The organism is Tardiphaga sp. 768_D3_N2_1 (genome assembly GCF_052076105.1).
GTDB lineage: Bacteria > Pseudomonadota > Alphaproteobacteria > Rhizobiales > Xanthobacteraceae > Tardiphaga.
In genome coordinates this window covers 4,020,319-4,077,483 of the sequence record NZ_CP197245.1, presented here as the reverse complement: position 1 = coordinate 4,077,483, position 57,165 = coordinate 4,020,319, and the positions used below count along the sequence as shown (strand labels likewise).

Below are 57,165 nucleotides of genomic sequence, written 5' to 3'. Positions count from 1 at the left end.
TGTATGCCGACCAGCGGTTCGCCTTGGCGTTCGGACTGGTCGCTGGGTGCGCCCTCGGGTGGTACAGGCGACGGCCCAGTGGCGCGACCGCGGCAGGTGCTGCCATCGGTTTCTTAACAGCAGCGACCGTGTGGGCGGGGTCACCGCCAGCGCCCGGCTATTGCTGGTACGACAGCGACCCCAGTCAGATGCAAGGATTCTCGGACGTTTGCCAATAGTCGATGGTTAGTGGGAATGCCATGACGATGTTGCGAGCTGACATCGAGCGAAGCGATCAATCAGCAGACGATCCGCGAAAGGACGGGATGATGTGGATTCCCGGTGGCACCTTCCGCATGGGATCTGATCACCATTATCCAGAGGAAGCGCCAAGTCATCATGTGACCGTTGATGGCTTCTGGATCGACAAAACGCCTGTCACAAACCGGCAGTTCAAGCAGTTCATGAAAGCCACGGGACATGTGACTCTCGCCGAAATTCCGCCAGACCCGAAGGACTATCCCGGCGCGCTACCGCACATGCTTTATGCCGGTTCGCTGGTGTTCACGCCGCCGCGCCAGCCGGTCGATCTGCGCAATTGGGCCGAATGGTGGTCCTTCATGAAGGGGGCCGACTGGCGCCACCCTTACGGACCCAAAACCAATATCAACGTGCACGACAATCACCCTGTCGTGCACGTTTCGTATTCGGATGCGCTCGCTTACGCAAAATGGGCCGGTAAGGATTTGCCGACCGAAGCCGAATGGGAATTTGCGGCGCGTGGCGGCCTCGATAGCGCCGAGTTCGCGTGGGGCGACGAGTTCACGCCGGGCGGTGCGCATATGGCCAATACCTGGCAGGGCGAATTCCCGCGGGAGAATCTTGGTCAGGATGGCTTTGAGCGCACGTCGCCGGTGACGGCCTTTCCGCCGAACGGTTACGGCGTTCACGACATGATCGGCAATGTGTGGGAATGGACCAGCGACTGGTATTCACCGAAGCACGAAGCTGACGCGCTAAAGGCCTGCTGCATTCCTGAAAATCCGCGCGGCGGCCGCGAAGATCAGAGCTACGACGCCTGTCATCCGAACATCAGAATTCCCCGCAAGGTGCTCAAGGGCGGCTCGCATCTGTGCGCGCCAAATTATTGCCGCCGCTATCGCCCGGCTGCAAGGCACGCCGAACCGGTTGACACGTCCACCAGTCATGTCGGATTTCGCTGTGTGACAAGGAAACTCGCTACGCAATGACCTTCAACTTCTGTGTGAAGAACGGAGAGTGCAATGACGAGCAGTGCGAAAGACAGAGATCAAGTCGAAACTCCATCCAACGAGGCTGACAATAGCGCTCTCAGTCGCCGGAATATTCTGCTGGGCTCATCAGCGCTGGTGGCAATCGCGGCGATGACATCGGCCGCAGAGGCTCAGACGCAAAAGGCAGCACCTACGCCAGCGCCCGTCACACCGTCCGGGCGCAAACCGAACATCCTCGTCATTTTTGGCGATGATGTGGGCCAGACCAACCTCAGCGCCTATTCGTTTGGCCTGATGGGTTACAAGACCCCGAACATCGATCGGATCGCCAAAGAAGGTATGATGTTCACCGACTACTACGCCGAACAGAGTTGCACCGCGGGCCGTTCGTCGTTCATTACCGGACAGTGCACGCTCCGGACCGGGCTTTCCAAGGTCGGCATCCCCGGCGCGACGGTAGGGCTTCAAGCCAGGGATGTGACGCTTGCCGAGCTACTCAAGCCGCTCGGCTACGCCACCGGCCAGTTCGGAAAAAATCACCTCGGCGACCGTAACGACTTTTTGCCCACAGTGCATGGCTTTGATGAGTTCTATGGTAATCTTTATCATCTCAACGCGGAGGAGGATCCGGAATCGCGTACTTACCCGCGCGACCCCCGCTTCCGTGAAGCCCTTGGTCCCCGTGGCGTTCTGCGCTGCAAGGCATCGGACCGCGACGATCCGACCGAGCAGCCGCGCTGGGGTAGGGTTGGCAAGCAGACGATCGAGGATACCGGACCGCTTACCAAGAAGCGCATGGAGACTGTCGACGACGAGACCTCGGCGGCAGCCATCGAATTCATCCAGCGTCAGACTCGGGCCAACACGCCGTTTTTCTGCTGGTTCAACTCTACGCGCATGCACTTTCGCACCCATGTGCGGGACTCTCATCGCGACAAGCCGGGACTGACCGCGCGGACCGAGTATGCCGACGGCATGATTGAACACGATGCGGTAATCGGAACCATTCTCAAAGCAGTGGACGATCTTGGTATCGGCAACGACACCATCGTGATCTACACGACGGACAACGGCCCGCATCAGAATTCCTGGCCGGATGCCGGCACGACGCCGTTCCGAAGCGAAAAGAATACCAACTGGGAAGGCGCGTTCCGCGTCCCATGCATGATCCGCTGGCCGGGTAAAGTTCAACCGGGCTCGGTCTCTAATGACACCGTAAGTGGCCTCGACTGGTTACCAACCCTCATGGCGGCTGCCGGCGATCCTGACATTAAGGACAAGCTGCTCAAAGGTTACCAGACCGGGAGCAAGACCTGGAAAGTTCATCTCGACGGCTACAACCAGTTGCCCTATCTCACCGGCCAACAGCCACGCAGCGCGCGCAAGGAGTTCTTCTACCTCAACGACGACGGTGATCTCGTCGCCATGCGTTACGAAAACTGGAAGATCGTGTTCGAGGAGCAGCGCGCGACGGGCACCATGCGAATTTGGGCCGAACCCTTCACAAAGCTGCGTGTTCCGAAAATTTTCGACCTGCGGTCGGACCCCTATGAGCGCGCGGACATCACGTCGAACACGTTCTACGATTTTTTCATGTCGGACGGAGCCGGCCCATTTATTGCGTCCCAATCGATAGTGGCGCCTTTTCTCGCCACCTTCACAGAGTTCCCGCCCAGCCAGCGGCCATCGAGCTTCAGCGTCGATCAGCTGATCGAGAAGATGCAAAGGAGCCTTGAGCCGCCGCACTAGCCTTGCGTGATCCCGGCCGGTAGCAATGCCGGCTGGTACTGCGTCGCCTGTGAAGGGATACAGCTCGGGATTGAGAGGTTGTCGATGAAGTTCACCCGACGCTTCATGTTCGCTGTGCTATCGGTCATGTTTCTGCCATTTCCGGCAGCCTTTTCTCAGTCCGATCCATTGCCATCCTGGAATGACGGCGCGGTCAAACAGTCCATCACCGATTTCGTAGCAAAGGTGACCACACAGGGCGGTGCAGATTTTGTGTCACCCGCCGAACGCATCGTCGTATTCGACAATGACGGCACGCTGTGGTGCGAGCAGCCGATCTATTTCCAGGCCGCCTTTGCGCTTGACCGCGTCAAGGCCATGGCGGCGCAGCATCCCGAATGGAAGCAGCAGCAGCCGTTCAGCGCGCTTCTCTCCGGCGACGGAAATGCACTGGCAGAGCAGGGCGAGAAGGGCCTGCTGACGCTGGTGGCCGCGGCGCATAGCGGCATGACCACGGATGACTTCGCAACATCCGTCTCGGACTGGCTGGCGACGGCAAAACATCCCCGCTTCAACCGGCCGTATAACGAGCTGACCTATCAGCCGATGGTCGAACTGCTGACCTATCTTCGCGCCAATGGCTTCAAGACGTTCATCGTGTCCGGCGGCGGCGTCGAGTTCATGCGGGTGTGGGCCGAAAAGGCCTACGGCATTCCGCCCGAGCAGGTGGTCGGTTCAACCGGGGTCACGAAGTATCAGCTCGACGCCGCGGGCAAGCCATCGCTGCTGAAGACGGCCAGGGTGCAGTTCATCGACGATGGGTCGGGCAAACCTGCCGGCATCAACATGATGATCGGCCGCCGTCCGATCCTCGCCTTCGGCAATTCCGATGGCGACCATCAGATGCTGCAATGGACCATGGCGGGAAGTGGCCCCCGCTTTGCCGGCATCGTTCACCACACCGATGCGGCACGCGAATATGCCTATGATCGGCCGTCGAAGATCGGACAGCTCGACAAGGCGTGGGACGAGGCGAAGGCAAAAGGCTGGACCGTCGTGGATATGAAGCAGGACTGGAAGAAGGTTTTTCCCTAAGGAGGAAAGGACCAATGAAGCCAATTTTAGAAGGATTACATAAGGACTTTTTGCAGCACGAGCTGACGCGGCGAACAGCGTTGCTCGGTTCAGCAGCCTTGATGTTCGCCATGTCCAGACAATCACCGATTTCGATCGCCGCTCATGCGGCAACCCTGTCTGCCCAGGAAGTCCGAGCCATAGCCAAGGAAGCGACCATCTACGGCTTCCCGCTCGTAGACAACTATCGCATTCAATACTCCTATTTCGTCGACCGCGGCGGCCCCGAATTCAAGGCGAACTGGAACACGTTGTTCAACAACGCGCGGGTCTACACGCCGGACGACAAGGCGATTCAGTCGCCGAACTCCGATACGCCTTATTCATATGCCGGCGTCGATCTGCGCACCGAGCCGGTGGTATTCACCGTGCCGGTCATGGAAAAGGGGCGCTACTACTCGCTCCAATTCATCGACATGTACACGTTCGACTTTGCCTATGTCGGCAGTCGTGCAACCGGAAATGGCGCGGGCAGCTATCTGCTCGCCGGTCCGAAGTGGAAGGGCACGACACCGAAGGGCGTCAAGGCCGTGATCCGGTCCGAGACCGAATTCGCCTTCGTGCTCTACCGCACCCAACTCTTCAATCCCGCGGACATCGAGAACGTGAAGACGATCCAGGCGGGTTACAAGGTTCAGACGCTATCGCAATTCCTTGGCACGCCGGCGCCTGCCGCCGCGCCCGCCGTCAATTTCGTCAAGCCGTTGATGGCCGAGCAGGAGCGCACGTCGTTGCAATTCTTCAATGTGCTGAATTTCATTCTCCAATTCTGCCCGACGCATCCGTCGGAGACGGCGCTGATGGCGCGCTTCGCCAAGATCGGCGTCGGTGCGGGAAAGCCGTTCGATGCTGGCGCGCTCTCGCCCGACATGCGCAAGGCGTTAGAGGACGGCATGGCCGATGCCTTCAAAGCCGCTGATGAATACAAGGCCACGCAGATTGACACCGGCAAGCGTACGAGCGGTGATAATTTCGGCACGCGTGCATTCCTGAACAACGACTATATGTCTCGTATGAGTGCGGCTGCGCTTGGTATTTACGGAAACGCGAAGCAGGAGGCGATGTACCCGGCTTACTTTGTCGATGCCGGAAAACAGAAGTTGGATGGCAGCAACCGGTACACATTACGCTTTGCGCCGGGCCAGTTGCCGCCGGTCAATGCGTTCTGGTCGCTCACCATGTACGAGCTGCCTGCGAGCTTGCTCTATGCCAATCCGCTCAACCGCTATCTGATCAATTCCCCGATACTACCGAACCTGAAGCGCGACGCCGATGGCGGCATCACGCTCTATGTCCAAAATGAGTCGCCGGGCGCCGACAAGGAGGCCAACTGGCTTCCCACGCCGAAGGGGCCGTTTTTGGTAGCGATGCGGCTTTACTGGCCGAAGCCGGAAGCGCTGAGCGGAAAATGGAAAGCGCCGCCGCTGATGCGGGCAAGCTAAACAAGGAAAGGAATTAATTCATGAAAGTCCTCTTCACTCTCGTTGCTTCAGCACTGGCATGTGCTGAAGTCAGTGCGGCGCAGGCTCAATCGCCTACGGGTGGTTCTGTCCCCGTCACCGCGGACAATTTCGTTCGCGCGGAAACCGACCTCTACTTCGGTGGCGTTATCAAAGACGCCGGCGGCATCGGTAAATTCTTTCACAATCGCGAACCCACCCCGATCGACAGGCAAACTGTCATTCGCATGAATCGCGACACGCTATATTCGGGTGCAATTTTCGACCTGGACGCAGGACCGGTCACGATCACTCTGCCGGATGCCGGCAAGCGCTTCATGTCGATGCAGATCATCAATGAAGACCAGTATACACCGATGGTGGTCTATCGTTCCGGTCCGGTAACACTGACGCGCGACAAGATTGGCACGCGTTATGTCGTGGCCGCTATTCGGACGCTGGTCGACCCGAACGATCCCAAGGACGTAGGGCAGGTACATGCCCTACAAGATGCGATCAAGATGAGCCAGAAGAGCCCCGGCAAGTTCGAGGTGCCGAACTGGGATCAAACCAGCCAGAAGAAAGTACGTGATGCGCTGCTCGTTTTGGGGGCGACGCTCCCCGATTCAAAGGGCATGTTTGGAGTCAAAGGGCAGGTCGATCCGGTGCGGCGTCTGATTGGCTCTGCGATGGCATGGGGCGGAAATCCGGAAAAGGATGCAACCTATCTTACGAATACGCCTCCCAACAACGACAGTGCGACGCCGAGAAAGTTGACGGTGAAGAACGTGCCGGTCGATGGATTTTGGTCAATCAGCGTCTACGACGAAAAGGGCTATTTCGATAAGAACCAATACAACGCTTATTCGGTGAACAACATCACCGGCCAGAAAGCCGCCGACGGCTCGATCACGGTGCAGTTTGGCGGCTGCGATGGCAAGATTCCGAACTGCCTGCCGATTTCAAAAGGCTGGAATTACATCGTGCGGCTCTATCGACCGCGTGCCGAAATTCTCAGCGGCAAGTGGAAATTCCCAGAGCCGCAGTCGATGTAGAGAGTGGTGCTTATGAGCGGATTCGACATCTTCGCCTGGATCGTTCTGATCATCCTGGCCGCCTGCATTGTTGCCGTGTTCTGCATCGCCGGGTGGCTGCCCGGACATATCGCGAAAACCCGCGGTCATCCACAGGCGGAGGCCGTGACCGTCGCGGGCTGGGTCACCCTGATCTGCGGCTTCGCGCTCTGGCCGGTTGCCTTGATCTGGGCCTATGTCGACGTGCCCGCCTCCAGCAAGAGGGAACAGCAGTCATGATGATTGCGATCATGGCGGTCTATCTGGTTCTGCTGTTTGTTCTCGTGCGAACCGGCGTCGTTCGCTTTAGTCTCTTCTGGAAATGCTCTCCCTTCATTGTTCTCCTGCTCCTGAACCTGTTGCTGTTCATCCCGATGGGATGGGGTGCGCCGCAGGGGCCTGCGCTGGTGGTCCGCCACTCGGTCTCCATCGTCCCGGACGTCGCCGGCGAGGTGATCGATGTTCCGGTCGCCGCCAACACTCCGCTCAAGGCAGGCGATGTGCTGTTCAGGATCGATCCGGTGCCTTACGAGGCCCAGGTCAAGGGGATCGAAGCGCAACTGAAACTATCGGACATGCGCCTGGCCCAGATGACTCAACTGTTCGAGCGCGACGCCGGGCGCGGCTTCGATGTTGAGCAGCGGCAATCGGAAGTCGATCAGCTGAGTGCACAGCGTGACAGCGCGCGGTGGAATCTGGACAAGACCATCGTGCGCGCACCGGCCGATGGCTATGTGACCAATGTCGCGCTGCGCAAAGGTGCGCGGGTGGCAAATCTCCCTCTGTCACCGGTGATGGCCTTCATCGATACGTCGGATACGATTGTCGGCGTCGAAATTGCGCAGAACGACGCGCGGTATCTGCAAACCGGGCAACCGGTCGAGGTGACGTTCAAGTTTCTCCCGGGCAGGATCCACACGGGGCGGGTAGAGAGTATCCTGCAGGCCGTCGCCACGGGGCAGACCCAGACGTCGGGCGTTGCCGTGATGCCGAAAGAAGTGCAGTCCGCGCCGTTCGTCGCCCGTGTGAAGCTAGATGACGCCGGGATTGCGGCGCAGTTGCCTGCCGGAAGTGTTGGCGAGGCCGCGATCTTCACCGACCATGTCAAGGCAACGCATATCATCCGTCGGGTGTTGCTGAGACAGATTGCGATCCTGAACTACGTCAATCCGTTTTGAGGTCTGAGATGACCACCAAGCGTCCAGCACAGCGTCGCCCACTTCGTATCGGGTTTCGCACATCCATCGTCACGCTATTCGTGGCGGTGGTGCTGTTTGTCGGATTGACGCTGGTCTATCTCAGCTTCAGCCGTGTCTCGCTGATCACGCGGACGGCGGCAAGCACCTTCATCGACAAGGTGGCGCAGCTCGGCGCCGACCGGATTGATTCAAAATTCCGAAACGTCCGCGACAGCCTTGAAATTCTCGCCGGTCTTCCGTCGATCCAATCGGCGGAGATCGAAGACAATTCGCGGCTCTACAGCCTGATGGCCTCGATGCTGCGCAATAACCCGCAGATCTTCAATCTCTATATCGGTTATGAAGATGGCTCATTCCTTGAAATGGATGTGATCGACCGCGCCAAGCCGGCTTTTCGTGCAAGTCTCGATGTGGATGAGGACGCTGCCTTCCGCGTGGTCATCATTTCGCGCACCGGCAACGCATCATCGTCGCCTGTCACCATCTTCCTTTCGGATAATCTGATCCAGGTTGCCGAAACCAAGGGCCCCGCGACCTATGATCCTCGTCAGCGGCCTTGGTATGTCGAGGCCTTCAAGGACGAGAAAACACTGCTGACCGGGCCGTATGTGTTCTTTGCGACCGGCCAGCCCGGCTATACTTTGCGTACAGCGCTGAGGGAGGGCCGGCGCGGCGTGGTGGCCGCCGATCTCCTGCTCAATCGCCTTGAGGCGATGCTGGACGAGCAAAGGCTCGGCGACTCCGGGGTTGCATTTTTGTTCAATGATTCGGCACGGATCGTTGGCCATCCCGAGATGAACCGGCTGATGGACGAAATTCCCGAGCGCGGCAACGAGCTGCCGCCAATGAGCGCCATCAAGCTGCCCGGCCTCCCGCAAGCGGTTGAGGCGTGGCGAAAGGGCGGCGCGTCTCAGCAGTTTTTTACGGACGATGCTGGACGAACCTATGTCGCCGCCTTTCACGGCATCGAGACAGCGGGCAATGCCGGTATCAAGCTCGCCGTGATCGCGCCGCTCGACGAGTTTTTCGCAAAGATCATTTCAGAGCGCCGCGGCTTGTTTGCGCTGGCTCTCGGCTTTGTGCTCGGCATGCTGCCGCTCGCGATCTGGCTTGGCTCAATGCTCGCGCGGTCGCTGCGCAGCCTCGCCCAACAAACTGACGAGATCCAGCATTTCAGGCTCGCGGATCGTCCGCGCCTGCATTCCGTGATCGAAGAGATCAACGAGCTCGGCCGCTCGGTCTTTGCGACGCGGACTGTCATACGAAACTTCTCCAGTTTTGTGCCGAAGCCGATCGTGCGCCAGCTCATCGAGTCCGGAACGTCGATCGAGCTCGGGGGAACGCGGCGAGAAGTCACCGTGCTCTTCACCGATGTCGCCGATTTCACTGCCAAGACGGAAAAAGCAGATCCTTCCGAGGTCATGATCTTCACCTCGCGCTATTTCGCGGCGCTGTCCGAGGTCATCATGAAACATCACGGCACGATCGACAAATTCATTGGCGACGCCGTGATGGCGTTCTGGAATGCGCCTGATGATGATCCCGATCATGTTGTTCATGCCTGCGAGGCTGTGCTTGCCTGCGTCAAGCGCAACAGCGAGCTGAACGAGCAGTTCTGTAAGGCTGGATGGCCCGCCTATGGGACCCGCTTCGGCCTGCATGTCGGCGACGCCGTCGTCGGCAATGTCGGCTCTTCCGATCGCATGAATTACACCGCGCTCGGCGCGACTGTTAACCTCGCCGCCCGCCTGGAAGGGCTCAACAAGAATTACGGGACACAAGTGCTGGTCAGCGCGGCCGTGAAGGAGCGCGTCGAGGGACGCTTTGCCTTTCGCAGTGTCGACGAGATCAAGCCGAAGGGTTTTGCGGAAGCCGTGCGGGTCTTTGAACTGCGCTGCGAAACGGATGAAGCTGCGAAGCATGCCTTCCAGCGCTGGGAAATTGTCTATGCCGCGATCCGGCAGGATCAGCCAGCCGCGGCCCTCGTAGGGGTCACCAACTTTCTTGCCCAGTATCCCGACGACGGCGTTGCGCAATACCATGCGGAACGGCTTCGCGTGGAATTGCAAGTGCCGCGCCGTATTGCTCGCGGAGCGATGCAATGACGCGCGTACTCCGTCCTTTCAACAGGCGCCAGGTGCTGGCCGGTGGGCTTGCGGCAGGCGCCGTCTTTGCCGCTCCTGCGATTGCGCAAGCGCGAACACGCGTCCGGCTGGGATATCTCCATGTCGTCGCCGTCGACGGCCAGATATTCACTGGCCTCGATCTTGGCTCGTTCGACAAGCAGGGTATCGATTTTGAGCTCGTCGAGTGCAATACCGGACCGGAAGTGTTCGAGGCCATGGCGCGGGGGGAGGTGGACGTGTTGTCGGCCGGCGGAGTGATTTCAAACTATCTCGCGCTCGGCGCCGGCCGCGGCTTTCTGATCAACGACATCGAGATCGCTACCGCGCAGCTCTGGGTGCGCCCGGACCGCGGGGTCAAGTCCTTCGCCGACCTCCGCGGCAAGCGCATCGCGACGACGACCAGGACCACGGCGCATATCTTTCTCGACCGTGCCTTGCGTGCCAACGGCCTGAGCCTCGCCGACGTTCAGGTGGTCAACAGCAGCATGTCGCAAGCTGTTGGCTCATTCATTGCCGGCGAGGTGTCTGCCGTCGCCCTGTGGGTGCCCTTTAACCTGAGCGTCCGCGACAAGCTTCCCGATGCCATCAAGCTGGTGGATGCCTCCGCCTTCTATCCGCAGTCGGCAGTCGTCGGCGGCTGGGTCGCGCGCAATGACTACTACGCGGCGAACAGGGATGTGTTGCAGCGGATCATCCGTGGCTGGGCGGCAGCGAACGACCACATGGTGCGCAATCCCAAGGCCGCAGCGGAATCTCTCCAGCAGCGGCACTACCAGAAGGCCTCGATTATCGACATCGCAGAGGCGCTGAAGGCGCAGAAGATGTTTTCTTCGCGGGAGTGGAAACGGCTTTATGCCGATGGCACGGTTACAAAATGGCTGCAGCAAGTCAGCGACTTCTTCGTGGCGGAAGCCGGCGTGACGACAGCGACGCCGGCCACGGATTATTTCGAGTCCAGTTTGTACCTCGCAACGGTGAACTAGCAGCCGGCTCCGCAAGCGACTTACCCGATCTAGCAGGAGGCGAAAGGTTAGCAATCGATGTGGAGCATCTTCTACGTGCCGACTGCCCCAACCTTCTCCGATATCTGCCGAGCGGCTGTCCGCAGGTTCTCTTCAATTTCCGTCGCCTCGGCTGCTTGCATTTTCTCCTGCCTCATGAGAGGCACCGTTAGAGCAGCGATTGCGCGGCCGGATGTTTCGAAGACCGGACAACTGAAGGCCCGGAGCCGGGGGGCCTGGCCCTCCTTCGGAAAGTCACCACCGCGCGCGACGACTTTGCTCAGTTCTGCCAAGACATTCTTGACGGGGCAGCGGTCATGCCGTGCAATCACCGCCGCCAACTCAGCGCGGCGGTTCTCAAGCTGGAACGCAGTCAACACCTTGGCCGACGCATACTCCAGAGTAAGTGGAAAGATGGCGCCGAGCCTCACTGACCAGCCCATCTGCCATTCCGGGTCCATCTGAGCGACCACCATGAATTGCTGATTATTGAGTACCGTCAGATGACAGGATAATCTGGTTTGGGATGTCAGGATTTCCATGGCTGGGAGGGCTGCGCGCTGCAGTCGCTTTGTCGGAGGAAACTGAGCCGCAATCCTGAACAACTGGAGGGTAAGGGTGTACTCACCCGTTATGGCATCTCGCGAAACGTAGCCGCGTTCTTCGAGCACGCCGAGCATCCGAAAGATTTCGCTGACGGATCGACCAACGCGCTCTGCAATCTGCGTCTGGCTCAAGCCGCGCGATTCGGCCGCGAGCGCCTCGATAAGATCGAGCCCCTTTTCCAGAGCGGGGGCGCCGGGACGTGGGATGGTGTCTTTTGCGATCATTCTGTTGTGTAGCAACTGCAATGCGATTGCTCAAGAAACAACGCACGCGCCGTCGTTCGACGCCGCAATGCTCGCTGATGCCGTCAGCCCACTGTGACTCCGGCATCAACGGTCCAGGCGGCGCCGTTGACGTGAGCGGCCTCCCCAGACAGGAGAAACGATACAACACCGGCCACGCTCTCCGGCACTCCGCGCCGTGTAGCACCGGCGCGCGCAAATCCCGTCGGTAGAGCGTGCGCCTGACGATCCAGCGATTGCAGCATGCGGGACTCGATCGGGCCCGGAAGTACAGCATTGACACGAATGTCAGTGCCGGCAACGTCGAGAGCGGCAACGCGTGTCAGGCCGAGAACGGCGTGCTTGCTTGCCACATAGCCAGCTAGGCCGGCACGGCCACGGATCGCTGAAGTCGAGGCCGTATTGACGATGCTGCCGGCTCTGCGCAGCATCATTCGGGCGAGAACGAATTTCATGCCGAGAAAAACGCCCTTGGCGTTGACCTGAAACGTGTGGTCGAACGCATCTTCCGGATATTCGTGAATGGGCGCGACTGCGCCTTCGATTCCGGCATTGTTCGAAAAGGCGCCAATTGGTCCGAGCGTGCGCTCGATCTGTTCCACATAGCCTTGGACGTCAGCAGCATGCGACACGTCGGCGCGAATATAGATGGCTTTCGCGCCGCTCGCTTTGACAAGTCGCACCGTCTCTGCGCCTGCCTTGTCGTCGAGATCGACGACGGCCACCACAGCCCAGTCCCGAGCCAGCCTGAGCGCAATGGACCGTCCGATGTCGCCGCCGCCGCCGGTGACAAGGGCGACGGCTTGAGAGCCCTGTGCGTTCATCACGATCTGGAGAAGTCGCAGCCGCCTTCACTCAGGGAGCGCCATGCCTCGTTCGGACCGATCGTCTTGATGAGCTTGTAGTAGTCCCACGGATATGCGGAATCCGCCGGCCGCTTCACCTCGAAAAGATACATGTTGTGCAGCTTTCTGCCATCCTCGCGAACGCTCCCTTTTCCGAACAACGGATCATCCGTCGGAAGCGCCTTCATCTTGGCGATGACGGCCTTTCCGTCGACCGATTGATCCGATGCATCGACGGCACGCAGATAGTGCAGTGTACCGCTATAGACACCCGCCTGAAGCGCAGTCGGATAACGCCCGCTATTCCGGGCCGCAAACCGCTTGCTCCAGGCGCGGGTATCCTCGTTCAGGTCCCAGTAGAACGATTCGGTGAATTGAAGACCTTGGGCAACGTTGAGCCCCAATGAATGCACATCGCTGAGATAGAGAACCGTTGCGACCACTCGCTGCCCTCGAGCGCCAATGCCGAATTCAACGGATTGCTTGATGGAGGTGATCGTGTCGCCACCCGCGTTCACCAGCCCGACGACCTTCGCCTTCGATGCCTGCGCTTGCAGTAAGAATGACGAAAAATCTTGCGAGTTGATTGGCGTCCGGACACCGCCGATCACGGTGCCGCCGCTGCCCTGAACGGCTTTCTTGATGTCCTGCTCCATCGCCTGCCCGAAAGCGTAGTCTGCTGTTAGCGTAAACCAGGATGTTCCTCCCGAGTTGACAACCGCGCGCGCGACGCCTGTTGCGAGCGCGTAGGTGTCGTAAGTCCAGTGAACCAGATTGGGAGAGCATGCTTTTCCAGTTAGATCCGAGGTTGATGACCCCGAGACGATCAAAGCGCGATTCTTGGTCTGCACGATGTTCCTGACGGCGAGTGCTACAGCCGAGTTCGGGGCATCGACGATGGCATCGACCCCGTCTCGGTCAATCCATTCCCGTGTGATGCTTGAAGCGATGTCAGGCTTGTTGAGGTGATCTCCACTCAAAACTTCGATTGATCGCTGCATATGGTGCGGTTTCGCGAGAAAGTCCTCGACGGCCATCTTTGCCGCCAGCACGGACCCAGGACCCGTTACGTCGGCATACAGGCTCGACATATCGGTCAGCACGCCAAGTTTTAATGGTGGCTGTTGCGCGGATGCTGCGGAACCAAGCAGCCCAGATAATGCGACAAGAATCGGCGCCCCGATTGCTCTCAGAATGGACATTGGATCTCCTCCCTCTCGACGTGGTCTGATGCCACTTGAATCGATGATGCTGGATAGCTCACACGTTCAGACGCTTGATGAGCCTCCTGTCCTCCACGTCGAAGCCGCCGCCATAAACATCCGAATACATGAAGCGGGCTCCCAGTATTTCCGGTTTCAGGTCGGCGATTGGGTCAAAAGAGGATTCGTGCAGTGTCATCTGCGCGCGTCCGGCAAGCGGCGCTGAGTATTCAAGTGGAGTTCTGCGGTAGACGACATCGGCATAGGCCGTGGCCAGACGCTCGGGGTGCGGCAGTCGTCGCACATGAATTTCGCCGACGGGTTGATCCGGACCGTCAACCAGGCTGACGACCGGGGCTGCCGGATCCGGGACGAAACTGAAATCGGCCAGTGGCGTACCTCTGCGCTTCACCTTACCGACGATCGTGTGGTCGGGCGCCTCTTCGAATGCGTAGTTTGTATCCTTCTTGGTGTAACCGAAGACCTCCCGCCCGGCGCAGATTCCCATCGGATCGCTGCAATACATGTAGATGTGAGTATGCGTGAAAAGATCTTCGTAACGGACCGGGACCGTGATCATCAGATCGAACATCTGACCCGTGTGCATCGCCAGCGCGTGCCCTGGGGACAACATGTACTGAAATGCAACGCGATCGTTGACCAGCTCGAACGGTGTATCCGCTAGCAATGTGCTGAGCTTGAACCGGTCTACGCGCGTGATGATCTGGAGGGTTCGCAGCGTGCAGCCCCATTCAACGGGATAGGCCGGAGAATAGGGAGGATTGACGCCGCTATTAGGCTTGAGTTCGTACTCTCCAAACATGTCTCGCCCTCGAGGTTGCTTCATAGGGGTCCCGTAGCGTCGGGGCATTGCCGCGCCGCAGCATGTTCCGGCACGGATATTCCATTAGTGATTTATGTATTCCATATATGAAATTGTGATTCAAGCGCGGAAATCAACTTTGAGCGATGCCGCGCGCCTCCGAGTCGGAGGAGGAGGAACTTGTCATTGTCCAAGAAAGCCAAGCCGCTATGGACTGATCTGCCCGCATGCCGCGGGGCCTATCATGATCTTCGTACGCGGAGGTTCAAAAACCTGGTCGCAATTAAGCCAACTACCAACGGTTACTTGGGATTGGAGCGATTTTGCGCGGTGATGGCGCTAAGGTGATCCACTTACACTATAGGCTTCTATCGTGATCAATTGATCGTGTCGCCGCCGCGCCTGAAGGTTTCGGTACTTCCGGAATGCCCGCTGGCCGTTCGATACTCCAGACTTGCCCGGCTGGCATCCGCCAACAGAGGATGGTGCTATGAGACAGTGGGACACTCGAAAGCGCGTGCGTGCGGAGCGGATTGCGGCGGGTGCCTCATTCGCGGACGGAAAGCTGATCGACGCCGGCAGGCTCGTCGATTTCTTCGAAGCAGTCTTGCGACCGGGCGATCGGGTCTGCTTGGAAGGCGATAACCAGAAACAGGCTGATTTGCTTGCACGTGCGCTGGCCGATATGGATCCGACGCGCGTCCACGACCTTCACATGGTGCAGTCCGGCGTGGTCCTTCCCGAGCACCTCGACCTATTCGACAAGGGCATCGCAAAGCGTCTCGATTTTTCCTATTCGGGGCCGCAATCGGCGCGGATTGCGCAGATGCTTTTCGGCGGCAAGATCGAGCTGGGCGCCGTTCACACCTATCTAGAGCTGTTCGCACGCTATTTCGTAGATCTGACACCGCAGGTCGCGCTGATCGCGGCGGTCAGTGCAGATCGTCATGGCAACCTTTACACGGGTCCCAACACCGAGGACACGCCGACCGTGGTTGAGGCGACAAGCTTCGGCAGTGGCCTGGTCGTGGCCCAGGTTGGCGAGATTGTGGACACGCTGCCACGTGTCGATATTCCCGGTGACCAAATTCATTTCGTCGTCGATGCCAAGAAACCCTTCTATGTCGAGCCACTGTTCACGCGCGATCCGGCGGCGATGACGGAGACGCAGATCCTCACCGCGATGATAGCAATCAAGGGCCTCTATGCGTCGTATGGTGTTCGCCGGCTCAACCACGGCATCGGCTTCAATACCGCGGCGATAGAGCTTCTGCTGCCGACCTATGGCGAAAAGCTTGGCCTGAAAGGCAAGATCTGTACGCACTGGGCGCTGAACCCGCATCCGACCCTTATTCCTGCGATCGAGGCAGGGTGGGTCGAGCAGATCCATTGCTTCGGATCCGAGGTCGGTATGGAGGATTACCTCGCCGCCCGATCTGACATCTTCTTCACCGGCCCCGACGGGTCGCTGCGGTCGAACCGCGCCTTCAGCCAAACTGCGGGGCTCTATGCATGCGATATGTTCATCGGCTCGACGCTGCAAATCGATCTCTCCGGACACAGCTCGACCGTGACCGCGGATCGTGTCGCGGGTTTCGGCGGCGCGCCCAACATGGGATCCGACGCGCGCGGCAGGCGGCATCCGAGTGCGCCATGGTTACAAGCGGGTGCCGAGGCAGATCCCAATGCCCACGCAGCCCTCAGACGCGGCCGCAAGCTGGTTGTACAGATTGGCGAAACGTTCGGGGAGGGAAACGCCCCGTTGTTCGTTGAGAAGCTAGGCGCTCTCGAACTTGCCGAGAAACTGAATCTGCCGCTGGCGCCGATCATGGTCTACGCCGATGACACGACGCATATCGTGACCGAGGAAGGGATCGCCAACCTTCTGCTGTGTCGCGACAAGAACGAGCGCGAGCACGCGATCCGGGGCATCGCCGGCTTCACCGAGGTCGGCCGTGGGCGCGACAAGACGATGGTCGAGCGGCTGCGCGAGCGCAAGGTGATCCAGCGTCCCGAGGATCTTGGCATCGATCCACTCGATGCCAACCGCAATATACTCGCCGCCCGCTCAATCAAAGATCTCATGCTCGCATCGGGTGGGCTGTATCGGCCGCCGAGCCGCTTTCGCAACTGGTAGGAGGAACGGTCATGGAAAAACTGTCGTTCGATCTGGCGGCACCCAATGCACCCACGGGCACGCGTCCGATGGCGCTGGTCGGGGTCGTAGCCTCCGGCAATCTCGAAGTATTGCTCGAACGCGGTGGAGCACCCGGTCGCTGCACCATCGAGGTGAACACCGCCGCTCATGGCTTTCGGCCCCTGTGGGAAGCAGTCACCGCTGACTTTGTCGCGCGCCGCGCTGCCGGGGGACTGCGCATTGCGATCAACGATGGCGGCGCTCGGCCTGACACTGTTTCGTTGCGGCTCGCTCAGGGCGTTCGCTCGATCGAGGAGCCCGAGGCATGAGCAATACACAGAAAAGTTGGTACGAGGCAGGCGCGCGTGAGCGTGTTGCAGCGCTCGTCGATCGCGATAGCTTTGTGGAGTTCGTAGGCCCCGAGCGTCGCGAGATCAGCCCGCATCTCGCGGTCTTCGATCTTCCAGTACAATTTGACGACGGCATCGTCGTCGGCTCGGCGGCGATTGATGGCACGAACGTGCTGGTCGCCGCGCAAGAGGGGCGATTCATGGGAGGCGCTTTCGGCGAGGTCCATGGCGCCAAACTCACAGGGTTGCTGCAGGCTGCAAAAGCAATGAAGCGCGACGTGGTCATTGCGTTCGACACTGGTGGTGTGCGCTTGCAGGAGGCGAATGCCGGAGAACTGGCGATCGCGGAGATTATCCGCGCCATCGTGCAAGCGCGGATGGCTGGAGTTCGTGTCGTCGGGCTGATCGGAGGACGCGCCGGATGCTATGGCGGCGGCGGTCTGATTGCGGGGTGTTGCTCGACACTGATCGTGTCCGAACAGGGCCGCATCAGCGTATCGGGCCCCGAAGTGATCGAGACGAACAAGGGCGTCGAGGAGTTCGACTCGCGCGATCGTGCGTTTGTGTGGCGGACGATGGGTGGCAAGCAGCGAATGCTGATCGGTGGCGCGGACGCGTTTGTCGATGATGACGTCCTGGCATTCCGGAACGCCGCGATCGTGGCGCTGGCACGTCCGGCTGTACTCGACGCAAAAACCTTGGCCGCCGAACAGAGGCGACTCCAACGACGCATCGCCCGGTTCGGCGAGGCGGCGGACGCCACTGACATCTGGGCCACACTCGGCATCGACGACCCGGATTCGGTGCCAGACATGCCAGCGGATCGTTTCATCGCGCTAGCCGCTGAACATAGGGAGAGTGCCGATGGCGCCCGCTGAAATCCTGAATTCGCTGTTTCCATTGGGGCACGATGTCACGACCCATGGCAATCTGTCATTTGGCACGGGGGCGATGGGGACCCTCTCGGTTCATGTGATCGGCGCGGGCGGCGGCGGCGCGATCGGTGTTGACGAGGCGCTCCAGCTCGCCGCGCATGTACTGACGCTTGCCAATAGTGGCGATGGTCGGCCGATCTTGCTCTTGGTGGATACGTCGAGCCAGCGGATGAGCCGACGCGACGAGATGCTCGGGCTCAACGAATATCTCGCGCATCTCGCCAAGTCCCTGTTGCTGGCAGAGGCGAATGGTCACCGCACGATCGGTCTGCTCTACGGCGGCAGCGCGGCTGGCGCTTTCATCGCGACAGCATTGGCGTGCGGCACGCTCGTTGCCCTGCCGGGTGCTCACCCGGAGGTCATGGACCTCCCGTCAATGGCGCGCGTCACCAAGCTTTCTATTGAAGTGTTGAAGGAAAAGGCCAAGGCCACCCCGGTATTCGCACCGGGGCTCGACAATCTCGCCCAAACCGGCGCGATCGCCGAAACGTGGGATCCTGACGCGCCGCTCTCGGACAAGCTGGCGGCACTGCTGGCGCGACCGCGGAACGGTGATGACCGCGCAACGCTCGGCAAGGTGCGTGGCGGCCGTCCAAAGGCGGCAATCATCGCCAATGAGGTCGCGACACTCGCGCAGGCAAGGGGATGATCCGATGCATCTCGACAGACATCAGATAGTGCATATCGATCCGGCCGCCTGGCCCGCTCTGGTCGACGCGCAGCCGAATCTCAAGGCGATCGCCGCCATCGAGGAATGGGCGATCCTCGGGCGACCGCTCATTGCGCGTCGGAGGCTCTGCAGCGATGTCGCGGGCAGGGTGCCGCTCGGCCTCCCGCTTCCGCCGTCGATGGGTAAGCAGCGTCTGGCCTTCACGGTGGCATCCGAGGTGGTCACGTCAACCAGTCTGCCGCCGTTACTGGCTGATGCGATTCCTTTCGCTCCGGTCGCGTGGCGTTCGACGCTCGCCGCACTGGTCGCGCTCGAGCCCGACGTTCGCTGTTTCGGCAGTCTGGCCTGGGAGTATCTGACCAACTTGCCATATGTCTCGGCCACGTCAGACGTCGATCTGCTGTGGCAGGTCTTGACGACGCGTGACGCCGACGCCCTCGTTGCGGCTATCGCTCCTATCGAAGCGTCGGCCCCGATGGGGATCGACGGCGAGCTCGTCACGCCCAGTGGACTTGCGATCCAATGGCGCGAATGGGCCAGTGGCGCTTCTGACGTTCTGGTCAAGGCTCGTGACCGCAATCAGATGATCCCGCGTCAGTCGGTGTTCGCATGACAGCGCTTCTTCAGTCGTCCGAACAGGTGGATGCGGAGGCTATCGGCCGTGCTGCAACTATCTGCCTCAAGCATGAAATTGCTACCTATCCAAAGCCCGGTCTCGTCAACCCGGTCGATAACGGCGCGCATGACGACATGGATGCGGCGATGATGAATCGCAGCGCGGATACGCTTGGGCCGTTCTTCGCGCGCTTGGCGGACGCAGGGGCTGCTGGTGCCGAAATGGGGCGCCTTCGAGCGATCGGGGTCGAGGCTGAGATCGCCATGATGGCTGTCACCGGTGGCGTGAACACCCATCGCGGCGCGATCTTCGGTATGGGACTTCTATGCGCGGCAGCGGGATTTCGCGCGCGCTACGCCATGCCAGGCACACTTGGGGCAATCGTCGCGCATCGCTGGGGCCCGGAGATCGTCGGCGGTCCGGTCATGCTTCACAGCCACGGCAGCGCAGCCGCGCGGCAGCATGGCGCAGGAGGCGCACGGGCGGAGGCTTCGGCGGGCTTTCCTTCGCTTTACGCGGTCGCGCTTCCCGCGCTCGCGGAAGGACGCTGCCTCGCTCCCCGCAATCCGGAAGCCGCGCAAGTCCATGCTCTGATGACGCTTGTGGCAAGGGTCGCGGACACCAACCTGCTATATCGCGGCGGCGCTGAAGGACTCGCATTCGCGCAAGGTCAGGCACGCGCGTTCATTGATGCGGGCGGTTGCGGCGCATCTGCGTGGCGCGCACGTGCTATCACCATGCACGAAGCTTTTATCGCCCGCAGGCTGAGCCCCGGCGGTTGTGCCGACCTTCTCGGAATGGCGCTGTTCGTCGAGGGGCAGGAGTCATAACGCCATGGTCTCGATCATCCTGAAGGGGCTTGTCCCCATTTTCTTCGCGATCCTGCTCCTCTATCCGCGACAGGATCGCTGATGTCACTCGCCATCTTGTGTTCGGGTCAAGGCCAGCAGAACGCTGAAATGTTCGATCTCGTCGCCGACGCGCCCGAGGCATCCAAGCTGTTTGAAATTGCTGCTGGGCTGCTCGATGGCAATGATCCGCGTGACCTTGTGCGGAATGCCGCGTCGGAGGTGCTGGAAGCGAACCGGACCGCGCAGATATTGTGCGTGCTGCAGGCCGTCGCGCTCCAGGCTGCATTAGGCGATGCGTTGCCGAGGCACCGCTTGGTTGCGGGCTACAGCGTCGGTGAGGTCGCTGCGTGGGCGCTCGCGGGATTAATTGGCGGTGCCGATGCGCTCCATCTTGTCGCCATGCGTGCGCAAGCAATGGATGAGGCCAGCCGCGGCGCGGAAGGTTTGACGTTCGTCCGGGGGCTGACGCGTAAGATGATCGAGGCGTTTTGCGGCGCGTTGGATATTGGGCTCGCGATCGTTGATCCTGGCGACGGCTTTGTGGTCGGCGGCACGATTGCTGCACTCGATGCGTTCGAGAAAGAAGCGTTACAGAGCGGTGCCCAGCGACTAGTGCGTCTGAAAGTTCATGTTGCCTCGCACACACGGCGGCTTGCGGCGGCATCTGTAGCCTTTTCAAAGACCTTGGAAGACGCCGAAATCCGGCCGGCGCTGATAGCTGGCGTTCGCCTTTATAGCGGTATCGATGGAACTGCCGTACTTGATATCGCGTCGGGAAAGACGAAGCTCGCCGATCAGATTTCCCACACCGTCGAGTGGGAAAAATGCTTGGAAAGTTGCGCGGAGGCCGGAGCAACTACGTTCTTGGAACTGGGGCCGGGGCACGCATTGAGCGCGATGGTGTCCGAAGCCATTCCAGGAGTAAGTGCACGATCTGCCGGTGAATTTAGAACGCTCGCGGGACTGCGCACTTGGATCGCGGGAAAAGCAGGATAGTGCCCACAGGATTACCTGCTGCAGCAGCTGCTGTCCGGCAGGCGAAAATGCATCATAGGTGCCGTGACAGGCATCGAAGCCGCGTGTGTGCAGGCGCCAGTGTTCGCTCCTTGCGCAAAGAGGAATCCCGAACCGGGACAGAATGGGGCAGATCGCCTTCGTGGTGGTAGCAAGCGGGAGCTGTAAGTTTGCTCATCGAGTGGGCATCAGTCCTCGCCTACCGCATCGAATGCGAAAAGCCAGTGATAGCGGTCGCGGACCTTCGGTTCGCTCCACTGCATCGATACATAGCGACTTGCGTCGTCCGCATCCATCAGACGCTCATTGTGGAAGATATCGCGATTTCGCTCGGCCGCAACGACGCAGCGGTTTGCGCGCGTCACACGCTCGGCTTCATAGGTGGAAAAGGCGCCGACATAGTCGTTGCGATTTTTTGCAAGACAGCGTGCCAGTGTGATCGAATCTTCGATCGCCATGACAGCGCCCTGCGCCATAAACGGCAACATTGGGTGGCAGGCATCGCCGACCAGAACCACGCGTCCGGCCGACCATCGCTCCATCGGCGGTCGGCTCATCAAAGCCCATCGGTAATGCACGTCGATATTGTCGATGAGCGCATGAACGTCCGGGTGCCATCCAGCGAAGTCATCGGCGCATTCTTCACGTGTGCCCTTGGAGGTCCAGGATTCCGTTTCCCATCCCGAGCGCTCGACGACGCCCACGAAGTTGAAGAGTTCGCCGGCTCTTAGCGGATAGGTCACGACATGCCGGCCGGGACCCACCCAATTCGTCCCGACGTCCAGCCGAATATGCGTGGGCAGGCGCGAAGATGGAATGACGCCGCGCCACGCCATACAGCCGGTGAAATGCGCTGGCCCGGACCCGAACACCGCCTCTCGTACGCCCGAATGGATGCCATCCGCTCCGATCAGGATATCGCCGCTCACGCGCTCACCGTTCGACAATGACACCGTCACGCCATCGGCGCGGTTCTCGACACCGACAAGGCCAGCGCCCTGCCGGATCGCGTCCGGATCAAGCTGCATCACGGCGTTCGCCAGCGTCGTGTGTAGGTCGCCGCGATGGACCATCAGATAAGGAAAGCCATATTCGGCGACGGACATGGCGCCGAGGTCGAAAAGCGACCAGGTCTCTCCGCTATTCCACAGGCGGATCGTCTTGGCCGTTGGCTCGACTGCCAGGCGTCGCAGCGCGTCGAGCACGCCGAGGGATGCGAGCACCCGCGTCCCGTTCGGGCTGATCTGCACACCGGCGCCGGTCTCACGCAATGTTTCGGCCTGCTCGCAGATCGTCACGCGGAAGCCGCGCTGCATCAGCGCAATCGCCGTGCAAAGCCCCGCGATGCCGGCCCCCGCAATCAGAATTCGTTGCGTCATGATCGAGTGTCCTGCGGGCGCGATCTGCGGTGTGGGTCGCCACGCGTTGAAGGAGGGGGCTTATGAAGCTGTCAGTTTGCCCGGGCTATTCCGAGGTGATCTCGGCATCCTTGACGACCTTGGCCCAGCGCAGGCGGTCTTTCGCGATGAGCGCTGCCAACTGATCGGGCGGGCCGCCGCGCGCGATTAACCCCTGCTTGTCGAGAAGTGCCCGAACGTTCGGCTGGTTCAGTATCGTGTTGAACTCGGCGTTGTAGCGGTCGACGATGGCCTTTGGCGTGCCTGCCGGAGCGAGGACGCCGTACCACAGATCCACGTCGAAATCGGCAACGCCGGCTTCCGCAAGTGTCGGCACATTCGGAGCCTGCGGCGCCCGCGACTTTCCCCCAACGGCGAGGATACGGATCTGTCCAACTTCTGCGAGAGGGAGTGCGGTATGAATCGGCAGGAACATCGCTGACATATGTCCGCCCGCGAGATCCTTCACGGCGCCGGCCGAACCCGGATAGGGAATATGCGTCAGCTTGACCTGCGCTGTCAGCTTGAACAGCTCCATCGCAAGATGTTGCGGCGTGCCGCGGCCGGGCGAGGCATAGTTGATCTCATCCGGCTTGTTTCGAGCACGCGTGATCAGTTCCTGCAGTGTGTTGACGTTGAGCGAAGGATGCACGACCAAGGCAAGCGCACCCGTCGCGATCTCCACGATCGGCGCGAAACTCTTCTCCGGATCGTAAGGAAGCGCACGATAGAGGCTCGCATTCATCACGAACGTATTGACAGTTACCAGCAGGGACTGGCCATCCGGCGCAGCACGGGCCGCGGCCTCGGTGCCGATATTGCCGCTCGCTCCGGCCTTGTTCTCGACGATCACCGGCTGATTCCAGCGCTGGCGCAGTTCTTCGCTGAGCAGGCGTGCAAGCAGATCGGGGCCTGTGCCCGGCGAAAAGGGAACATTGAGCCGGATGGGTTGCTGCGACGATATTTGAGCGAAGCTTGGTCTGGCCGAGAGCGACGCCAGAGCCATGAGTCCAAGTACCGTGCGACGTGAATGTCTCGCGGGCATGCGTTTCCTCGCTGTCATGGCCGCCGATGACACTCGGCTGGCAAAAGATGACAAAATCTCTTATTGTAAGATTATCGTGAGTATGTGCCGATCCGGCCGGACAGTTCAAGATTGATTTTAGTCATGAGGCAAAAGTATCTGCCGTGAGCGCCGTGACAGGCGGCGGCGAACAGGAGCGACAGCAAATCATGCGTCGTGCGGCATGAAACCAAGCAACAGTCTGGAACGGGTGCTCGCGGTCCTCGAGGTCTTCTCGGAGGAGCGGCTGGAGTGGACGCCCGAGGATCTGATGGCGCATCTCGGCTATAGCCGGCCTACGCTCTATCGCTATCTGAAGATTCTCAAGGATGCCGGCCTTCTGATGTCGTCGCGCAATGCCGGTGTGACGCTTGGGCCGAAAGTTGTCGAGATGGACTATCTCGCCCGCCGATCCGATGCGTTGGTGCTGTCGGGCCAGCCGCATCTGAAGGCGCTGACGACGCGCTACTCCTGCAACGCCATGATCCTGCGATGGTACGGAAACAAGATCCTGTGCGTGGTATCTGAAATATCTGCGAAGAATCTCGTCAGTTCCTATCCGCGTGGTCGTCCGATGCCACTCGGACGCGGTGCGATCGCGCGTTCGATCATGGCGTATCTGCCGCGGGCGCGCCTGGTGCCGCTGATCGAGCAGAATCTCGACGATCTGCGTTCCGTCGGACTCGGTATGACTGTCGAAGAGGTCCGGCAGAGCATGAAGCGCGTGCGCAAGGCGGGATATGCGGTCGCGTTCGGCGAAGTCACCCCAGGTGCCGTGGGCATCGCTGCACCGGTCCTCGATGGCCGGGGGGCGCCGATCGCCAGCGTCTGCGTGACGATTGCAGGAGGGTTGGTGGACGGCGCCGGAATCGACCGGATCGCAGCCGACGTCAAAGCTGTCGCTGAGGAGGTATCGGTGGCCAGCGCCGAGCCTGAAAATACATAGAAATCTCATATTGTAAGATTTTGCTTGACTTCAAGAGGTCGCTGTCGTCCCTTAACGGCAACGAGTTCAAGAAGCAGGCAGGCGAGGAATGACGGTCGAGACTTTGTCTTCACCGCAGGTGATCATTGTCGGGGGTGGGCCGGTCGGCCTTGGACTTGCAATCGATCTTGGACAGCGCGGCGTGCGCTGCGCGCTGATCGAGAAATACGAAAGCCCGCAGCCCATTCCGAAGGGTCAGAACCTGACCCAGCGGACGCTAGAGCACTTTCACTTCTGGGGCGCTGAACCGGCGCTGCGGGCGGCGCGCACGATCCCGCGCGACTATGGCATTGGCGGCATGACCGCCTATGGCACGCTGTTGAGTGATTACCGCTACGATTGGCTGCAGCGCGAATTGGTCCGCCCCTTCTATTTCACGGATAATGAACGACTGCCGCAATATGCGACCGAGGCCGTCTTGCGTCAGAGGCTCAGCGAACTGTCCTCGGTGGAAACGCTTTATGGCTGGAGCGCCGAGACGGTGACGCAGGACGCGGATGGCGTCGATGTCACGCTGCGCGCGCGGGGGAGCGGCGAGACGCGTCGGCTGCGGGCGGACTATGTCATCGGCTGCGACGGCAGCCGCTCATTCGTCCGGGATGCCAGCGGTATCGCCCAGACCAAATCGGATCACGATCGGCTGATGGTGCTGCTGGTGTTCCGTTCGGAAGGGCTGCATAAACTGCTCGAACGTTATCCGAACAAGTCCTTCTACAATGTCCTGCATCCCGACCTCAAAGGCTATTGGCGCTTTTTCGGCCGGGTCGATCTCGGCACGACATGGTTCTTCCATGCGCCGGTGCCGATGGGGACTACCAAGGATAATTTCGATTTCCGTGCGCTGCTGTATGAGGCGGTCGGCGCGGAGTTCGACGTGGCGTTCGAACATGTCGGTTTCTGGGAGCTACGCGTTGCGACCGCCGATCGCTACCGAAATGGCCGTGTGTTCGTCGCCGGCGACGCCGCCCACAGCCATCCGCCCTATGGCGGTTATGGCATCAATACCGGCCTCGAAGATGTCGCCAATCTCGGATGGAAATTGACAGCCGTCCTGCAGGGCTGGGCTGGCCCGGCACTGCTCGACACCTATGATAGTGAGAGACGCCCCGTTTTCGTCTCGACTGCGCGCGACTTTATCGAGAAGGCGATCGAGAGCGACCGCGATTTCCTCGCCGCATACGATCCCTCGATCAACAAGTTGGCATTCGAATCCGAATGGCAGGCGCGGGCGTCGGGCGCCCGGTCGGAAGTGCATTCGTTCGAGCCAAATTACGAGGGATCGCCGATCGTGACGGGCGCGAATGGCGGTGCCCCGAGTGCAATCGGCGCGCATGAATTCGTGGCACGTGCGGGTCATCATCTGGCGCCATATCGAATGACGTCCGGCCGCGACGTCTATGATGAGTTGGGCGCGGATTTCACTCTGATTGATCTTGGTGCGGCCTCGGAAACAGTCGCCGAATTCACTTCTGCTGCAGAAGCTCACCACGTGCCGTTGAAGGTTGTGACGGATAAAAGCGACGCGGCGCAGAAACATTACGATGCACGCCTGATCCTGGTGCGGCCTGACCAATTCGTTGCGTTCAGCGCGAAAGATGCATCAAGCGACCCCCGGCGTGTGCTGCAACGGGCGATCGGCGACACCGGCTGAACTAACGCCTACGCGATCAAAGTTACGACGCCGGAAAACGGCGCGAGATAAAAGGGAGTTCCAAGGCATGAGTCGTCACAGCGCTGCGCACTATTTCCTTGAAGGGCTCGTCGACCTCGGCGTCGAGTACATCTTCGCCAATCTGGGCACAGACCATGTCTCTCTGATCGAGGAAATTGCGCGCTGGGACGCAGAAGGCCGCAAACATCCCGAGGTCATTCTCTGCCCACATGAGATCGTGGCGGTGCATATGGCCGGTGGCTACGCCCTCGCGACCGGACGCGGGCAGGCCGTCTTCGTGCATGTGGATGCCGGCACCGCCAATGCCTGCATGGCGATCCAGAATCTGTTCCGCTATCGCCTTCCGGTGATGCTGTTCGCAGGCCGTGCGCCGTTCACCCTGCATGGCGAACTGCCGGGATCGCGCGACACCTATGTGCACTTCGTGCAGGATCCGTTCGACATCGCCAGCATCGTCCGGCCTTACGTCAAATGGGAGTATTCGCTGCCGTCGGGCGTCGTCGTGAAGGAGGCGTTGGCGCGCGCCAGCGCTTTCATGCAGAGCACGCCTCCTGGACCGGTCTACATGATGCTGCCGCGCGAAACGCTGGCGGAGGAGTGGGACACCGACCAGATGCCGTCCTACACGCCCGCGCGTTATGGCAGCGTCGACCTTGGCGGCATCGATCCGGAACGTGTCGATGCCATCGCACGCAGGTTGATGGCGGCGAGCAATCCGATCGCGATCACCGCCTATCTCGGACGCAATGCCGACGCCGTACAAGCCCTTGAAGCGCTTGCGCTTGCCTGCGGCATCCGCGTCGTCGAATTCAACTCGATCGACTTCAATATTTCACAGGCCTCGCCATGCTTCGCCGGCTTCGATCCGCAGCCCGTTCTTGACGACGCCGATCTCGGGCTTTTACTCGATACCGACGTGCCTTTCGTTCCGCAATACGCGAGGCGCTTCGCCGAGATCGACTGGATTCAGATCGATGTCGATCCGCTCAAGGCGGAGTTTCCGATGTGGGGTTTCCCAACCGATCTGCGTATTCAGGCCGACTGCGCAAAGGTGCTCCGCCAGGTTTTCGAGCGCGTGCAGTCGCTCGCGGACGACTCCTACCGCGCGTCGGTCGGAAAACGCATCGCGAGCTGGGACGGTGCGCGCCGCGCCCGCGAGGGGAAGCGCAAGGCTGCGGCAGCGACGCAAGGGACAGTCGGCAGCCTCGGCACGGCTTATGTTCTTGCGACGTTGAACGACAAACTCTCATCGCAGGACGTCGTCATCAACGAGGCGATCCGCAACGGTCCGATCGTGCAGGAGCAGATCGTCCGGACCGTACCGCAGAGCTATGTCGGCCTCGCCGGCGGCGGGCTCGGCTTCTCGGGCGGCATGGCGCTCGGCCTCAAGCTCGCGCAACCACAGCGCCGCATCGTTCAGATCATCGGTGATGGCGGCTTTCACTTCTCGTCGCCCGATTCCGTCTACGCCGTTGCACAGCAATACGAAATCCCGATCCTCACCGTGGTGCTCGACAATGGCGGCTGGCAGGCGGTCAAGTCCTCCGTTCAGCGCGTCTATCCCAAGGGTTCGGCAGCCGCCAGCAACGCTTTCCAGTCGCAGTTGCGTTCCGGAAGGCAGGACGAACGAAGAAGCTTTTCCGAAGTCGGGCGAGCGTTCGGCTCACATGGCGAGCATGTGAGGGACCCGGAGGCGCTCGCGGCCGCGATCGATCGTTGTCTCGCCGTCGTGGATGGTGGCCGCGCAGCCGTCTTGCATGTCGAAATTACCCCATTGTGAGGGGCAAGCGGCCGTCAGAGCCGCGCATCATCATGAACATTCGGGAGGAAACCATGAGAGCTGGACGTGTCGCCCTATCGTTGAGCCTAGTTCTCGCGCTGCATGTCGCCACAGCAAGAGCCTCGGATGAGGCGAGCACATACCCGAACCGCCCGATCCGCCTCGTTGTCGGCTTCACCGCCGGTGGCGGCAACGACATCATTGCCCGGGTGGTCGGGCAGAAGCTGTCGGAAAGCCTCGGCCAGCCTGTCATCGTCGAGAACAAGCCGGGAGCCGGCGCGGTCGTCGCCACCGAATATGTCGCGCGTTCCGCGCCCGATGGCTACACGCTGCTGATCGGCGCGAGCGGCGCCATGGTCATCAACCCAGCCGTCTATGAGAAGCTCAATTACGACACGCTACGCGACTTCGCGCCGATCTCGGAACTCGGCTCATTCCCGCTGATGCTGATCGTCAAGGCGTCGTCGCCGTTCAAATCCGTTGCCGACCTCGTCGCGTTTGCGAAGGATAATCCGGGCAAGGCGAATTACTCGTCGTCTTCCGCGGCCTTCCAACTTGCGACCGAGCTCTTCAAGCAGAAGACGGGCACGCCGATGCAGATGATCCCCTATAAGGGCGCTAATGACAGCGTTACGGCCGTGATCGCCGGTGACGTCACGGCGACAATCGCCGATGCCGGACCGGTGATGGGTCAGATCACGGGCGGGCAGGTCCGTGCACTTGCGGTCGCCGCGCCCAAGCGGATGGCGGAACTGCCCGATGTGCCGACGATGAAGGAAGCCGGCGCGGACTTCGAAGCTGTGCTGTGGAGCGGGGTCTTCGCGCCGAAGGCAACGCCTCCGGCGATCGTGAAGAAGCTGCAGGGCGAATTCGTCCGCATCGCTCGCATGCCGGATGTGGTCGCGCGTCTCAAGACCCTCAGCATCGACGCCATCGGCAATACGTCGGATGAATTCACGCGGATCATTGCGGCCGATATCGATCGCTGGGCCGCCGTCGCGCGCGCCGGAAACATCCGGATGACGCAATAAGCGCCGCAGACGGAGGGCTGGTGGTGAACGCGAATCCCATTCGTCTGAATGCCGATGTCGTGGTTGTCGGCGCGGGACCGGTCGGGCTCACGCTCGCGATGGATCTTGCCTCGCGCGGCGTCGAGGTGATTGTACTGGAGGCTCGCCCGCGCGGTGAGCCGCCGAACGTGAAATCGAATCACGTGTCGGCCCGATCAATGGAAATCTTCCGTAGGCTCGGCGTGGCTGAAAAAGTACGCGACGCTGGCCTGCCTGCGGATTATCCCAACGACGTTGCCTATCGCACGTCCTTTCTCGGACGCGAGATCACCCGCATCCCGATCCCATGCCGCGCAAACCGCTATACAGCCACGGGAGGCCCCGACACCGACTGGCCCACGCCCGAGCCACCGCACCGGATCAACCAGATCTATCTGGAGCCGGTGCTGTTCGCACATCTCGAAGAGATGCCAAACGCCCGCATTCTTTCGGCGACTGCGCTGACGGAGTTCACTCAATCCGATGACGGCGTCTTGGCGCGGGCGGCGGACGCGCAGGGAAGGGCGGTCCAGATCGCCTGCAGCTATCTGATCGGCTGCGATGGCGGCCGCTCTGGCGTCCGGAAAGCCATCGGCGCGACGTTGAGTGGAGATGTGGCCCTTCAGCATGTTCAGTCGAGTTACATCCGTGCGCCGAGCTTGCTGCCGATGCTGCGCGAAAAGGGCGGCGTACCGGCCTGGGCCTCGTTCTCGCTCAATCCGCAACAGTCGGGAAACGTTTATGCGATCGACGGACGAGAGACCTGGCTGGTCCACGTCTATCTCAAGCCCGGCGTGACGGACTTCGAGGCGGTCAATCGCGACCAGGCGATCCGCACCGTTCTCGGCGTAGACGAGACATTCGCGTATGATCTTCTGAGCAAGGAAGACTGGATCGGCCGCCGTCTCATAGTCGACCGCATGCGGCGCGACCGTGTCTTCATCTGTGGGGACGCTTGCCATCTCTGGGTGCCCTATGCGGGCTACGGTATGAATGCCGGCATCGCGGACGCCGCAAACCTGGCCTGGCTGCTGGCTGCGCGTCTTGCGGGCTGGGGCGCCGACGGCATCCTCGCAGCTTACGAAGCCGAGCGGCTGCCAATCACCGAACAGGTGTCGCATTTCGCGATGAACCATGCGCATGAGATGACGAAAGCGCGCGGAGCAGTTTCGTCCAAAATCGATACCGAAGGACCAGAGGCAGACGCGTATCGCGCCTCGGTCGCCAAATCGACCTACGATCTCAACGTTCAGCAATATTGTTGCGCAGGACTTAACTTCGGCTATTACTACGAACGATCTCCGCTGATTGTGTATGACGGCGAAGATGCTCCGCCTTATTCGATGGGCCAATTCACCGCTTCCACCGCGCCCGGCGCACGCGTGCCGCATTTCACGCTTGTGGACGGGCGATCACTGTATGATGCGCTTGGTCAAGGTTACACTCTGCTGCGCTTCGATCCCTTTGTGGACGTCACTGCCTTCATGCACTCAGCAAACACGTCAGGCATTCCCGTCGACATGCTAGACATCATCTCGGGGGCAGCACCTGTTGTCTATCGCCATAAGTTGCTGCTGGCACGACCGGATCAGCACGTCGCGTGGCGCGGCGACGATCTTCCAGCCGATTTGGTGGAGCTCGTCAGCACGATCCGAGGCGCGTCCTCCTCGATTGGCAACGTTTAACCAATCCATTCTGCTCGCTAGTGGCGCAAAACAGCCAATTGGCTTGATCGAGGCTCGAGCGTCGACCTCTAGCCGAGCATCTGGGTATCGCCGCAGATCGAGATCGCCTGACCCGAGATCGTGCGTCCGCGTGGGCTGGCCAGGAACAGGATCTGGTCGGCGATCTGCTCCGGTGTGACGTAGTCCTTGATTGACGTATAGGAGAACGCCGTTTTCTCCATCTCAGCAAAGGAAATGCCGCGCTGCTGCGCCTTGGCTTCCAGTACGCGGCGCTGGCGATCGCCGGCGACGAGGCCGGGCAGGATCGCGTTGACGCGGATGTTGTCGGGGCCGAGCTCGATGGAGAGCGATTTCGTGAAGCCGATGACGCCCCATTTCGCCGCGGCATAGGGCGAGCGCATTGCGAAGCCAACGCGGCCAGCCGCCGAGGACAGGTTGACGATGGAGCCATTGCTGCTCTGGCGCAGCAGCGGCACGGCGAGGCGCGTGCAGTTGAACTGGCCGGTCAGGCAGATGTTCAGGCAACGATCCCAGTCATCGGGATGCATCTCCTCGACCTTGGCGGTCGGGCCTGCAATGCCGGCATTGTTGACGAGGACATCGAGACCGCCGAGTTTGGCTGTTGCCTCATCGAACAGCCTTTGAACTGATGCACGATCAGCAACGTCGCAATGTGTTTGCGTGATTGCGGGATTACTCGTTGCAAGCGCGGCGAGAGCAGTCTGATCCACATCGCAGACATGAATGCGTGCCCCTTCGCCGGCAAAGGCGCGGGCGATGGCCAGACCGATTCCGTTGGCGCCGGCAGTAACGATGACGCGCAAACCCTTGATGTTGAGATCCATGATGGCTCCGGGGACTTTGTGAGAACTAGGCAGAGAGGCCGCCGCGCGACAGGATGAAATTGGCAGCGCTGGTGATATCGGCAGCGATCCCGACTTTGGCAGCTTCGGCATCACCGATCTCGATCGCCTTGCGAACGTCTGCATGAAACCGGATGGCTTCGCCCTTGGCGAGGCGATCTGGATTGCCGCGCAGATCGAGATTGATGACGGGGCCAGCCTTGAGCCAGAGCGCACGGATGATCTCGACCAGGATGGGCGATTGCGCGGCCTCGTAAACGGCAAAGTGAAACGTCTTGTTGAGCTCGACCGCGCGGGGCAGGTCTGGCGCTTTTACTTCACTTTCAGCGCGCATCGCCGCTTCGGCGCTGGCGATGGAGACGAGGTTGCCATCACTCCGCAGCCGCGCTGCCTCTGCTGCGGCGTGGCCCTCGATAGCGATGCGCACTTTCGTCAGATCGCGGAACTGCGTGGCCGACATCACGGGCACCCGCACCGCACGGTTGGCCGCGACTTCCAGTGCCTTGTCTGCGACGAGGCGTGATACCGCTTCGCGCACCGGCATGATCGACACGCCGAGCACTTCGGCGGCCGTACGCAGCGACAGTTTCTCACCCGGAGCGAGCCGTCCCGAGATCAGCAGATCCGCCAGTTGCGCGTAGGCGCGCTCGCCCAGCGTCTGGCGGTCGAGCGGCTCCACAAGGCTCAGCGCAGTCGGCAGGTTCAACGCGGTCTCCGGGCATCGTCGCAAAATTGCAGGGAGGGACTCGACAAAGTCCCTGTCTTTTGCAACTCTAACTGTGATCACAGATCACGGCAAGCGGACAAAGCCCTCTCAACAGAAGAGTGCGGCGCCTGCCGGAGGGGAAACAGCCGCGCCTCGCGGCCGTATCAGGGAGACGAATCTGATGTCGAACACCAATCAATTCACGCGCCGCAGTCTGCTAAAGACCGCGGGCGGTCTCGCGCTTGCGTCCGGCCTGTCTGCGCCCTCGATCCTCAGTGCACAGACCTCCGACGTCATCCGCATCGGCCATCTCACGCCGCGTACCGGCTTTCTCGGCCCGCTTGGCGAATATGGTGTGATGGCCATCGATCTCGCTGTTGAAGAGATCAATGCCGCCGGCGGCATGATGGGGCGCAAGGTCGAGCTACTGAAGGAGGACTCGATCAATCCGCAGACGGCCTCGACGAAGGCGGAGCGCATGATCGAGCGCGACAAGGTCGCCTGTATCATCGGCGAAATTTCTTCGGCATCGTGTCTGACCATCGCGCAGGTCGCCACGCGCAACAAGACGCTGTTCATCAACACCGGCGGAAATTCCGATGCGCTACGCGGCAAGGACTGCCAGCGCTACATGTTCCACGTCGAGTCGCAGAACTCGATGTATGTAAAGACGGTCGGTCGCTCGTTCCTGCGCGATGGTCTCGTAAAGGGCAAGAAGTGGTACTCGCTCACGGCGGACTACGCTTTCGGTCACGACCTGCTCAACGTGTCGAAGCGCTTCATGCAGGCGAATGGCGGCAATTTCGCCGGCGACGACCTCGTGCCCACCGACGCCACGGACTTTTCTGCCTATCTCCTCAAGATCCGCGAGGCCAAACCTGATCTCGTGGTGATCAATCTCGCCGGCAACCAGATCACCAACTTCCTCAAGCAATATGCCGAATTCGGTCTGACCTTCCCGGTCGGCGGTTTCGGCTTCGATACGGCTCTGGCCTGGGCTGCAGGTAAGGGCAATTTCGTCGGCACCTGGCCCGTGGTCTGGCATCATCTGCTGGACACGCCCGGCAGCAAGGCTTTCGTCGCGGCCTTCACCAAGAAGTACAACAAGCCACCAGAGAACCAGGCCTGGGGCGACTACATCGCCACCAAGATCGTGGCGCAGAGCATCAATGAGCTGAAATCAGCTGAGTCGCCGAAGATCATCGAGCATTTCGAGAAGGGCGCGAAATTCGATCTGCTGAAGACGCGTCCCGGCTACTTCCGCGCATCGGATCATCAGCTGATGCACGAGATGTATGCGGTGACGGCGCTGCCTGCGGACAAGATCAAGAACCAGTGGGACATCTTCTCATCGAGCCCGGCGGTCCCGGGGCCGGATGAACCGCTCGAAGTGATTGCGTCCACCGCGGAGGAGAACGTCTGCAAATTCCCGAGCTAGCAACAATGTCGGCGTTTCGCCTCAAGCGAGACGCCGACATTCTGCTCGTGAAGCTGCTTTGGTTTCGTCCTTCCGACCCCTGTCAGATGCGCGTCAGCGCGCGACTGCGGAGCCCATATCATGTCCGCCATGTTGCTCACCCAGCAGATCCTCAACGGACTGCTTGATGGTGTTTACTATCTTCTGATTGCGCTCGGCCTGTCGCTGATCTTTTCGCTCGGCGGCATCGTGAATCTCGCGCATGGCGCGTTCTATGCGATCGGTGCCTATCTTACCCTTGTCATTTCGCCCTATCTCGGCTTCAGCGGCGCATTCGTCGTGGCGCCCGTTGTCGTCGCGCTGTTCGGCGTTGTCATCGAGCGGACGCTGTTCCGGCGCTTCTATCGGTCCGATCCCATTCTCTCGCTGCTGCTGACTTTCGGACTCGCGATGGTCGCCGAGCAGGCGCTGCGCATGATCTTCGGCGCACCGCCATTGTCCTATTCGATCCCACAGGGACTGCGCGGTCAGGTGGCGATCGGAAGCTTCATCTATTCGTTCTATCGCGTGGTGCTGCTTGGTATTGCCGTGGCCTGCGTGCTCGGGCTCTGGGTCTTGCTGCAGAAGACCTCGTTCGGTCGCGTTGTGCGGGCCGGCGTCCAGAATCCCGACATGGTTGGCGCACTCGGCATCTCGCTGCAGCCCTATATGTCGGTCGTCGCAGCCCTGGGCATTGGTCTGGCGGGCCTCGCGGGCGTATTGCTCGCACCGATCTATTCGATCCATCCGGCAATGGGGCAGGAGATCATCACGCCGGCTTTCGTGGTGGTGGTGATTGGCGGCCTTGGCTCGTTCTGGGGCGTTGTGCTCGCGGCGCTCCTGGTCGGACTGGTCAAGGGCGTGATGGTCGGGATCGGCTATTCCGCGGCCTCGACGGCGGCGATCTATCTTCTGATGCTTCTGGTGCTGCTGTTCCGGCCACGCGGTCTGTTTGGCGAACGCATCATGCGGTTCGAGTGAGGCGATGCCAATGTTGAATCGTCTTCCCGTTCCGTTGCTGATCGCAGGCGTTGGCCTGCTCATCCTGCCGCCGATCCTGCTGGCGCTTGGACTCACGATGACGTCGGCGACGGAGATCGTGGTCTTCGCTCTGGCCTGTATGGCGCTGAACATTCTGGTCGGACATACCGGTCTGGTCTCGTTCGGCCATGGTGCCTGGTTCGGCCTTGCCGCCTATGCGGCAGCACTGATCCAGCGTAACTGGATGCCGAATTCCTTCGTCGGGCCGACGCTGCTGGCGCTGGTCATCGTCGCCATCGCGGCGGCGGCCTTCGGCTTTCTAATCCTGCGTCGCCGCGGTGTGTATTTCTCGCTTCTCACGCTGGCACTGGCTGCCATGCTCTACAGCGTGTCGTTTCGCTGGACCGATGTGACCGGTGGCGAGAACGGCCTCGGCGGAATTACGAGACCACCATTGCTCGGCTTCGATCTCGATGCGGCGGCGACCTATTACTGGTTCGTGGCGATCATCGCGTTTCTGGTGCTGATCCTGCTCTGGCGCTTTCACAACTCCACCGTCGGTTCGGTCCTGGTCGCGATCCGCGAGAACGAACAGCGGGCACGCTTCCTCGGCTATCCCACCAATCGTTACAAGCTCATTGCCTTCGTGCTGTCCGCCACTATCACCGGGCTCGCTGGCGTGCTGCTGCTGTACAAGAACCGCATGACCTCGGCGGATCCCATTTCAGTGGCGTTCTCCGGCGAACTGCTGGCGATGGTCGTGATCGGCGGTATGCGCAGCTTCCTGGGGCCGGCGCTGGGCGCGCTGTTCTTCATTCTGTTTCGCGAGTTTCTTGGCATCTATTCCGAGAACTGGCTGTTCTGGTTCGGGCTCGTCTTTGTTGGCTTCATCATCTTCTCGCCCACGGGTCTGATCGGCATGGGCGAGCGCCTGATCGCGCCATTTCGCAAGAAGGTGGAAGAAGATGCAGCGATGTCGGCCCGGCGTATCGAAGTGCTGCCACTGCCGGAGTTCTTGCGACCGAAGTCGACGGTCGACGGAGCGGTGCTCGCTGCCAGCCATATCGTGAAAAGCTTCGGTGGCATCAAGGCCGTGCAGGGCGTCGACATCGCGATCGCCGATCGCACGCTACATGCGCTGATCGGTCCGAACGGGGCCGGCAAGACGACGGCGTTCAATCTCCTGTCGGGCATGTACAAACCGGATCAGGGCAGCGTGTCGCTGATGGGCGAGCCGATTGCGGGCCACACGCCGGAATCGATCGCCACGGCCGGGATTGGGCGCTCGTTCCAGATCACCAACCTGTTTCCCGCTTTAAGCGTCGGCGAGAATATTCGCCTCGCAGTGCAGGCGCGGCATCCCCGACGTTTCGACCCTGTGACCAATGCGCTGTCCATCGATCTGATCAACCAGGAGGCCGACGCGGTGATCCGCTATCTCGGTCTGGCAGGAATTGAGAAGGCGGAAGCCGGGATGCTGTCTTACGGTGGCCAGCGACTGCTCGATATGGGTGTGGCTCTTGCGACGGCGCCGCGCATCCTGCTGCTTGACGAGCCGCTGGCAGGACTTGCGGCTGCCGAACGTGAACGGATCGGTGCGATCATCAAGCGTATCTCGACCGATCTGCCCGTCCTGCTTGTCGAGCATGACATCGACCGCGTGTTCCAGCTGGCAGACCATGTCACCGTCATGAATGAAGGGCGGGTGTTGCTGGATGGCTCGGTCGAAGACGCGCGTTCCAGCGCGCGGGTACAGGAAGTATATATCGGCTCGGGCGCGACGGCCGTGGCCGCCAAGCCGCGTGAAACATCGGCGGGTGCGAAGCCACTGCTGACGGTGAAGAATGTCGATACATTCTATGGCAAGAGCCATATTCTCAACGACGTCAATTTCACCCTGCACGAGAACGAAATCATCGCGCTGCTCGGACGAAACGGTGCCGGGAAATCGACCTTGCTCAAGACGCTGATCGGGATCGCGCCGGCGTCCAATGGTTCGATCCAGCTGGCCGGCAGCGAGTTGGTCGGCTTGTCATCGGCAGAGGCTGCGCGGCTCGGCATTGGTTACGTGCCGCAGGGGCGAGCCCTCTTTGCCGGTATGAGCGTCGAGCAGAATCTTGAACTTGGTGGTCTCAAGCGACAGACCGGCAATGGCGTGCACTGGACGCGAGAACGCATCTACGAATATTTCCCGCGCATTCGCGAGCGTCTCGATAGCCCCGCCGATTATCTTTCGGGCGGCGAACAACAGATGGTAGCCGTTGCGCGCGCGCTGTCCGGCGACGTGCGGGTGCTGTTGCTTGACGAACCTTTTGAAGGATTGGCACCGGCGGTAGTGGAACAGTTGTTCGAGACCTTCGACCGGCTCCGCAAGGAAATCGCCATCGTCATTGTCGATCATAATCTCGATCTGGCTTTGGCCCTGTCCGATTCGACGGTGGCGTTGGAACGGGGCAAAGTCATTCATCAGGGGGCATCCAAGACCCTGCGCGACGATCTCGATCTGCGCCGCAAGGTGCTGTGGCTGTGAGAATGGAAATGACAACAAACAATCGGCATGTCGCAATCGTAGGAGTTGGCTTGATAGGGAGGGCCTGGGCAGCGATCTTCGCCCGCGCAGGTTGGACCGTGCGGTTAACCGATCCGCATCGCCCGACGCTGGAAGCTGCGCTTCAGCTTATTCGCGACGAGCTGCATGCGCTGGCTCGTCATGGGCTTGCCAGCGATCCAGACGGCGCGGCTGCAAGAATATCAATCGCGGCGAGTTTGGCAGAGGCCGTCAAGGACGTGACCTTCGTACAGGAGAATGGCCCTGAAAATGTCGATCAGAAGATCGCCATCTTTTCGGAGCTGGATCGCCTTGCGCCTCCGGATGCGTTGCTGGCGTCATCGACTTCGGCCATCGTGGCGTCCCGCTTTACTGAAATGCTTCCGGGGCGGGCGCGATGTCTTGTCGGTCATCCCGTCAATCCGCCGCACCTCGTGCCGCTGGTCGAACTATGCGGCGCGTCCTGGACTTCGCAGGAGACCATCGACCGCGCGCGCGAGATCTATCGCGAGATTGGGCAGGTGCCTATCACAGTTAACCGCGAGATCAACGGCTTCATTCTCAACCGTCTGCAGGGCGCGTTGCTGGCAGAAGCGTTTCGTCTTGTCGGCGAAGGTTATGTCTCTGCGGAAGATCTCGACCACACCGTAAAGGACGGCCTTGGTCTGCGCTGGTCGTTTCTTGGCCCGCTGGAAACCATCGAACTCAATGCGCCCGGTGGCATCCCCGATTACTGCGCGCGCTATACCGGCTTCTACAAAGAGCTGGCTGCCGCATCGGCAGGACCCGAAGTCTATCAAAGCCCGAATGTCGACCGGGTGATAGCGGCCTGGCCGCATCAGCCGTCGCCGGACCGGATTGCGGCGCTGACGCAGCAACGCAACGAACGCCTTGCAGCACTGGCGGCCCACAAAGCCGCGCAGGGCGGCAAATCCTGATCACACGATCTCTCAACAGCAAGACGGAGACTGACATGAGCCGCAAAGTCATTATCACCTGTGCCGTGACGGGGGCGATCCATACGCCCTCGATGTCCAAGGCATTGCCGGTAACGCCGCAGGAAATCGCTGATGCTGCCGTGGATGCGGCGGAAGCGGGCGCCGCGATCGTGCATCTGCATGCGCGCAACCCGAAAACCGGTCAGCCGGATCAAAGCCCAGAAGCTTTCGCGCCGTTCCTGAAGATCATCAAGCAGCGCTCCAATGCGGTGATCAACCTGACCACCGGCGGTGCGCCGACCATGACGGTGGACGAGCGCGTGCGGCCTGCGGCGGTCTACAAGCCGGAAGTCGCGTCGCTCAATATGGGCTCGATGAATTTCGGCTTCTTCGGCATGCTGAACCGTTTCAAGAAATTCGAGCATGACTGGGAATTGAAGCACCTGCAGAACAAGGACATCGTGTTCCGCAACACGTTCCAGGACATTGAATACGTCCTGAAGACGCTGGCGGAGACGGGCACGCGCTTCGAATTCGAATGTTACGATACCGCGCATCTCTATAACCTGGCCTATTTCCTCGACCAGGGTCTGGTGAAGCCGCCACTGTTCATCCAGACGGTGTTTGGCCTGCAGGGCGGCACCGGGGCACATCCCGAAGACGTGCTGCACATGAAGCGCACGGCGGATCGTTTGTTCGGCGACAAGTATGTCTGGTCGGTGCTCGGTGCTGGTCGCAATCAACTGCCGATCGCGGCGATGGCCGCGGCCATGGGCGGCAATATCCGCGTCGGTCTGGAAGATTCGCTGTGGGCGGCGCCAGGTCGCATGGCTTCCTCGAATGCCGAGCAGGTCACTCTCGCGCGCAAGATCGTCGAAGGTCTGGGCCTTGAGATTGCTACCCCGGATGAAGCACGCGAGATGCTTGATCTGAAGGGTGGGGACAAGCTGGAGGTTTAAGCTATCTTTGGAGGGGGGCGGACAGTGCAAGAAATGTCCGCCTCCTCTGCTTCAGAGGAACCCCGCTGGCGAATGCCCGCTTCTGACGCAAAGTCGACGTGGTGGGTTACCGCTCCTGGCGCAAAGCGGACATTTGGCGCGCTGGATATCGCGCAGATCGCATACTTTATCATTCGTGAATTTGGCATTTCTCAACCAAATCTCTCCGTATGATTCTGTTCACCATCCGCTTTAGGGAAGTAGGGAGCCGCATAGGGAATGCTGTGTCATGCTCGAAGATCAACTTCGACACGGAGGCGTCCATGGCTCTTATCGTTATGCCGTTTTTGGTAACCGCAGCAGCTGTTGGTATGTTCGTCCTGGCGACCGAACGCGCCGACGACAAACAGCGCAGTTAGGCGCGGGGCTGGTCGGATTTAGAAATCTCCGGCTGATTGGAGAGCAGTAGAACAGCCTGTGAGATCAACAAGGCTACATCGCCTAGATCCAGGCGTTGAGCCCGGCCTCGCATGATGTGCAGATCGTTCTTCAACAGGATAAGTTGAGCGCGGCGAGAAACGTCAGACATCTTGGGTTCCCTAGCGTGGGAACCGCCCAGCTTCATCGTATGGAATATAGAGTTGCGCCGAGTTACTGCAGATCAATGGTCAATGCATCCCATATGACGTCAGACCTGTCATGCAACTCGCTCCAGTCTGATCACTTGCTTGTTATCCTTTGCACGCAGCTGCTTCTGCATCTGGCCGAATCGATAACGAAGCTCGGGCTTCGAATGCCGATAGGCGAGTCCACTCTCGGTCGAAGCGGGGGAAAATCAGAATCACGTTGGCTCAATCGACGAGATCCGAATCCGGCTTATCGCAAGATCCTTGGTGGCTGTGTCGAGCGGCGCACGACGAGCAGGGGTGCTGTGACGACATAAGGCGCATCGCCACGGACGCCTTCGATCAGGTCGAGCAGGAGTTGGCCGGTCTGTTCACCCATCTCGCGGTGGCTGATGCGGATCGTGGATAGCGGCGGGTCAACCAGATCCACCAGCGGCATGTCGTTGTGACCGATCACTGACAGATCTTCCGGACATCGCCGGCCCGTTTCGCGTAATGCTTCATAGACGCCGAGCGCGAGGAGATCGTTGGCCGCGACGATGGCGGTGGCTTCAGGCTGTCGTGCGAGCAGCCTGAGTGCGGCAGCGCGTCCTGCCTCACGCGTGAATGCTTCAGCTTCTTCGATATCATTGTCGGCTGGCGCGACACCCGCTTCGCGCATTGCCTCCACGAAACCGTGACGGCGGAGCGAGCCGGTCGATAGCGTTTGCGGACCGGCGAGATGGAGGATGTGGCGATGCCCAAGCTCGAGAAGATGCGCAACCGCGAGCCGCATGCCGGCCACATCGTCCGAGACCACCGAAGGCACGCGCGCCTCAGCTTCCGCGCGATTGACAAGCACGACCGGGACCTTCCAGCTCAGACAACGCTCGATCGAATTATCCTTGAGCGCGACATTCGCCAGCACGAGGCCGTCCACGCGCCGCGCCACGAGCCGTTGAACGATGTCGTCGGTGCCCGTCCGTTGCGGTTGCGGGTCGGCGACGATCAGCGCATAGCCGCGCGCCGATAGCACGTCCTCCAGACCGCCAATGATCGGCGAGAAGACAGGGTTCGCGATGTCCGGGACGACGATGCCAACCATGTTCGAACGGCCGCTGCGCAGACTCACGGCTACCGTGTCCGGGCGGTAACCCAGCCGTTCTGCTGCTTCCAGAATCCGGCGCACGACCGGCTCGCCGATCCGCCCGCGGCGGGCAGGGTCGAGCGCACGCGAAACCGTGGATGGGTGCACCCCCACTTCGCGTGCAACGTCTTTGATTGTCGTCATCCCTGCCACGATCTCCAAGCTACCTGTTGCGGTTGACTTGCGCAATCGATTGCATTAGATGTGCAATCGATTGCGCAGAGTGAACAGCCAAGAAATCGCAATATGAGGGAGTGTCGATGATCATTACGCGTCAGGAGGACGTGACCGACGTTGTGCTTGCTGCGATGAGCGGCGCGCCCAATGAGCGGCTGCGCACGGTCATGGCCGCTTTCGTTCGTCATCTGCACGAATTTGCCCGCGAAGTGCGGCTGACCGAGGCGGAATTCGAGTTTGCCATCGATTTTCTGAACCGCATCGGCCAGGCCACCAACGACACCCATAACGAGGGCGTGCTGTTTAGCGACGCGGTTGGGCTCTCGACACTGGTCTGCCTCTTGAACAACGGCCAGGATGGCGCGAGTGAAACCGCCGCAGCGTTGCTTGGGCCGTTCTGGCGGGCGAACGCTCCGCGCGTGGAGAACGGTGCCTCTATCTTGCGTTCGCCGACGCCCGGTGCACCGCTATTTGTCGATTGCCGCATCACGGATGCGCTCGGAGCGCCTCTCTCGGGTGTCCGCGTTGATGTCTGGCAGGCGTCACCATCCGGAATGTACGAAAACCAGGATGACGGTCAGGCCGACATGAACTTGCGCGGCGTGTTCGAGACCGATGCGAACGGCCGCTTCGCATTCCGCTCGGTCAAGCCTGCCGGCTATCCGGTACCGATCCATGGTCCGACCGGGGAGATGCTGGCCGCGCAGCGCCGGCATCCGTTCCGGCCGGCGCATCTGCATGTGCTTGCCTTCAAGCCGGGCTTCAAGACGCTGATCACGCAGATCTTTGTCGATGACGACGAGCATCTGGAGAGTGACGTCGTGTTCGGCGTGACGCGCGCGCTGATCGGCGATTTCCGCAAGGGCGAAGGCGCGCCGCCGGCACCGGATGTCGCTGGCGAATGGTTCAGCCTTAACTACACATTCGTCATGGAGCCCGGAGAGGCCGTGCTCCCGCATCCTCCCATCAAGTGAGCTGTCGATGTCGGATATTCTCGTGAACAAGGTCGCCGTGGTGATCGGCGGTTCGGGCGGCATCGGCGCCGCGGCCGCGCAAGCCTTGGCCGCCGAAGGCGCCCGTGTCGTCGTGACCTGGCGCTCCGGCGAGGCAGCTGCCAACGCGTTGCTGGCCAGCCTTCCGGGCGAGGGCCATCTCGCCAGACGCGCGGTCGTCGAAGACAGTGCAACGCTGACAGCGCTAGCTGGCGAGGTGGAGCGCGCGTTCGGCCGCTGCGATATTCTCGTCAATACCGCAGGCTACACGAAACCGATACCGATCGGCGATCTCGACGCGCTGACCGACGAGTTCATCGACGATATGTTCAAGGTGAACTGGCGCGGCCAATTTGCAGCCATCCGTGCTTTCGCGCCGCTGCTCAAGGCGAGCGGCGACGGGCTCATCGTCAACATATCCTCGATTGCGGGGCTGAACGGCGTTGGCTCTAATCTGGCTTACGCGGCGATCAAGGCCGGCATCGACACCATGACCAAGTCGCTCGCGCGGGCATTGGCGCCGGCGGTGCGCGTGATGGCGGTGTCGCCGGGCGTGGTGGCCACTGATTTTGTGCCGGGTCGCGATGCGGCCGCGCTTGAAAAGGTCGCGGGGACCATTCCGCTCAAGCGTGTTGCGACGGCCGAGGATGTCGGCCGCGCAATCGCGGCCTGCGCTACCCACCTGACCTATTCCACCGGCTCGCTGATCGTCGTTGACGGCGGCCGGGCGTTGTAAGGAGAGATTGATGCGCCCGATGCTCGACAAGATCGTCATCACTTGCGCCGTCACCGGCAATCTGACGCGGCCGGACCAGACCCCGCATCTGCCGATCACGCCCGAAGAAATCGCCGACGCCTGTCTCGGCGCCGCGGAAGCGGGCGCGGCGGTTGCGCATATCCATGTGCGCGAGCCCGGCACCGGCGCGCCGTCTATGAAGCTCGAATATTATCAGGACGTCGTGGCGCGCATCCGCGCCCGCAACCGCAATCTGGTTCTCAACATTACCACCGGCCCGGGTGGCCGGTTTGTGCCGTCGCAGGACGACCCCAAGGTCGCCGCCGCGGGGACCACGCTGATGAATCCGGAAGAACGCGTTGCCCATATCACGGCGCTGAAGCCGGACATCTGCACGCTCGACCTCAACACCATGAATTCCGGCGGACAGGTGGTGATCAACACCCCCGGCAACGTGCGCCGCATGGCGAAGGTCATCCGCGAGGCTGGCGTGAAACCCGAGATCGAATTGTTCGATTCCGGCGATATCGCGCTGCTCCACGATCTTCTCGCTGACGGTACGCTCGGTGGCCCGGCGCTCACCTCCTTCGTGATGGGCGTGAAATACGGCTTCCAGCCGTCACCGGAAACGGTGCTGTATGCGCGCGGTCTGCTGCCGCGAAATGCGCATTTCACGGCCATTGGCATCGGGCGCTCCACATTTCCCATGGTGGCGCAATCGGTTCTCGCCGGCGGGCATGCCCGCACCGGTCTTGAAGACGCGGTAATGCTCGGTCGCGGCGTATTGGCGCCGTCGAACGCTGTTATGGTGGAGAAGGCGCGCCGTATCATCGAGGAACTTGGCGCACAGATCGCAACGCCTGGCGAGGCACGCGCACTGTTCGATTTACCTGGCGCCGCATAACACAGCATTCGAGGACTGAAATGACCGCAGCCGCCAGGACTTCCTCCAACATCACCGCAACATGTCTGCGGGTCGCCGCCAAGGCCGATCGCATCGAGAATGTGGCGCTCGGCATCGAGCAGCACACACTCGCCTGCACAAGGCCGGGCGATGCGCTGGTCGAGATCAAGGCCGCTGCGATCAATCCGTCGGACGCCAAGGCGACGCTCGGCCTGATGCCGCATGCCGTATTCCCGCGTACGCCCGGTCGTGACTTCGCCGGCGTCGTGATCGAAGGGCCGGCCGATCTGATCGGCAAGGAAGTATTTGGCTCGTCGGGCCAGCTCGGGATCGGCCGCGACGGCACCCATGCCACGCATCTGGTCGTCGAGGTGTCCGCGCTGGTCGAGAAGCCGGCAAATATCAGCCTCGCGGAGGCCGCCGGAATCGGTGTGCCCTTCGTCACCGCGCAGGAAGGTTTTCGCCGCAGCGGCATGCCGAAACCCGGCGAGACCGTGTTGATCCTCGGCCTCAACGGCAAGGTTGGGCAGGCGGCGACGCAGATCGCATCATGGCAGGGCGCCCGCGTGATCGGAGTCGTCCGCAAAGACGAACCATATGCCGGCCATGCCCATGGTGAGGTGACGGTCATCGATTCCAGCCGCAACGACGTCGCGGCGACAGTGCGCGAACTCACCGGCGGCAAGGGTGTGGACATCGTCTACAATACCGTCGGCGAACCCTATTACGACGCCGGCACGAAATCGCTCGCGCATCTCGGCCGCCAGATCTTCATTGCCTCTAACAAGGCCACCGTGCCCTTCGATATCTTCGCCTTCTATCGCGGCAAGCACACTTACTTCGGCGTCGACTCGCTGTCGCTGACATCGCCTGAAGCCGGCGAGATCCTGCGTGAGCTGGTGCCGGGTTTCGCCAGCGGCGCGTTGAAACCGTTTCCGATCAAGCCGGACGCGATTTACCCGCTGGAGCGCGCCGCGGAAGCCTATGTCGCCGTGCTCGGCTCCTCGCGCGACCGTCTCGTTTTTCAGCCGAATGGGTGAAGCCATGCATGTCGTCCGCCTGAACGATGCCCCGCGCTATGAGGCTCCCGGCCACAATGACATGCGGATGTTCCGCCTGCAGGGCCGCGACGCCGGGCCGGGCGACGTCATGTGGCTCGGCATGAGCCAGATCCTGCCGGGCGGTGGCATCACGCCCTCGGCCTCGCCGGAAGAGAAATTCTATGTGGTCCTCGAAGGCGAGGTCACATTCGAGACGCCCGATGGCATCGCCACCCTCGGCACCTGGGATTCCTGCCGCATCGCGCCGAACGAGACGCGCGCCTTGCGCAACGAGACGAAACGACCGGCAGTGGTGTTGCTCGCAATGCCACTGTCCAACACCGCAAGAGGCTGAAAGCCCGGCATTTGATAATTCAGGGAGAAACACATGGACCGCCGCCAGTTTATGATCGGCTCTGGCCTTGCCGCGACGACGGCGTTGATAGGCACCGGGGCCGTCGCACAGACCTATCCGAACCAACTCATCCGCATCGTGGTGCCGTTTTCCGGCGGCAGCATGACCGACATCCTTGCCCGTTCGGTGGCCGAAAAGCTGACTGCGAAATGGAAGCAGCAGGTCATTGTCGAGAACAGGCCCGGCATCGCGGGCGTCAGCAGCGTCGCCAAGGGGCCGGTCGACGGCTCGCAGATCATGCTGACCTCAAACGGCCACAGCGTGGTTGGTGTGGTCAACAAGAACCTCAACTTCGATCCGATCAAGGATTTCGCGACGATCAGCCGGGTTGGCTCTACGCCCGCGATCCTGATCGTGCCGCCGGATGCACCGTTCAAGACGCTGGCCGAACTGATCGCCGCCGCGAAGGCCAAGCCGGATTCGCTGAGCTACAGCTCGGCGGGCGTCGGTAGCGCAACCGGCATCGCGGCCGAGCTGTTCAGGCATCTCACACAGACCAAGATGGTGTTGATCCCGCATCGCGGCCTGCCGGAATCCCAGATCAGCATCATACGTGGCGATACCTCGGTCGCCTTCACCTATTTCAGTGTCGGTGGCGATCTCATCCAGTCGGGCAAGCTGCGCGCGCTTGCGGTCACCGGCAAGAGCCGTATGGCGCAACTGCCCGATGTGCCGACCTTCGCCGAGGCCGGGCTCCCTGAATTCACCTATGATAGCTGGTTCGGCCTGCTCGCCGCCGCCGCAGTGCCGAAGCCGATCGTCGACCAGATTGCGCGCGATACTGCCGAGGCGCTGAGCGATCCAGCCTTGATCAAGCAATTCACCGGACAGGGTGTCGATCTCGCGAGCTCTACGCCGGAAGCTTTTGGAACGGAGCTGCGCAGTGATGCGGAGCGTTACGGCAAGCTTGTCGCGATGTCGACGGACGGAGCGGCCAAGTAAGAAAGCGGGCCTGCAGCACGCGATGCGTCTGCAGACCCACTGGCATTATTTCGCGCTATAGGCGTCGGGTGTCGGGCAGGTACGATCCTTGTAGGGAATGAGCCACGGCGCGTAGTTCGCCTTGGTGATGATCGCGCCCGGGATCGTGACCTGCTTCGGCGCGCTCTGGCCGCGAATGGCGTTGAGGCCGACTGCAGTGGCGACGCAGCCGATCTTGAAGCCGTCAAACTCGGCGATCGCCAGCAGGCTGCCCGCCTTCACGGCTTCGACGGCCTCCGGCACACCGTTGATCGACACCACAGCGACGTTCTTGCGGCCGGCGGCATTGAGCGCCTCGATGGCGCCGAGCGCGGACGCGTCGGCTGCGGCGATCACGCCGTCGATGGAGCTGAACTGCTGGATCAGGTTTTCCATCGTCTGCATGCCGAGCAGGCGCTGGAAGTTGGTGGGCTGCGAAGCCAGTATCTTGATGTTCGGATAGTCCTTGGCCGCGGCGTCGAAGCCGCGCTTGCGCTCGTCGCCCGTCGTGGAACCCTTGACGCCTTCGAGGATCACCACGTTGCCCTTGCCGCCGAGATGGTCGAACAGGGTCTTGGCGATGTCATAGCCGAGCTTGTAATCGTCCTGACCGATGAAAGACAGGAATGGCGCGTCGCCGCCGCGGTCGTTGTAGTTGATGATCGGCAGGCCGGACTCGATCAGGCGCTTGATCGTCGGCAACTGCGCCTTGGCGTCGATCGGCATGAACAGCATCAGATTTGGCTTGGTGACGCCGACGTCTTCGAGCTGCGACATGCCTTCGGTGATGTTGTTCGGCTTGGTCGGCGTGTAGTTCTTGACCGTCGCGTTCATCCGCTGCGCCATCTGCGCAACGCCGGCGCGCACGCCCTCGAAATGCGGGTCCACCTGGTTTTTGGTGAAGGCTGCAATCACTTCGCCATCGGCCCACGCAGCCGGACTGGACAACGTGCTGCAAATGATTGCAGCGAGGACGCATCGACGTGGTCTGGTGGTTCGCATGGTGGCCCCTTTTGGTTGTGGATGACGAGACGGTGGTGAGGTGTGATGCCGGACCTATCCGCTCCCCGACCGGCGCCGACTGACGATGAAGTCCGCGAGGATGGCGATGAGGACGACGGCACCGTTGACGAAAGGATGCCAGGTGGCGGCGACGTTGAGCAGATTGAGCCCGTTGACGATGATGGTGAGGAGGATGGCGCCAAGCACAGTGCCGACGATATTGCCGTTGCCGCCGAACAGAGATGTTCCGCCGACGAGCACGGCCGCGATCGCCGGAAGCAGCAAGGGCTCACCAATACCCGGTTCGGCGGCGTTGAGGCGCGCCAGATAGACCAGGGCCGCGATGCCGGCAGTCAGGCCGCTGAGCACATAGAGCAGCAGCCGTCGGCGCTCCACGGCAATGCCCGAGAGCAGCGCCGCGGTCTGGTTTGCGCCCATGAAATACGCTTCACGGCCGAAGGTCGTGCGGTGCAGGACAATGCTGCAGACGACGCAGACCACGAGGGTGATCCAGATCGGCAGCGGCACGCCAAGGAAAAAACCTGTGCCGAAGTAGCGGAACGACATCGGCATGCCATAGATCGTCTGTCCCGCCATGAACCAGTAGGCGGCACCTTGTGCGACCCATAACATGCCGAACGTGGCGAGGAAGGGCGGCAGCCGCAAACGGTTGATCATCAGCCCATTGGTAAAACCGATGAGCGTGCCGCTGGTGACGGCGACTGCGACGCCGTACCACGGATTGCCGGTGGTCTTGATCGCGGCTGCCGCAAGACAGGCCGACAGCGTCAGATTCGAGCCGACCGACAGGTCGAGGCCGCCTCCGATGATGACGAGCGTGAGGCCGGACGCGACGAGAAACAGCAGGCTCGCCTGCCTCAGCATGTTCAGAAGATTGCTCACCGAAGCGAAGCCGGGATCGACCGCGGTTAGCGCGCCCGCGATCAGCACGATCAGAACGAGCCGGCCGAGCAAAGCCACCGCATCGGGCGACAGGGATGGAGATCGGGTGTCGAGTGTTGCCGGGATCGTCATGCTGCCTGCCTCGAATAATGTTTCCGCGCCCGGTCGATCAGCAACGCGAGAATGAGCAGGATGCCGATACAGACCACTTGCAGCGACGAGTCGACGGAGAGGATGTTGAGGCCGTTACGCAGCACGGTGATGGCGAGCGCGCCGAGCACCGCGCCGAACAGCCAGCCCTGGCCCTTTTCGAAAGATGTGCCGCCAAGCACGACTGCGGCGATCGCCTCGAACTCCATGCCGATACCGACGGTCGGATGCGCCGAATTGGTGCGCCCGATGAGCAGTACGGCGGAGAGGCCGACGATCGCGCTGCCGAGCACATAGACGGCGAGATGAACGAGATTGGCGCGAATGCCGGCGAGGCGCAGCGCATCCTTGTTGCCGCCGATAGCGATCACATAGTTGCCGAGTCGCGTCCGGTACAGCAGCAGCCAGAGTGCGGCATAGAGGGCCACGGCCACCACGATCGGCATCGGGAAAATCCAGAGTTGGGAGCGGTAGAAGATCTCGATGGCGGGCGTGAAACCGCCGACCGGATCGCCATTGGTCATGACCAGCGCGATGCCCTGCATCAATCCCATGGTGCCGAGGGTGACGACGAAAGCGGGCAGCGTCAGATAGGCGATCAGGACGCCATTCAGGGCGCCGAAGGCGGTGCTGATCGCGAACGCCATCGCGCAGGCAGCGAACACGCTCCAGCCTGCGAGAAGCGCTTCAGCCACGATCACGCCGCTCAGGCCGAGCAGCGCGCCGGCCGACAGATCGAGGCCTTCGGTCAGGATGATTAGCGTCATCGGCAAGGCGATCATCAGCAGTAGCGACGCCTGCAGGCCGACATTGACAAGATTGGTCTGCGACACGAAGCGCGGATTGGCGATCGTGAATAGCGCCAGCATCAGGATCAGGAGGATGCCTGCGCCGGGAATGGCGCTGAAGAGCTGGCCGGCGCCTGGCCGCTGCTGCGATTGAGTCGGCGCGGTCATTGGTGCACCACCAGTTCGAGAATGGCTCGTTCGGTCAATGCGTCGTCATCGAGATGGCCGACGATGCGGTGGTCGCGCATGACATAGGCGCGGTCACAGAGCTGGACGAGCTCCGGCAGTTCCGAGCTGATGACGACGACGCCGGCTCCGCCGTCGACGAGCTGGTCGATCAAGCGATAGATTTCTGCCTTGGCGCCGACATCGACGCCGCGCGTCGGTTCATCCAGCAGGAACAGCCTGGACCCTGCCGCCAGCCATTTCGCCAGCACGACTTTCTGCTGGTTGCCGCCGCTGAGCGTGCGGACGGTCTGGTGCGTACCATGGGCAGCGATGCCGAGCTGCGCAATCAGTCCCCGCGTATCCCGCTCTGCGGCCGCGGGCGAAAACCAGCCGGATGTGAAGCGGCGCCACAACGAGGCCACGGTCGCGTTGTCGCGAATGTCGAGCGGGAGCGCGAGCCCCTCGCGTTTACGGTCTTCCGGCAACAGTGCCATGCCTGCGCGGACCCGCGCATCCAGCGTTGCCGGTGCGCGCGATCCTGAAAGAGCGATCTCCCCGCCAGTGATCGGATCGGCGCCGAACAGAGCGCGCACGACTTCGGTCCGGCCGGATCCAACCAGGCCGGCGAGCCCCACCACCTCACCCGCGCGGATTTCGATGGAAATATCCGACAGCTTCGCCGTGCTGATGCCCCTGGCGAACAGGATGGGATCGCCCGGCGCACGCGGCGTGCGTGCGAGCTGCGATCCCGAGGGGCGGCCGATCATCGCGCCGACCATCTCGGCCTGGGTCATTTCGTCGCGCAGCACGCTTGTCACCACGGCGCCGTCCCGCAGGATGGTGATGCGGTCGCCGAGCATCTGAACTTCCTTCATGCGATGGGAGATGTAGACGATGGCGACGTTCTTCTGCGTCAGTCGTGCGATGGTCGCGAACAGCCGCTCCGCCTCGCGCTCGGAAATGGCCGCGGTGGGCTCGTCCATGACGAGAACGCGTGCGTTCTGCGACAGCGCCTTGGCGATCTCCACCATCTGCTGCTGTGCCACGCCGAGGTCGGCAGCATAAGCGTGGGAGTCGTAGTCGAGCCCGAGATCGTCGAGGATCGTGCGCGCGGCAGCATGCATCGCCGCGGAATCGATGAGGCCGAAGCGCGCGAAGGCGGCTTCGCGCCCGAGATAGATGTTCTGCGCGATGTCGAGATAGGGGACCAGCGAGAATTCCTGGAAGATCACGGCGATGCCGAGCGCGCTCGCATCAGCAGGGCGGGCGACGGCAACACGCCGGCCTTCGACCTCGATGTGGCCGTTGTCGGCCGCATGGGCGCCATACAGCGTCTTGATCAGCGTCGACTTGCCGGCGCCGTTCTGTCCAAGAATGACGTGGACCTCGCCGGCATGGATGTCGAGCGAGACGCCCCTGAGCGCATGTACGCCAGGAAAGGATTTGTCGATGTCGATCAGGCGCAGCAGCGGCGCAGCGGCGTGGTCCGCCGCGTGCCCGTCGGCCGCCGTTGCGGCATGCGCCGCGTGATCTCCTTGCGCTTCAGTGCCGTGCATCATCGTCGGCCTCGTCCGGCCCGGGACCCGGGGCCTGCGGGAAGTCCCAACCGGCTTATTTTTGCAGGGGAATGGCGGCGATCATGTCGAGCTCGACGCGGGCGCCCTGCGTCGAGAGCTGGTTGATGCAGATCGTCGTGCTGGCTGGCGTCCAGTCGCCGAAATACTCTTTCATCACCTTCACCATGCCGTCCTGGTCGCGGATGTCGGTGAGGTATTTCGTCACCTTGACGATGTCGGTCCAGGCCAGGCCTTCGTGATCCAGGATCGACTGGATCGTCTTCATGGCACGGTGGGTCTGCTCCTCGATCGAGTTGGGATGATCGTGCTCTTCGAGGACGTGGGGATGCTTGTGATAGAGCGGCGAGGGGGTCGCCCCGGAAATGAACAGCATGCCGCAGGGGACTTCGACGCGGATCGCTGGCGCATAGGGCATGTCCGGCTTCCGCTCCGGCATCGTCTGGATTTCCTTGACGTGCGGATTGGTCGGCGAGGTTGCGAAGGCCGGCTTGGCAGTCATGGTCGTCTCCATCGGTGCGGACGCTGCGGCGATCTCCGCCCTGCGTGGGGCAGTCGCTCATTGAACTGTCATAAAGCGTGAAGCCAAACTATCTTTGAGTCAAGATAAAATATCTTTATGAAAAGATACATGAGTTGCATCGAATTGGAGCGCCATGCCTATATGATCGTCACCATGACCACCGATTCGATTGACAAGATCATTGCCGGCTGGAGCCGGCGGCGACCCGACCTCGACGCAGGCCACCTCGACGTCGTCGGCCGGATTGTCCGGCTATCCGTGCATATGCGCAGCGCTATCGAGCCAGCACTTGAGGAGCAGGGTTTCAATTGGGAATTGTTCGACCTGCTCCTGACGATTTACCGTCGGGAGGCCGATGACAGTATCGGTGTTCGACCGACTGACCTTTATGCGGAGTGCCTGCTGTCGTCGGGCGGGCTCACCGCGCGGCTGCGGCGCGCCGAGCAGGACGGCTTCATCGTCAGGCGCCAGGATCCCGAAGATGGGCGCGGCGCGCGGATCACGCTTACGGCCAAGGGGCGAAATTCCGTCGACAAGGCGATTGCCCAGCACTTCAAGCTGTCCCGTTCGGTCGACGAGGTACTGACGGCCAATGAGCGTCAAACGCTCACACGGTTGCTGCGGAAACTTCTGATGTCGGTCGAGAAGCCAGATCTGTAACGGATCGCTTCTGAGCGCTCCGCTCTCGGCAACTTTGGGCGGTCGCTGACGCCTCTCCATGCCACCGCTGCAGAGTGCGTCAAGTTTCGTTTAGCTTTGTCGACGCCGTATTCTGACTTCTGCTTTGGCCGCGTCGGGAAAACCTGACGAACGTGACTTGGTCGGCAGCCTGATCGTGGCAACAGAATCTCGCGCAAGCAAAACCGGCTTCAGCACGATCCGATCGTTTTGAACCGGCGTTCCCTTGATCATTGCAATCAGGATGTGAGACGCTTGCGTCCCCAGTTCCGCAGTCGGCGTACTGATGGTCGTCAGCGCCGGTGCTATCGCGTCCATGAACAGCATGTCGTTCATGCCGACCAGCGAGATGCTGCCGGGACATGAAATGCCTTTGTTTCTCAGGTGCCGAAGGCAACCTACGGCCAGCATGTCGTTGCCAGCCACAATCGCCGTAATATTTGGATTCTCCGCCAGCAAACGTTCGCAAGCGAACTCGCCTTCCTCCACCGTAAAGGCCTCGCCGAAGACGGCGGTGGGCGCAACTCCGTCTTGAGCCAAGGCTTTGCAAGCGCGCCGGAAGCCGCGATAGCGGTGGTAGCCTGTCGACACGTTTTGCGGGCCGCCAACATGCGCAATTTGCCTGTGCCCACGTTCGGCGAGATGGTGAACCGCCAGTTCCATTGCCTTCGCGTCGTCGACCCGGACGCTCGGTATGAATTCGCTTTCAGGATCGCGAAACACGGCGACGACGGGGATGTTGGCCTCGACGCAGGCCGCGATACCAGGATCGTTTCGCTCGAAGGTCGCGACGATCAGCCCTTCGACGCCCTGCTGGATGAAACGATCGATCAGCGCGGCCTGCCTGAGTGGATGGTTGTCGGTATTGCCGACGATGGTGACGTATCCAATCTCGGCGAAACTGTCTTCGATCGCGCGGACAATCGGCGGATGCACGGGGTCACCCAGATTCGAAACGATGACGCCAACGGTACGGGAGCGCTGTGTGCGAAGCGCCGACGCCATCGCGTTCGCCCGATAACCGAGTTTCTTCGCGCAGGCCTCGACGCGCGCGATCATCTCCGGCGAGATCAGGTGACGTTTCTCGGGATTGAGGCCGCGCGAAACGGTCGACCAATGAACGCCGGCGCACTTCGCAACATCGATGATCGTCTTGCGCGATGTGCGGTCTTGCTGCGTCGATGAGCTCTTTTTGATCTTCGTGGGCATCGCCATCCAACCTCTCGCGCGCCCAGCCTGGCTGACGATCTCGTGAGAATGCCTCATCTTGCACAAATTGACAAACGTGTGCAGAGAATGTTGACAAACGTGTGCACGGGAATGATGCTGGCGAAAATCCGCTGTGTGCCTTGGTGCAATGCAGCAGAAACGCCCTCACGGCGTCGACGATCAGGGATGGAATGATGGAGAGCTTCGTCTATCAGGCGGCGCCCATGCGGGTCGTGTTCGGGGCGGGGCGGCTGGCAGATCTGGCCGCCGAGCTCGATCGGCTCGGTGTCAAGCGCGCGCTCGTTCTGACGACAGCCCAGCAGAAATCGCACGGCGAGCAGATTGCCGCGCTGATCGGTAACCGCGCGGCTGGTGTCCACGCGGGCGCTGTGATGCATACGCCGGTTGATGTGACCGAACTTGCGATGCAGCAGGTCGTGGCCCTGCAGGCCGACGGCATCGTTGCCGTGGGCGGCGGGTCGACGATCGGGCTTGGCAAGGCCATCGCGCTGCGGACCGACCTGCCCCAGATCGTCGTGCCGACCAGCTATGCCGGGTCCGAGATGACGCCGATCCTGGGTGAGACCCGCGACGGATTGAAGATCACGCAATCGAGCCCGAAGATACTTCCCGAAACGGTCATCTACGACGTCGACCTGACGCGCACATTGCCCCCTGCGTTTGCGGTGACGTCGGGCGTCAATGCAATCGCTCACGCCGTCGAAGCACTCTATGCCCGTGATGCCAATCCGGTCGTGTCGTTGATGGCGGAGGAGGGCATCCGCCTGTTCGCCGGCGCGCTGCCGAAGCTCGCGGCTGGCGAGGACGACGCGACGGCACGCGATGATGCGCTGCGTGCAGCCTGGTTGTGCGGCGCCTGTCTCGGAGCGGTGGGCATGGGGCTCCACCACAAGCTTTGTCACACGCTGGGTGGCACGTTCAATCTGCCGCATGCCGAAACCCACACGGTGATCCTGCCGCATGCGATGGCCTATAATGCTCCGACCGTGCCGGTGGCGGCGGCCCGCGTCGCGCGCGCACTTGGCGCCGGACAGGCCGCGCAGGGATTGTTCGATCTCACGCAGGGCCTTGGCGCCAAAGTAGCGCTGCGCGATCTGGGAATGCCCGAGGAGGGTATCGAGCGCGCCGCCAACCTCGCCGTCAGCAATGCCTACTGGAATCCGCGGCCACTCGAGCGCGATGCCATCCGCGATCTGATCGCGCGGGCCTGGGCGGGCGATCCTCCGGTCGTGGCGGAGGCGGTGCGATGACGGCGACGCGCACGCTCATCAAATCCGCCACCATCCTCACAATGGATGATGCGATCGGCGACCTGACGCAGGCTGACCTGCTGGTCGATGGCGATCGCATTGTCGATATCCGGCCGGGCCTCGATGCAGGTGATGCAGAGATTGTCGATGGTCATGGCCGCATCGTCATTCCGGGCCTCGTCAACGCGCATATGCATACGTGGCAGACTGCCTTGCGCGGTTTCTCCGCGAACTGGACGCTTCCTGAATATTTCCGCCGGATGCATGCGGGACTGGCCACGGTCTTCCGTCCTGAGGATATCCATATCGGCACGCTGATGGGCGCGCTGAACCAGATCAATTGCGGCACCACAACGCTGGTTGATTGGTGTCACAACAACCCGACGCCGGCGCACAGTGACAGCGCCGTCTCGGCGCTGAAGGAAAGCGGCATCCGTGCTGCCTTCTTCCACGGCTCGCCGAAGCCGGAGGCGGCGCCGGGGCAGCCGCACTTCTCCGAGGTTCCGCATCCACGCCATGAGGTCGAGCGCTTCATGGCAGGGGCACTGTCTAACCGCAGCGACCGCGTCACGCTCGGCCTGGCGATTCTTGGGCCACATTATTCGACCATGGATGTTGCCATCCATGATTTCGAACTGGCGCGTGAGTTCGATCTGATCGCTTCGATGCATCAGGGGGGAGGCCCGGCCAAGACGCCGGGGGGCTGGGCGAGGCTGATTGCAGCCGGTCTCGTCGGTCCCGGCATCAACATCGTGCACGGCAACGATCTTCCCGACGATCTGCTGCGTCAGCTTGTCGATCTCGGCGCGTCTTTCTCGGTTACGCCGGAAAATGAAATGAATCAGGGTCACGGCTACCCGATCACCGGGCGGCTGTTGAAGCTGGGATCGCGGCCGTCGCTCGGGGTCGATCTGGAATCCGTGCTGCCCGGCGACATGTTCAACGTTGGCCGTATCGCACTGTCGATGCAGCGTGCGCTGGACAATGCCGAGAGCCGGCAGGCCACGGGTGCCATTCCGGCCGCCACGACGATCACGACGCGCGAGGCCTTGCGCTGGATCACCATCGAGGGCGCCCGCATGCTCGGGCGTGACAGCAGCATCGGCTCGCTCACACCGGGCAAGAAGGCGGACCTGGTTGTCATCAATGCCACGGACCTCAACCTCTGGCCGGTGCATGATCCGGTTTCCACGGTCCTGATGCAGTCCAGCATTACCAATATCGAGGCGGTCATGATCGACGGTATCTGGCGCAAACGAGGCGGACGCCTGCTGGTGGAGAACCTCGACCACAAAAAGAATGAACTCGAGCGATCAGGCATGCGCATCGTCTCCGAGATCGAACGTCAGGAGAAGGCGGCATGACGACCCCATCGAAGGATCAAACACAGGCCGTAGCCTGGATCGGTGTCGGCAAGATGGGCTTGCCGATCGCCGGCCGCATGGTGGAGGCCGGCATTCGTGTCACCGGTTACGACCCGGGCCAGCAGCGCATGGTGTTGGCACAGCAGCTTGGGCTTCAGGCGGCCAACTCGGCGGCGGAGGCCGCTGCAAATCACTCCATCATTTTCACATCGCTGCCCGACGATGCGGCGTTGCGTTCCGTGGTGCTCGGACCCGACGGTCTGCTGAACAGGCTGACACGTGGTGCGGTTCTGGTCGAGACGAGCACGGTCAGTGCCGAAATATCAGCGGAGGTCGGCGTCGCGGCGGAGGCAAACGGCGTGGCCTATCTGCGTGCTCCCGTGTCCGGCAATGCAGCAATCGCGCATACCGGCGCGCTGACCTGCTTCGTGTCGGGGCCGCGCGATGCGTTCGATGCGGTTCAGCCGGTGCTGGCGACGTTCACGCGCGCGCAAACCTATCTCGGTGTGGCTGAAGAGGCGCGATTTGCCAAGCTCGCGGTCAATCTGATGATCGCAGTGTCCGCTGGAATGATGGCCGAAAGCCTTGCGCTGGCACGCAAGGGCGGAATCTCCTGGCCCGATATCCTCAAGGTCCTGGACGACAGCGCGGTCGCCTCGCCGATGGTGAAGTACAAGACGCCGCCGCTTGCCACGCGCAACTTCGACTCCACCTTCTCGTGCCGGCAGATGGCCAAGGATCTCGACCTCATCATCGGCGCCGGTCACCACGTCGGCGTGCCGCTGCAACTCGCAGCGCAGGTGCGGGAAATCTACGGATCACTTGTTGCACAGGGCGATGGCGAATCCGATTTCATCGCCACCGTGCGCCATGTCGAACGACTGTCGGGTCTCGGCGAGCCGAAGCTTGGGTGAGGGGAGGCCATGCGGAATTTCAACGAGAACACCATTACCGACGCCGTACTGGATCGCATCACGGATGCTGGCCAGCCGCGGGTCAGGCAGATCAGCGAGGCGCTGGTGCGCCATCTGCATGCCTTCGTCCGGGAGGTTCGGCCAACCCAGAGGGAATGGGAGCAGGGCATCGAATTCCTGACGCGCACCGGTCACATGTGCGACGATAAGCGCCAGGAGTTCGTCCTGCTTTCGGATACGCTCGGGGTGTCGATGCTGGTCGATGCGATCAATCACGGCGCCACCGACGGCGTGACGGATACGACCGTGCTGGGGCCGTTCTTCGTCCAGGCGGCCCCGGAGAAGAAACTCGGCGATGACA

The 57,165-nt window shown here is 61.4% G+C and carries 52 protein-coding genes (1 of these 52 only partly in view); 37 read left to right on the top strand and 15 right to left on the bottom strand.

The features are described 5' to 3' along the window. Positions 1–245: 245 nt before the first annotated feature. From AB8A27_RS19160 to AB8A27_RS19120, 9 genes are all read left to right on the top strand, one after another. The gene (locus AB8A27_RS19160; protein WP_441244956.1) at positions 246–1,229 is read left to right on the top strand and encodes a formylglycine-generating enzyme family protein; all 984 of its coding nucleotides are present in this window, start codon (positions 246–248) and stop codon (positions 1,227–1,229) included. Between the two features lie 33 nt (positions 1,230–1,262). After that, positions 1,263–2,981 carry a sulfatase-like hydrolase/transferase gene (locus AB8A27_RS19155; RefSeq protein ID WP_441243277.1) on the top strand — a complete coding sequence of 573 codons (1,719 nt, stop codon included), beginning with the start codon at positions 1,263–1,265 and terminating at the stop codon, positions 2,979–2,981. 84 nt (positions 2,982–3,065) lie between these two features. Continuing rightward, positions 3,066–4,055 (top strand): HAD family hydrolase, encoded by a 990-nt coding sequence (locus AB8A27_RS19150; protein ID WP_441243276.1) that lies wholly within the window; start codon positions 3,066–3,068, stop codon positions 4,053–4,055. Between the two features lie 110 nt (positions 4,056–4,165). Further along, positions 4,166–5,536 (top strand): DUF1254 domain-containing protein, encoded by a 1,371-nt coding sequence (locus AB8A27_RS19145; RefSeq protein ID WP_441244955.1) that lies wholly within the window; start codon positions 4,166–4,168, stop codon positions 5,534–5,536. A 20-nt stretch (positions 5,537–5,556) separates the two neighbouring features. Then, entirely contained in the window at positions 5,557–6,588 is a 1,032-nt protein-coding gene (locus AB8A27_RS19140) for a DUF1254 domain-containing protein (protein ID WP_441243275.1), read from the top strand. A 12-nt stretch (positions 6,589–6,600) separates the two neighbouring features. Continuing rightward, positions 6,601–6,846 carry a DUF3302 domain-containing protein gene (locus AB8A27_RS19135; RefSeq protein WP_441243274.1) on the top strand — a complete coding sequence of 82 codons (246 nt, stop codon included), beginning with the start codon at positions 6,601–6,603 and terminating at the stop codon, positions 6,844–6,846. Next, positions 6,843–7,784: an HlyD family secretion protein gene (locus AB8A27_RS19130; RefSeq protein ID WP_441243273.1), complete on the top strand. Its 942-nt coding sequence runs from the start codon at positions 6,843–6,845 to the stop codon at positions 7,782–7,784. The genes AB8A27_RS19135 and AB8A27_RS19130 overlap by 4 nt, the downstream gene beginning before the upstream one ends. 8 nt (positions 7,785–7,792) lie before the next feature. Next, a complete protein-coding gene (locus AB8A27_RS19125) occupies positions 7,793–9,910 on the top strand; it encodes an adenylate/guanylate cyclase domain-containing protein (protein ID WP_441243272.1) in 2,118 nt (705 codons plus the stop codon). Beyond that, a complete protein-coding gene (locus AB8A27_RS19120) occupies positions 9,907–10,914 on the top strand; it encodes an ABC transporter substrate-binding protein (protein ID WP_441243271.1) in 1,008 nt (335 codons plus the stop codon). Before AB8A27_RS19125 ends, AB8A27_RS19120 begins: the two co-directional genes overlap by 4 nt. A gap of 71 nt (positions 10,915–10,985) precedes the next feature. Here the strand turns inward: AB8A27_RS19120 and AB8A27_RS19115 are convergent, their stop codons facing one another. The 4 genes from AB8A27_RS19115 to AB8A27_RS19100 all read right to left on the bottom strand — a co-directional run bounded on the left by AB8A27_RS19115 (position 10,986) and on the right by AB8A27_RS19100 (position 14,650). Then, positions 10,986–11,762 carry an IclR family transcriptional regulator gene (locus AB8A27_RS19115; protein ID WP_441243270.1) on the bottom strand — a complete coding sequence of 259 codons (777 nt, stop codon included), beginning with the start codon at positions 11,760–11,762 and terminating at the stop codon, positions 10,986–10,988. 83 nt (positions 11,763–11,845) lie between these two features. Continuing rightward, positions 11,846–12,604, bottom strand: coding sequence for an SDR family NAD(P)-dependent oxidoreductase (locus AB8A27_RS19110; RefSeq protein ID WP_441243269.1), 759 nt, complete (start codon positions 12,602–12,604; stop codon positions 11,846–11,848). Then, positions 12,604–13,827 (bottom strand): ABC transporter substrate-binding protein, encoded by a 1,224-nt coding sequence (locus tag AB8A27_RS19105; protein ID WP_441243268.1) that lies wholly within the window; start codon positions 13,825–13,827, stop codon positions 12,604–12,606. The genes AB8A27_RS19110 and AB8A27_RS19105 overlap by 1 nt, the downstream gene beginning before the upstream one ends. Positions 13,828–13,885: 58 nt before the next feature. Continuing rightward, entirely contained in the window at positions 13,886–14,650 is a 765-nt protein-coding gene (locus tag AB8A27_RS19100; protein WP_441243267.1) for an acetoacetate decarboxylase family protein, read from the bottom strand. Positions 14,651–15,140: 490 nt separating this feature from the next. Here AB8A27_RS19100 and mdcA point away from each other — a divergent pair, with 490 nt between their 5' ends. From mdcA to AB8A27_RS19065, 7 genes are all read left to right on the top strand, one after another. Then, on the top strand, positions 15,141–16,787 hold the full coding sequence (gene mdcA, locus AB8A27_RS19095) for a malonate decarboxylase subunit alpha (RefSeq protein WP_441243266.1): 1,647 nt from the start codon (positions 15,141–15,143) through the stop codon (positions 16,785–16,787). A gap of 11 nt (positions 16,788–16,798) precedes the next feature. Further along, complete coding sequence (gene mdcC, locus AB8A27_RS19090) at positions 16,799–17,116, top strand: malonate decarboxylase acyl carrier protein (RefSeq protein WP_441243265.1); 318 nt, start codon at positions 16,799–16,801, stop codon at positions 17,114–17,116. Continuing rightward, complete coding sequence (locus AB8A27_RS19085) at positions 17,113–18,015, top strand: biotin-independent malonate decarboxylase subunit beta (protein WP_441243264.1); 903 nt, start codon at positions 17,113–17,115, stop codon at positions 18,013–18,015. Before mdcC ends, AB8A27_RS19085 begins: the two co-directional genes overlap by 4 nt. Further along, on the top strand, positions 18,002–18,721 hold the full coding sequence (locus AB8A27_RS19080; protein WP_441243263.1) for a biotin-independent malonate decarboxylase subunit gamma: 720 nt from the start codon (positions 18,002–18,004) through the stop codon (positions 18,719–18,721). The genes AB8A27_RS19085 and AB8A27_RS19080 overlap by 14 nt, the downstream gene beginning before the upstream one ends. 4 nt (positions 18,722–18,725) lie before the next feature. After that, positions 18,726–19,355 (top strand): malonate decarboxylase holo-[acyl-carrier-protein] synthase, encoded by a 630-nt coding sequence (gene mdcG, locus AB8A27_RS19075; protein ID WP_441243262.1) that lies wholly within the window; start codon positions 18,726–18,728, stop codon positions 19,353–19,355. After that, entirely contained in the window at positions 19,352–20,188 is an 837-nt protein-coding gene (gene mdcB, locus AB8A27_RS19070) for a triphosphoribosyl-dephospho-CoA synthase MdcB (RefSeq protein WP_441243261.1), read from the top strand. The genes mdcG and mdcB overlap by 4 nt, the downstream gene beginning before the upstream one ends. An 81-nt stretch (positions 20,189–20,269) precedes the next feature. Next, entirely contained in the window at positions 20,270–21,205 is a 936-nt protein-coding gene (locus tag AB8A27_RS19065) for an acyltransferase domain-containing protein (protein ID WP_441243260.1), read from the top strand. A 206-nt stretch (positions 21,206–21,411) separates the two neighbouring features. Here the strand turns inward: AB8A27_RS19065 and AB8A27_RS19060 are convergent, their stop codons facing one another. Both AB8A27_RS19060 and AB8A27_RS19055 read right to left on the bottom strand, forming a co-directional pair. Beyond that, positions 21,412–22,602: an FAD-dependent monooxygenase gene (locus AB8A27_RS19060; RefSeq protein WP_441243259.1), complete on the bottom strand. Its 1,191-nt coding sequence runs from the start codon at positions 22,600–22,602 to the stop codon at positions 21,412–21,414. An 85-nt stretch (positions 22,603–22,687) separates the two neighbouring features. After that, a complete protein-coding gene (locus AB8A27_RS19055) occupies positions 22,688–23,665 on the bottom strand; it encodes a tripartite tricarboxylate transporter substrate binding protein (RefSeq protein ID WP_441243258.1) in 978 nt (325 codons plus the stop codon). Between the two features lie 202 nt (positions 23,666–23,867). Here AB8A27_RS19055 and AB8A27_RS19050 point away from each other — a divergent pair, with 202 nt between their 5' ends. The 5 genes from AB8A27_RS19050 to AB8A27_RS19030 all read left to right on the top strand — a co-directional run bounded on the left by AB8A27_RS19050 (position 23,868) and on the right by AB8A27_RS19030 (position 30,854). Further along, entirely contained in the window at positions 23,868–24,629 is a 762-nt protein-coding gene (locus AB8A27_RS19050) for an IclR family transcriptional regulator (protein ID WP_441243257.1), read from the top strand. Positions 24,630–24,717: 88 nt separating this feature from the next. Next, positions 24,718–26,319 carry an FAD-dependent monooxygenase gene (locus tag AB8A27_RS19045; protein ID WP_441243256.1) on the top strand — a complete coding sequence of 534 codons (1,602 nt, stop codon included), beginning with the start codon at positions 24,718–24,720 and terminating at the stop codon, positions 26,317–26,319. A gap of 67 nt (positions 26,320–26,386) precedes the next feature. After that, positions 26,387–28,120 carry a thiamine pyrophosphate-requiring protein gene (locus tag AB8A27_RS19040; RefSeq protein ID WP_441243255.1) on the top strand — a complete coding sequence of 578 codons (1,734 nt, stop codon included), beginning with the start codon at positions 26,387–26,389 and terminating at the stop codon, positions 28,118–28,120. Between the two features lie 53 nt (positions 28,121–28,173). Further along, complete coding sequence (locus AB8A27_RS19035; protein ID WP_441243254.1) at positions 28,174–29,151, top strand: Bug family tripartite tricarboxylate transporter substrate binding protein; 978 nt, start codon at positions 28,174–28,176, stop codon at positions 29,149–29,151. Between the two features lie 23 nt (positions 29,152–29,174). Next, positions 29,175–30,854, top strand: a complete 1,680-nt coding sequence (locus AB8A27_RS19030; protein ID WP_441243253.1) for an FAD-dependent oxidoreductase — start codon at positions 29,175–29,177, stop codon at positions 30,852–30,854. 68 nt (positions 30,855–30,922) lie between these two features. Here AB8A27_RS19030 and AB8A27_RS19025 read toward each other — a convergent pair whose 3' ends face one another. Both AB8A27_RS19025 and AB8A27_RS19020 read right to left on the bottom strand, forming a co-directional pair. Continuing rightward, positions 30,923–31,699 (bottom strand): SDR family oxidoreductase, encoded by a 777-nt coding sequence (locus AB8A27_RS19025; protein WP_441243252.1) that lies wholly within the window; start codon positions 31,697–31,699, stop codon positions 30,923–30,925. A gap of 25 nt (positions 31,700–31,724) precedes the next feature. Next, the gene (locus AB8A27_RS19020; RefSeq protein WP_441243251.1) at positions 31,725–32,423 is read right to left on the bottom strand and encodes a GntR family transcriptional regulator; all 699 of its coding nucleotides are present in this window, start codon (positions 32,421–32,423) and stop codon (positions 31,725–31,727) included. Between the two features lie 181 nt (positions 32,424–32,604). Here AB8A27_RS19020 and AB8A27_RS19015 point away from each other — a divergent pair, with 181 nt between their 5' ends. The 5 genes from AB8A27_RS19015 (at position 32,605) to AB8A27_RS18995 (ending at position 39,305) form a co-directional block, all read left to right on the top strand. Next, a complete protein-coding gene (locus tag AB8A27_RS19015) occupies positions 32,605–33,861 on the top strand; it encodes an ABC transporter substrate-binding protein (RefSeq protein WP_092145173.1) in 1,257 nt (418 codons plus the stop codon). Between the two features lie 120 nt (positions 33,862–33,981). Then, a complete protein-coding gene (locus AB8A27_RS19010) occupies positions 33,982–34,860 on the top strand; it encodes a branched-chain amino acid ABC transporter permease (RefSeq protein WP_441243250.1) in 879 nt (292 codons plus the stop codon). A 10-nt stretch (positions 34,861–34,870) separates the two neighbouring features. After that, the gene (locus AB8A27_RS19005) at positions 34,871–37,390 is read left to right on the top strand and encodes a branched-chain amino acid ABC transporter ATP-binding protein/permease (RefSeq protein WP_441243249.1); all 2,520 of its coding nucleotides are present in this window, start codon (positions 34,871–34,873) and stop codon (positions 37,388–37,390) included. Positions 37,391–37,398: 8 nt separating this feature from the next. Next, positions 37,399–38,346, top strand: coding sequence for a 3-hydroxyacyl-CoA dehydrogenase (locus AB8A27_RS19000; RefSeq protein ID WP_441243248.1), 948 nt, complete (start codon positions 37,399–37,401; stop codon positions 38,344–38,346). A 35-nt stretch (positions 38,347–38,381) separates the two neighbouring features. Beyond that, positions 38,382–39,305: a 3-keto-5-aminohexanoate cleavage protein gene (locus AB8A27_RS18995; protein WP_115030349.1), complete on the top strand. Its 924-nt coding sequence runs from the start codon at positions 38,382–38,384 to the stop codon at positions 39,303–39,305. 855 nt (positions 39,306–40,160) lie between these two features. On the opposite strand, the gene AB8A27_RS18990 is transcribed toward AB8A27_RS18995, so the two are convergent. Next, on the bottom strand, positions 40,161–41,189 hold the full coding sequence (locus AB8A27_RS18990; RefSeq protein ID WP_441244954.1) for a LacI family DNA-binding transcriptional regulator: 1,029 nt from the start codon (positions 41,187–41,189) through the stop codon (positions 40,161–40,163). A 107-nt stretch (positions 41,190–41,296) separates the two neighbouring features. Between AB8A27_RS18990 and AB8A27_RS18985 the strand changes: the two genes are divergently transcribed. Genes AB8A27_RS18985 through AB8A27_RS18960 form a run of 6 tightly spaced genes read left to right on the top strand, consistent with a single transcriptional unit; the run spans position 41,297 to position 46,242 of the window. Next, a complete protein-coding gene (locus AB8A27_RS18985) occupies positions 41,297–42,187 on the top strand; it encodes a dioxygenase family protein (protein WP_441243247.1) in 891 nt (296 codons plus the stop codon). 7 nt (positions 42,188–42,194) lie between these two features. Next, a complete protein-coding gene (locus AB8A27_RS18980; protein ID WP_441243246.1) occupies positions 42,195–42,941 on the top strand; it encodes an SDR family NAD(P)-dependent oxidoreductase in 747 nt (248 codons plus the stop codon). A gap of 19 nt (positions 42,942–42,960) precedes the next feature. Next, positions 42,961–43,845 carry a 3-keto-5-aminohexanoate cleavage protein gene (locus AB8A27_RS18975; protein ID WP_441244953.1) on the top strand — a complete coding sequence of 295 codons (885 nt, stop codon included), beginning with the start codon at positions 42,961–42,963 and terminating at the stop codon, positions 43,843–43,845. Between the two features lie 20 nt (positions 43,846–43,865). Further along, on the top strand, positions 43,866–44,885 hold the full coding sequence (locus tag AB8A27_RS18970; RefSeq protein ID WP_441243245.1) for a quinone oxidoreductase family protein: 1,020 nt from the start codon (positions 43,866–43,868) through the stop codon (positions 44,883–44,885). A 4-nt stretch (positions 44,886–44,889) separates the two neighbouring features. Continuing rightward, positions 44,890–45,240, top strand: coding sequence for a cupin domain-containing protein (locus AB8A27_RS18965; protein WP_441243244.1), 351 nt, complete (start codon positions 44,890–44,892; stop codon positions 45,238–45,240). Between the two features lie 33 nt (positions 45,241–45,273). After that, positions 45,274–46,242 (top strand): Bug family tripartite tricarboxylate transporter substrate binding protein, encoded by a 969-nt coding sequence (locus tag AB8A27_RS18960; RefSeq protein WP_441243243.1) that lies wholly within the window; start codon positions 45,274–45,276, stop codon positions 46,240–46,242. 45 nt (positions 46,243–46,287) lie between these two features. Here AB8A27_RS18960 and AB8A27_RS18955 read toward each other — a convergent pair whose 3' ends face one another. The 5 genes from AB8A27_RS18955 to AB8A27_RS18935 all read right to left on the bottom strand — a co-directional run bounded on the left by AB8A27_RS18955 (position 46,288) and on the right by AB8A27_RS18935 (position 51,347). Further along, complete coding sequence (locus AB8A27_RS18955; protein ID WP_441243242.1) at positions 46,288–47,208, bottom strand: sugar ABC transporter substrate-binding protein; 921 nt, start codon at positions 47,206–47,208, stop codon at positions 46,288–46,290. Positions 47,209–47,316: 108 nt separating this feature from the next. Next, positions 47,317–48,297, bottom strand: coding sequence for an ABC transporter permease (locus tag AB8A27_RS18950; RefSeq protein ID WP_441243241.1), 981 nt, complete (start codon positions 48,295–48,297; stop codon positions 47,317–47,319). After that, a complete protein-coding gene (locus tag AB8A27_RS18945) occupies positions 48,294–49,271 on the bottom strand; it encodes an ABC transporter permease (RefSeq protein WP_441243240.1) in 978 nt (325 codons plus the stop codon). The genes AB8A27_RS18950 and AB8A27_RS18945 overlap by 4 nt, the downstream gene beginning before the upstream one ends. Next, entirely contained in the window at positions 49,268–50,830 is a 1,563-nt protein-coding gene (locus AB8A27_RS18940; protein ID WP_441243239.1) for a sugar ABC transporter ATP-binding protein, read from the bottom strand. Before AB8A27_RS18940 ends, AB8A27_RS18945 begins: the two co-directional genes overlap by 4 nt. A 52-nt stretch (positions 50,831–50,882) precedes the next feature. Further along, positions 50,883–51,347 (bottom strand): RidA family protein, encoded by a 465-nt coding sequence (locus tag AB8A27_RS18935; protein ID WP_441243238.1) that lies wholly within the window; start codon positions 51,345–51,347, stop codon positions 50,883–50,885. Between the two features lie 162 nt (positions 51,348–51,509). Here AB8A27_RS18935 and AB8A27_RS18930 point away from each other — a divergent pair, with 162 nt between their 5' ends. Further along, positions 51,510–52,028, top strand: a complete 519-nt coding sequence (locus tag AB8A27_RS18930) for a MarR family winged helix-turn-helix transcriptional regulator (protein WP_441243237.1) — start codon at positions 51,510–51,512, stop codon at positions 52,026–52,028. Between the two features lie 90 nt (positions 52,029–52,118). Here the strand turns inward: AB8A27_RS18930 and AB8A27_RS18925 are convergent, their stop codons facing one another. After that, positions 52,119–53,261: a LacI family DNA-binding transcriptional regulator gene (locus AB8A27_RS18925; protein ID WP_441243236.1), complete on the bottom strand. Its 1,143-nt coding sequence runs from the start codon at positions 53,259–53,261 to the stop codon at positions 52,119–52,121. Positions 53,262–53,446: 185 nt separating this feature from the next. Between AB8A27_RS18925 and AB8A27_RS18920 the strand changes: the two genes are divergently transcribed. The 4 genes in view from AB8A27_RS18920 to AB8A27_RS18905 are tightly spaced (at most 9 nt apart) and all read left to right on the top strand, a layout consistent with a single transcriptional unit that may run on beyond the window. Continuing rightward, a complete protein-coding gene (locus tag AB8A27_RS18920; RefSeq protein WP_441243235.1) occupies positions 53,447–54,526 on the top strand; it encodes a maleylacetate reductase in 1,080 nt (359 codons plus the stop codon). Beyond that, positions 54,523–55,890, top strand: a complete 1,368-nt coding sequence (locus AB8A27_RS18915) for an amidohydrolase family protein (protein ID WP_441243234.1) — start codon at positions 54,523–54,525, stop codon at positions 55,888–55,890. Before AB8A27_RS18920 ends, AB8A27_RS18915 begins: the two co-directional genes overlap by 4 nt. Continuing rightward, on the top strand, positions 55,887–56,804 hold the full coding sequence (locus tag AB8A27_RS18910) for an NAD(P)-dependent oxidoreductase (protein ID WP_441243233.1): 918 nt from the start codon (positions 55,887–55,889) through the stop codon (positions 56,802–56,804). Before AB8A27_RS18915 ends, AB8A27_RS18910 begins: the two co-directional genes overlap by 4 nt. A 9-nt stretch (positions 56,805–56,813) precedes the next feature. Further along, positions 56,814–57,165, top strand: the start of a protein-coding gene (locus AB8A27_RS18905) for an intradiol ring-cleavage dioxygenase (RefSeq protein WP_441243232.1). Its footprint extends 533 nt past the window's final position; only the first 352 of its 885 coding nucleotides appear in the window; it begins with the start codon at positions 56,814–56,816; its stop codon lies beyond the right edge, outside the window.

Bases quoted from the DNA above. Each gene is read 5' to 3' on its own strand.
- AB8A27_RS19160 (WP_441244956.1), top strand. From the start codon at position 246: ATGTTGCGAGCTGACATCGAGCGAAGCGATCAATCAGCAGACGATCCG.
- AB8A27_RS19155 (WP_441243277.1), top strand. From the start codon at position 1,263: ATGACGAGCAGTGCGAAAGACAGAGATCAAGTCGAAACTCCATCCAAC.
- AB8A27_RS19150 (WP_441243276.1), top strand. From the start codon at position 3,066: ATGAAGTTCACCCGACGCTTCATGTTCGCTGTGCTATCGGTCATGTTT.
- AB8A27_RS19145 (WP_441244955.1), top strand. From the start codon at position 4,166: ATGTCCAGACAATCACCGATTTCGATCGCCGCTCATGCGGCAACCCTG.
- AB8A27_RS19140 (WP_441243275.1), top strand. From the start codon at position 5,557: ATGAAAGTCCTCTTCACTCTCGTTGCTTCAGCACTGGCATGTGCTGAA.
- AB8A27_RS19135 (WP_441243274.1), top strand. From the start codon at position 6,601: ATGAGCGGATTCGACATCTTCGCCTGGATCGTTCTGATCATCCTGGCC.
- AB8A27_RS19130 (WP_441243273.1), top strand. From the start codon at position 6,843: ATGATGATTGCGATCATGGCGGTCTATCTGGTTCTGCTGTTTGTTCTC.
- AB8A27_RS19125 (WP_441243272.1), top strand. From the start codon at position 7,793: ATGACCACCAAGCGTCCAGCACAGCGTCGCCCACTTCGTATCGGGTTT.
- AB8A27_RS19120 (WP_441243271.1), top strand. From the start codon at position 9,907: ATGACGCGCGTACTCCGTCCTTTCAACAGGCGCCAGGTGCTGGCCGGT.
- AB8A27_RS19115 (WP_441243270.1), bottom strand. From the start codon at position 11,762: ATGATCGCAAAAGACACCATCCCACGTCCCGGCGCCCCCGCTCTGGAA.
- AB8A27_RS19110 (WP_441243269.1), bottom strand. From the start codon at position 12,604: ATGAACGCACAGGGCTCTCAAGCCGTCGCCCTTGTCACCGGCGGCGGC.
- AB8A27_RS19105 (WP_441243268.1), bottom strand. From the start codon at position 13,827: ATGTCCATTCTGAGAGCAATCGGGGCGCCGATTCTTGTCGCATTATCT.
- AB8A27_RS19100 (WP_441243267.1), bottom strand. From the start codon at position 14,650: ATGTTTGGAGAGTACGAACTCAAGCCTAATAGCGGCGTCAATCCTCCC.
- mdcA (WP_441243266.1), top strand. From the start codon at position 15,141: ATGAGACAGTGGGACACTCGAAAGCGCGTGCGTGCGGAGCGGATTGCG.
- mdcC (WP_441243265.1), top strand. From the start codon at position 16,799: ATGGAAAAACTGTCGTTCGATCTGGCGGCACCCAATGCACCCACGGGC.
- AB8A27_RS19085 (WP_441243264.1), top strand. From the start codon at position 17,113: ATGAGCAATACACAGAAAAGTTGGTACGAGGCAGGCGCGCGTGAGCGT.
- AB8A27_RS19080 (WP_441243263.1), top strand. From the start codon at position 18,002: ATGGCGCCCGCTGAAATCCTGAATTCGCTGTTTCCATTGGGGCACGAT.
- mdcG (WP_441243262.1), top strand. From the start codon at position 18,726: ATGCATCTCGACAGACATCAGATAGTGCATATCGATCCGGCCGCCTGG.
- mdcB (WP_441243261.1), top strand. From the start codon at position 19,352: ATGACAGCGCTTCTTCAGTCGTCCGAACAGGTGGATGCGGAGGCTATC.
- AB8A27_RS19065 (WP_441243260.1), top strand. From the start codon at position 20,270: ATGTCACTCGCCATCTTGTGTTCGGGTCAAGGCCAGCAGAACGCTGAA.
- AB8A27_RS19060 (WP_441243259.1), bottom strand. From the start codon at position 22,602: ATGACGCAACGAATTCTGATTGCGGGGGCCGGCATCGCGGGGCTTTGC.
- AB8A27_RS19055 (WP_441243258.1), bottom strand. From the start codon at position 23,665: ATGCCCGCGAGACATTCACGTCGCACGGTACTTGGACTCATGGCTCTG.
- AB8A27_RS19050 (WP_441243257.1), top strand. From the start codon at position 23,868: ATGAAACCAAGCAACAGTCTGGAACGGGTGCTCGCGGTCCTCGAGGTC.
- AB8A27_RS19045 (WP_441243256.1), top strand. From the start codon at position 24,718: ATGACGGTCGAGACTTTGTCTTCACCGCAGGTGATCATTGTCGGGGGT.
- AB8A27_RS19040 (WP_441243255.1), top strand. From the start codon at position 26,387: ATGAGTCGTCACAGCGCTGCGCACTATTTCCTTGAAGGGCTCGTCGAC.
- AB8A27_RS19035 (WP_441243254.1), top strand. From the start codon at position 28,174: ATGAGAGCTGGACGTGTCGCCCTATCGTTGAGCCTAGTTCTCGCGCTG.
- AB8A27_RS19025 (WP_441243252.1), bottom strand. From the start codon at position 31,699: ATGGATCTCAACATCAAGGGTTTGCGCGTCATCGTTACTGCCGGCGCC.
- AB8A27_RS19015 (WP_092145173.1), top strand. From the start codon at position 32,605: ATGTCGAACACCAATCAATTCACGCGCCGCAGTCTGCTAAAGACCGCG.
- AB8A27_RS19010 (WP_441243250.1), top strand. From the start codon at position 33,982: ATGTCCGCCATGTTGCTCACCCAGCAGATCCTCAACGGACTGCTTGAT.
- AB8A27_RS19005 (WP_441243249.1), top strand. From the start codon at position 34,871: ATGTTGAATCGTCTTCCCGTTCCGTTGCTGATCGCAGGCGTTGGCCTG.
- AB8A27_RS19000 (WP_441243248.1), top strand. From the start codon at position 37,399: ATGACAACAAACAATCGGCATGTCGCAATCGTAGGAGTTGGCTTGATA.
- AB8A27_RS18995 (WP_115030349.1), top strand. From the start codon at position 38,382: ATGAGCCGCAAAGTCATTATCACCTGTGCCGTGACGGGGGCGATCCAT.
- AB8A27_RS18985 (WP_441243247.1), top strand. From the start codon at position 41,297: ATGATCATTACGCGTCAGGAGGACGTGACCGACGTTGTGCTTGCTGCG.
- AB8A27_RS18980 (WP_441243246.1), top strand. From the start codon at position 42,195: ATGTCGGATATTCTCGTGAACAAGGTCGCCGTGGTGATCGGCGGTTCG.
- AB8A27_RS18975 (WP_441244953.1), top strand. From the start codon at position 42,961: ATGCTCGACAAGATCGTCATCACTTGCGCCGTCACCGGCAATCTGACG.
- AB8A27_RS18970 (WP_441243245.1), top strand. From the start codon at position 43,866: ATGACCGCAGCCGCCAGGACTTCCTCCAACATCACCGCAACATGTCTG.
- AB8A27_RS18965 (WP_441243244.1), top strand. From the start codon at position 44,890: ATGCATGTCGTCCGCCTGAACGATGCCCCGCGCTATGAGGCTCCCGGC.
- AB8A27_RS18960 (WP_441243243.1), top strand. From the start codon at position 45,274: ATGGACCGCCGCCAGTTTATGATCGGCTCTGGCCTTGCCGCGACGACG.
- AB8A27_RS18950 (WP_441243241.1), bottom strand. From the start codon at position 48,297: ATGACGATCCCGGCAACACTCGACACCCGATCTCCATCCCTGTCGCCC.
- AB8A27_RS18945 (WP_441243240.1), bottom strand. From the start codon at position 49,271: ATGACCGCGCCGACTCAATCGCAGCAGCGGCCAGGCGCCGGCCAGCTC.
- AB8A27_RS18940 (WP_441243239.1), bottom strand. From the start codon at position 50,830: ATGATGCACGGCACTGAAGCGCAAGGAGATCACGCGGCGCATGCCGCA.
- AB8A27_RS18935 (WP_441243238.1), bottom strand. From the start codon at position 51,347: ATGACTGCCAAGCCGGCCTTCGCAACCTCGCCGACCAATCCGCACGTC.
- AB8A27_RS18930 (WP_441243237.1), top strand. From the start codon at position 51,510: ATGATCGTCACCATGACCACCGATTCGATTGACAAGATCATTGCCGGC.
- AB8A27_RS18925 (WP_441243236.1), bottom strand. From the start codon at position 53,261: ATGGCGATGCCCACGAAGATCAAAAAGAGCTCATCGACGCAGCAAGAC.
- AB8A27_RS18920 (WP_441243235.1), top strand. From the start codon at position 53,447: ATGATGGAGAGCTTCGTCTATCAGGCGGCGCCCATGCGGGTCGTGTTC.
- AB8A27_RS18915 (WP_441243234.1), top strand. From the start codon at position 54,523: ATGACGGCGACGCGCACGCTCATCAAATCCGCCACCATCCTCACAATG.
- AB8A27_RS18910 (WP_441243233.1), top strand. From the start codon at position 55,887: ATGACGACCCCATCGAAGGATCAAACACAGGCCGTAGCCTGGATCGGT.